The sequence below is a fragment of the Psychroserpens sp. S379A genome (genome assembly GCF_049800755.1).
In the GTDB taxonomy this organism is placed as follows: Bacteria; Bacteroidota; Bacteroidia; order Flavobacteriales; family Flavobacteriaceae; genus Psychroserpens.
Genome location: NZ_JBNAFQ010000004.1, coordinates 1 through 56,376, shown reverse-complemented (window position 1 = coordinate 56,376; position 56,376 = coordinate 1). Strand labels below are relative to the sequence as shown.

At 33.0% G+C, this 56,376-nt stretch carries 66 protein-coding genes (1 of these 66 only partly in view); 45 read left to right on the top strand and 21 right to left on the bottom strand.

The features are described 5' to 3' along the window. Together rlmB and ACP15M_RS10935 are read right to left on the bottom strand one after the other, a co-directional pair. Nucleotides 1-673 carry the 5' portion of a 23S rRNA (guanosine(2251)-2'-O)-methyltransferase RlmB gene (gene rlmB / locus ACP15M_RS10940; RefSeq protein WP_425077250.1) on the bottom strand. The gene continues 62 nt to the left of window position 1, outside the view, so 673 of the gene's 735 nt are visible here — the first part of the coding sequence; the start codon lies at nt 671-673; the stop codon falls past the left edge of the window. Nucleotides 674-736: 63 nt separating this feature from the next. Beyond that, nucleotides 737-2,425: a POTRA domain-containing protein gene (locus ACP15M_RS10935; protein WP_425077249.1), complete on the bottom strand. Its 1,689-nt coding sequence runs from the start codon at nt 2,423-2,425 to the stop codon at nt 737-739. Nucleotides 2,426-2,597: 172 nt separating this feature from the next. Here ACP15M_RS10935 and rpsL point away from each other — a divergent pair, with 172 nt between their 5' ends. The 34 genes from rpsL to eno all read left to right on the top strand — a co-directional run bounded on the left by rpsL (nt 2,598) and on the right by eno (nt 23,259). Next, on the top strand, nt 2,598-2,972 hold the full coding sequence (rpsL, locus tag ACP15M_RS10930; protein ID WP_008269190.1) for a 30S ribosomal protein S12: 375 nt from the start codon (nt 2,598-2,600) through the stop codon (nt 2,970-2,972). 22 nt (nt 2,973-2,994) lie between these two features. Beyond that, nucleotides 2,995-3,471, top strand: a complete 477-nt coding sequence (gene rpsG / locus ACP15M_RS10925; protein WP_425077248.1) for a 30S ribosomal protein S7 — start codon at nt 2,995-2,997, stop codon at nt 3,469-3,471. A gap of 5 nt (nt 3,472-3,476) precedes the next feature. Beyond that, on the top strand, nt 3,477-5,603 hold the full coding sequence (gene fusA / locus ACP15M_RS10920; RefSeq protein ID WP_425077247.1) for an elongation factor G: 2,127 nt from the start codon (nt 3,477-3,479) through the stop codon (nt 5,601-5,603). Between the two features lie 12 nt (nt 5,604-5,615). Next, nucleotides 5,616-5,921, top strand: a complete 306-nt coding sequence (gene rpsJ, locus ACP15M_RS10915; protein WP_007650482.1) for a 30S ribosomal protein S10 — start codon at nt 5,616-5,618, stop codon at nt 5,919-5,921. A 139-nt stretch (nt 5,922-6,060) separates the two neighbouring features. Beyond that, nucleotides 6,061-6,678, top strand: a complete 618-nt coding sequence (rplC, locus tag ACP15M_RS10910; RefSeq protein WP_425077246.1) for a 50S ribosomal protein L3 — start codon at nt 6,061-6,063, stop codon at nt 6,676-6,678. Next, nucleotides 6,678-7,307, top strand: a complete 630-nt coding sequence (gene rplD / locus ACP15M_RS10905) for a 50S ribosomal protein L4 (protein WP_425077245.1) — start codon at nt 6,678-6,680, stop codon at nt 7,305-7,307. Before rplC ends, rplD begins: the two co-directional genes overlap by 1 nt. A gap of 8 nt (nt 7,308-7,315) precedes the next feature. Beyond that, nucleotides 7,316-7,606 (top strand): 50S ribosomal protein L23, encoded by a 291-nt coding sequence (gene rplW / locus ACP15M_RS10900; RefSeq protein ID WP_425077244.1) that lies wholly within the window; start codon nt 7,316-7,318, stop codon nt 7,604-7,606. A gap of 10 nt (nt 7,607-7,616) precedes the next feature. Beyond that, complete coding sequence (rplB, locus tag ACP15M_RS10895) at nt 7,617-8,444, top strand: 50S ribosomal protein L2 (RefSeq protein WP_425077243.1); 828 nt, start codon at nt 7,617-7,619, stop codon at nt 8,442-8,444. A gap of 10 nt (nt 8,445-8,454) precedes the next feature. After that, nucleotides 8,455-8,733: a 30S ribosomal protein S19 gene (gene rpsS / locus ACP15M_RS10890; RefSeq protein WP_425077242.1), complete on the top strand. Its 279-nt coding sequence runs from the start codon at nt 8,455-8,457 to the stop codon at nt 8,731-8,733. A gap of 6 nt (nt 8,734-8,739) precedes the next feature. After that, the gene (gene rplV / locus ACP15M_RS10885; protein ID WP_425077241.1) at nt 8,740-9,147 is read left to right on the top strand and encodes a 50S ribosomal protein L22; all 408 of its coding nucleotides are present in this window, start codon (nt 8,740-8,742) and stop codon (nt 9,145-9,147) included. A gap of 8 nt (nt 9,148-9,155) precedes the next feature. Then, the gene (gene rpsC / locus ACP15M_RS10880; RefSeq protein WP_260097705.1) at nt 9,156-9,872 is read left to right on the top strand and encodes a 30S ribosomal protein S3; all 717 of its coding nucleotides are present in this window, start codon (nt 9,156-9,158) and stop codon (nt 9,870-9,872) included. Between the two features lie 19 nt (nt 9,873-9,891). Beyond that, nucleotides 9,892-10,317, top strand: coding sequence for a 50S ribosomal protein L16 (rplP, locus tag ACP15M_RS10875; protein WP_425077240.1), 426 nt, complete (start codon nt 9,892-9,894; stop codon nt 10,315-10,317). A gap of 11 nt (nt 10,318-10,328) precedes the next feature. Beyond that, the gene (rpmC, locus tag ACP15M_RS10870) at nt 10,329-10,520 is read left to right on the top strand and encodes a 50S ribosomal protein L29 (protein WP_425077239.1); all 192 of its coding nucleotides are present in this window, start codon (nt 10,329-10,331) and stop codon (nt 10,518-10,520) included. Nucleotides 10,521-10,538: 18 nt separating this feature from the next. Continuing rightward, complete coding sequence (rpsQ, locus tag ACP15M_RS10865) at nt 10,539-10,796, top strand: 30S ribosomal protein S17 (protein WP_248027972.1); 258 nt, start codon at nt 10,539-10,541, stop codon at nt 10,794-10,796. A 2-nt stretch (nt 10,797-10,798) separates the two neighbouring features. Then, complete coding sequence (gene rplN, locus ACP15M_RS10860) at nt 10,799-11,167, top strand: 50S ribosomal protein L14 (RefSeq protein ID WP_040248536.1); 369 nt, start codon at nt 10,799-10,801, stop codon at nt 11,165-11,167. An 11-nt stretch (nt 11,168-11,178) separates the two neighbouring features. Continuing rightward, on the top strand, nt 11,179-11,490 hold the full coding sequence (gene rplX / locus ACP15M_RS10855; RefSeq protein ID WP_425077238.1) for a 50S ribosomal protein L24: 312 nt from the start codon (nt 11,179-11,181) through the stop codon (nt 11,488-11,490). A 2-nt stretch (nt 11,491-11,492) separates the two neighbouring features. Then, nucleotides 11,493-12,044 (top strand): 50S ribosomal protein L5, encoded by a 552-nt coding sequence (gene rplE, locus ACP15M_RS10850; RefSeq protein WP_425077237.1) that lies wholly within the window; start codon nt 11,493-11,495, stop codon nt 12,042-12,044. A 3-nt stretch (nt 12,045-12,047) separates the two neighbouring features. Then, complete coding sequence (gene rpsN, locus ACP15M_RS10845) at nt 12,048-12,317, top strand: 30S ribosomal protein S14 (RefSeq protein ID WP_099563531.1); 270 nt, start codon at nt 12,048-12,050, stop codon at nt 12,315-12,317. A gap of 86 nt (nt 12,318-12,403) precedes the next feature. Further along, nucleotides 12,404-12,802, top strand: a complete 399-nt coding sequence (gene rpsH, locus ACP15M_RS10840; RefSeq protein WP_425077236.1) for a 30S ribosomal protein S8 — start codon at nt 12,404-12,406, stop codon at nt 12,800-12,802. Between the two features lie 17 nt (nt 12,803-12,819). Next, complete coding sequence (gene rplF / locus ACP15M_RS10835) at nt 12,820-13,362, top strand: 50S ribosomal protein L6 (RefSeq protein ID WP_425077235.1); 543 nt, start codon at nt 12,820-12,822, stop codon at nt 13,360-13,362. A gap of 10 nt (nt 13,363-13,372) precedes the next feature. Beyond that, a complete protein-coding gene (rplR, locus tag ACP15M_RS10830) occupies nt 13,373-13,729 on the top strand; it encodes a 50S ribosomal protein L18 (protein ID WP_425077234.1) in 357 nt (118 codons plus the stop codon). 6 nt (nt 13,730-13,735) lie between these two features. Continuing rightward, nucleotides 13,736-14,260: a 30S ribosomal protein S5 gene (gene rpsE / locus ACP15M_RS10825; protein ID WP_425077233.1), complete on the top strand. Its 525-nt coding sequence runs from the start codon at nt 13,736-13,738 to the stop codon at nt 14,258-14,260. 11 nt (nt 14,261-14,271) lie between these two features. After that, entirely contained in the window at nt 14,272-14,454 is a 183-nt protein-coding gene (gene rpmD, locus ACP15M_RS10820) for a 50S ribosomal protein L30 (RefSeq protein WP_425077232.1), read from the top strand. A gap of 97 nt (nt 14,455-14,551) precedes the next feature. Continuing rightward, nucleotides 14,552-15,004 (top strand): 50S ribosomal protein L15, encoded by a 453-nt coding sequence (gene rplO / locus ACP15M_RS10815; protein ID WP_425077231.1) that lies wholly within the window; start codon nt 14,552-14,554, stop codon nt 15,002-15,004. Nucleotides 15,005-15,017: 13 nt separating this feature from the next. Next, nucleotides 15,018-16,367, top strand: a complete 1,350-nt coding sequence (gene secY / locus ACP15M_RS10810) for a preprotein translocase subunit SecY (protein ID WP_425077230.1) — start codon at nt 15,018-15,020, stop codon at nt 16,365-16,367. A gap of 79 nt (nt 16,368-16,446) precedes the next feature. Continuing rightward, the gene (gene infA / locus ACP15M_RS10805; protein WP_026753784.1) at nt 16,447-16,662 is read left to right on the top strand and encodes a translation initiation factor IF-1; all 216 of its coding nucleotides are present in this window, start codon (nt 16,447-16,449) and stop codon (nt 16,660-16,662) included. 96 nt (nt 16,663-16,758) lie between these two features. Beyond that, nucleotides 16,759-16,875 carry a type B 50S ribosomal protein L36 gene (gene ykgO, locus ACP15M_RS10800; RefSeq protein ID WP_008269159.1) on the top strand — a complete coding sequence of 39 codons (117 nt, stop codon included), beginning with the start codon at nt 16,759-16,761 and terminating at the stop codon, nt 16,873-16,875. Nucleotides 16,876-16,979: 104 nt separating this feature from the next. Further along, nucleotides 16,980-17,354 carry a 30S ribosomal protein S13 gene (gene rpsM / locus ACP15M_RS10795; RefSeq protein WP_425077229.1) on the top strand — a complete coding sequence of 125 codons (375 nt, stop codon included), beginning with the start codon at nt 16,980-16,982 and terminating at the stop codon, nt 17,352-17,354. A gap of 107 nt (nt 17,355-17,461) precedes the next feature. Beyond that, nucleotides 17,462-17,845 carry a 30S ribosomal protein S11 gene (rpsK, locus tag ACP15M_RS10790; RefSeq protein WP_040248564.1) on the top strand — a complete coding sequence of 128 codons (384 nt, stop codon included), beginning with the start codon at nt 17,462-17,464 and terminating at the stop codon, nt 17,843-17,845. Nucleotides 17,846-18,015: 170 nt separating this feature from the next. Next, nucleotides 18,016-18,621, top strand: a complete 606-nt coding sequence (gene rpsD / locus ACP15M_RS10785; RefSeq protein WP_425077228.1) for a 30S ribosomal protein S4 — start codon at nt 18,016-18,018, stop codon at nt 18,619-18,621. A 94-nt stretch (nt 18,622-18,715) separates the two neighbouring features. Continuing rightward, on the top strand, nt 18,716-19,708 hold the full coding sequence (locus ACP15M_RS10780; RefSeq protein ID WP_425077227.1) for a DNA-directed RNA polymerase subunit alpha: 993 nt from the start codon (nt 18,716-18,718) through the stop codon (nt 19,706-19,708). A gap of 71 nt (nt 19,709-19,779) precedes the next feature. Further along, nucleotides 19,780-20,250, top strand: a complete 471-nt coding sequence (gene rplQ, locus ACP15M_RS10775; RefSeq protein ID WP_425077226.1) for a 50S ribosomal protein L17 — start codon at nt 19,780-19,782, stop codon at nt 20,248-20,250. A 352-nt stretch (nt 20,251-20,602) separates the two neighbouring features. Further along, nucleotides 20,603-21,706, top strand: a complete 1,104-nt coding sequence (gene carA / locus ACP15M_RS10770) for a glutamine-hydrolyzing carbamoyl-phosphate synthase small subunit (protein ID WP_425077225.1) — start codon at nt 20,603-20,605, stop codon at nt 21,704-21,706. A gap of 260 nt (nt 21,707-21,966) precedes the next feature. Continuing rightward, nucleotides 21,967-23,259 (top strand): phosphopyruvate hydratase, encoded by a 1,293-nt coding sequence (gene eno / locus ACP15M_RS10765; protein WP_425077224.1) that lies wholly within the window; start codon nt 21,967-21,969, stop codon nt 23,257-23,259. 247 nt (nt 23,260-23,506) lie between these two features. Here the strand turns inward: eno and ACP15M_RS10760 are convergent, their stop codons facing one another. Continuing rightward, nucleotides 23,507-24,292 carry a DUF481 domain-containing protein gene (locus tag ACP15M_RS10760; RefSeq protein ID WP_425077223.1) on the bottom strand — a complete coding sequence of 262 codons (786 nt, stop codon included), beginning with the start codon at nt 24,290-24,292 and terminating at the stop codon, nt 23,507-23,509. Nucleotides 24,293-24,466: 174 nt separating this feature from the next. Between ACP15M_RS10760 and ACP15M_RS10755 the strand changes: the two genes are divergently transcribed. Both ACP15M_RS10755 and ACP15M_RS10750 read left to right on the top strand, forming a co-directional pair. Continuing rightward, a complete protein-coding gene (locus tag ACP15M_RS10755; protein WP_425077222.1) occupies nt 24,467-25,753 on the top strand; it encodes a citrate synthase in 1,287 nt (428 codons plus the stop codon). Between the two features lie 63 nt (nt 25,754-25,816). Continuing rightward, nucleotides 25,817-26,731, top strand: a complete 915-nt coding sequence (locus ACP15M_RS10750; protein WP_425077221.1) for a dimethylarginine dimethylaminohydrolase family protein — start codon at nt 25,817-25,819, stop codon at nt 26,729-26,731. 161 nt (nt 26,732-26,892) lie between these two features. Here the strand turns inward: ACP15M_RS10750 and ACP15M_RS10745 are convergent, their stop codons facing one another. The 8 genes from ACP15M_RS10745 to rsfS all read right to left on the bottom strand — a co-directional run bounded on the left by ACP15M_RS10745 (nt 26,893) and on the right by rsfS (nt 33,178). Continuing rightward, on the bottom strand, nt 26,893-27,117 hold the full coding sequence (locus ACP15M_RS10745; protein ID WP_425077220.1) for a hypothetical protein: 225 nt from the start codon (nt 27,115-27,117) through the stop codon (nt 26,893-26,895). Between the two features lie 119 nt (nt 27,118-27,236). Further along, complete coding sequence (locus tag ACP15M_RS10740) at nt 27,237-28,316, bottom strand: NADH:flavin oxidoreductase (RefSeq protein WP_425077219.1); 1,080 nt, start codon at nt 28,314-28,316, stop codon at nt 27,237-27,239. A 31-nt stretch (nt 28,317-28,347) separates the two neighbouring features. Further along, a complete protein-coding gene (locus ACP15M_RS10735; RefSeq protein ID WP_425077218.1) occupies nt 28,348-28,614 on the bottom strand; it encodes an acyl-CoA-binding protein in 267 nt (88 codons plus the stop codon). Then, on the bottom strand, nt 28,611-29,264 hold the full coding sequence (locus tag ACP15M_RS10730; protein WP_425077217.1) for a phosphatidylserine decarboxylase family protein: 654 nt from the start codon (nt 29,262-29,264) through the stop codon (nt 28,611-28,613). The genes ACP15M_RS10735 and ACP15M_RS10730 overlap by 4 nt, the downstream gene beginning before the upstream one ends. Then, entirely contained in the window at nt 29,254-30,075 is an 822-nt protein-coding gene (locus ACP15M_RS10725; protein WP_425077216.1) for a phosphatidate cytidylyltransferase, read from the bottom strand. Before ACP15M_RS10725 ends, ACP15M_RS10730 begins: the two co-directional genes overlap by 11 nt. Continuing rightward, nucleotides 30,076-30,681, bottom strand: coding sequence for an LUD domain-containing protein (locus tag ACP15M_RS10720; RefSeq protein WP_425077215.1), 606 nt, complete (start codon nt 30,679-30,681; stop codon nt 30,076-30,078). Nucleotides 30,682-30,785: 104 nt separating this feature from the next. After that, on the bottom strand, nt 30,786-32,774 hold the full coding sequence (gene ftsH / locus ACP15M_RS10715; RefSeq protein ID WP_425077214.1) for an ATP-dependent zinc metalloprotease FtsH: 1,989 nt from the start codon (nt 32,772-32,774) through the stop codon (nt 30,786-30,788). A gap of 32 nt (nt 32,775-32,806) precedes the next feature. After that, nucleotides 32,807-33,178, bottom strand: coding sequence for a ribosome silencing factor (gene rsfS, locus ACP15M_RS10710; protein ID WP_425077213.1), 372 nt, complete (start codon nt 33,176-33,178; stop codon nt 32,807-32,809). Between the two features lie 95 nt (nt 33,179-33,273). Here rsfS and ACP15M_RS10705 point away from each other — a divergent pair, with 95 nt between their 5' ends. Continuing rightward, on the top strand, nt 33,274-34,005 hold the full coding sequence (locus ACP15M_RS10705) for a biotin--[acetyl-CoA-carboxylase] ligase (RefSeq protein WP_425077212.1): 732 nt from the start codon (nt 33,274-33,276) through the stop codon (nt 34,003-34,005). Here ACP15M_RS10705 and ACP15M_RS10700 read toward each other — a convergent pair. Then, a complete protein-coding gene (locus ACP15M_RS10700; protein WP_425077211.1) occupies nt 34,002-34,397 on the bottom strand; it encodes an SRPBCC family protein in 396 nt (131 codons plus the stop codon). The two genes, ACP15M_RS10705 and ACP15M_RS10700, sit on opposite strands and share 4 nt — an antisense overlap. Nucleotides 34,398-34,427: 30 nt before the next feature. Further along, nucleotides 34,428-35,072, bottom strand: coding sequence for an orotate phosphoribosyltransferase (gene pyrE / locus ACP15M_RS10695; RefSeq protein ID WP_425077210.1), 645 nt, complete (start codon nt 35,070-35,072; stop codon nt 34,428-34,430). 123 nt (nt 35,073-35,195) lie between these two features. Between pyrE and ACP15M_RS10690 the strand changes: the two genes are divergently transcribed. Further along, nucleotides 35,196-35,777: an NUDIX hydrolase gene (locus ACP15M_RS10690; RefSeq protein WP_425077209.1), complete on the top strand. Its 582-nt coding sequence runs from the start codon at nt 35,196-35,198 to the stop codon at nt 35,775-35,777. A gap of 4 nt (nt 35,778-35,781) precedes the next feature. On the opposite strand, the gene ACP15M_RS10685 is transcribed toward ACP15M_RS10690, so the two are convergent. Continuing rightward, nucleotides 35,782-37,524: a M14 family metallopeptidase gene (locus tag ACP15M_RS10685; RefSeq protein ID WP_425077208.1), complete on the bottom strand. Its 1,743-nt coding sequence runs from the start codon at nt 37,522-37,524 to the stop codon at nt 35,782-35,784. A 159-nt stretch (nt 37,525-37,683) separates the two neighbouring features. Between ACP15M_RS10685 and ACP15M_RS10680 the strand changes: the two genes are divergently transcribed. Next, nucleotides 37,684-38,076 carry a hypothetical protein gene (locus ACP15M_RS10680; protein ID WP_425077207.1) on the top strand — a complete coding sequence of 131 codons (393 nt, stop codon included), beginning with the start codon at nt 37,684-37,686 and terminating at the stop codon, nt 38,074-38,076. Between the two features lie 83 nt (nt 38,077-38,159). Then, the gene (gene ctlX / locus ACP15M_RS10675) at nt 38,160-39,092 is read left to right on the top strand and encodes a citrulline utilization hydrolase CtlX (protein WP_425077206.1); all 933 of its coding nucleotides are present in this window, start codon (nt 38,160-38,162) and stop codon (nt 39,090-39,092) included. A 48-nt stretch (nt 39,093-39,140) separates the two neighbouring features. On the opposite strand, the gene ACP15M_RS10670 is transcribed toward ctlX, so the two are convergent. From ACP15M_RS10670 to ACP15M_RS10655, 4 genes are all read right to left on the bottom strand, one after another. Next, on the bottom strand, nt 39,141-39,524 hold the full coding sequence (locus tag ACP15M_RS10670; RefSeq protein WP_425077205.1) for a hypothetical protein: 384 nt from the start codon (nt 39,522-39,524) through the stop codon (nt 39,141-39,143). A 40-nt stretch (nt 39,525-39,564) separates the two neighbouring features. Continuing rightward, complete coding sequence (locus tag ACP15M_RS10665) at nt 39,565-40,203, bottom strand: chromophore lyase CpcT/CpeT (RefSeq protein WP_425077204.1); 639 nt, start codon at nt 40,201-40,203, stop codon at nt 39,565-39,567. A 34-nt stretch (nt 40,204-40,237) separates the two neighbouring features. Then, entirely contained in the window at nt 40,238-42,301 is a 2,064-nt protein-coding gene (locus ACP15M_RS10660; protein ID WP_425077203.1) for a tetratricopeptide repeat-containing sensor histidine kinase, read from the bottom strand. A gap of 418 nt (nt 42,302-42,719) precedes the next feature. Then, complete coding sequence (locus tag ACP15M_RS10655; protein WP_425077202.1) at nt 42,720-43,088, bottom strand: bleomycin resistance protein; 369 nt, start codon at nt 43,086-43,088, stop codon at nt 42,720-42,722. Nucleotides 43,089-43,193: 105 nt separating this feature from the next. Here ACP15M_RS10655 and argS point away from each other — a divergent pair, with 105 nt between their 5' ends. Continuing rightward, the gene (argS, locus tag ACP15M_RS10650; protein ID WP_425077201.1) at nt 43,194-44,978 is read left to right on the top strand and encodes an arginine--tRNA ligase; all 1,785 of its coding nucleotides are present in this window, start codon (nt 43,194-43,196) and stop codon (nt 44,976-44,978) included. 91 nt (nt 44,979-45,069) lie between these two features. Here argS and ACP15M_RS10645 read toward each other — a convergent pair whose 3' ends face one another. From ACP15M_RS10645 to ACP15M_RS10635, 3 genes are all read right to left on the bottom strand, one after another. Beyond that, a complete protein-coding gene (locus tag ACP15M_RS10645; RefSeq protein WP_425077200.1) occupies nt 45,070-47,385 on the bottom strand; it encodes a TonB-dependent receptor plug domain-containing protein in 2,316 nt (771 codons plus the stop codon). After that, nucleotides 47,378-48,274: a FecR family protein gene (locus tag ACP15M_RS10640; RefSeq protein ID WP_425077199.1), complete on the bottom strand. Its 897-nt coding sequence runs from the start codon at nt 48,272-48,274 to the stop codon at nt 47,378-47,380. Before ACP15M_RS10640 ends, ACP15M_RS10645 begins: the two co-directional genes overlap by 8 nt. 71 nt (nt 48,275-48,345) lie before the next feature. Continuing rightward, nucleotides 48,346-48,861, bottom strand: a complete 516-nt coding sequence (locus ACP15M_RS10635) for an RNA polymerase sigma factor (RefSeq protein ID WP_425077198.1) — start codon at nt 48,859-48,861, stop codon at nt 48,346-48,348. A 343-nt stretch (nt 48,862-49,204) separates the two neighbouring features. Here ACP15M_RS10635 and ffh point away from each other — a divergent pair, with 343 nt between their 5' ends. The 4 genes from ffh to ACP15M_RS10615 all read left to right on the top strand — a co-directional run. Beyond that, nucleotides 49,205-50,536 (top strand): signal recognition particle protein, encoded by a 1,332-nt coding sequence (ffh, locus tag ACP15M_RS10630; RefSeq protein WP_425077197.1) that lies wholly within the window; start codon nt 49,205-49,207, stop codon nt 50,534-50,536. Between the two features lie 39 nt (nt 50,537-50,575). Next, nucleotides 50,576-51,451: a bifunctional 5,10-methylenetetrahydrofolate dehydrogenase/5,10-methenyltetrahydrofolate cyclohydrolase gene (locus tag ACP15M_RS10625; protein ID WP_425077196.1), complete on the top strand. Its 876-nt coding sequence runs from the start codon at nt 50,576-50,578 to the stop codon at nt 51,449-51,451. Nucleotides 51,452-51,494: 43 nt separating this feature from the next. Next, on the top strand, nt 51,495-52,187 hold the full coding sequence (locus ACP15M_RS10620) for a TIGR02206 family membrane protein (RefSeq protein WP_425077195.1): 693 nt from the start codon (nt 51,495-51,497) through the stop codon (nt 52,185-52,187). 285 nt (nt 52,188-52,472) lie between these two features. Next, the coding region (locus ACP15M_RS10615) for a vWA domain-containing protein (protein WP_425077194.1) at nt 52,473-56,376 on the top strand (3,904 nt) is incomplete at its 3' end.

Below are 56,376 nucleotides of genomic sequence, written 5' to 3'. Positions count from 1 at the left end.
ATTCAATCTCTCCTAAAATCGGAAGTTTGGCTTTATCATCTGAAACTTTTAAAACAGAAGGATTTATCCCTTTTCCTTCAGAACCCATTACGATTGCGCAAGGTTCTTTAAAAGATGTATCATAAATAGTGTTTTCAGCTTTTTCAGTAGCTGCTATTACTTTTATTCCTGAAGCTTGCATGTAAAACACAGCATCTTTGATATGGTCTACTTTACAAATAGGAATTTTAAAAATCGCTCCAGCACTTGTCTTGACAGTATCACCATTTACAGGAGCTCCACCTTTTTTCTGAATGATAATTCCTGAAACTCCAGTACATTCTGCAGTTCTAATAATAGCTCCAAAATTTCTGACATCGCTTAATTGATCGAGTAGGAGAAAGAGCGGAGTTTTACCAGATTCTAAAACGGTTTCCACTAAGTTTTCAAGAGTATAAAAAGCTATTGGAGCAATTTGAGCAATAGCGCCTTGATGGTTTTGTTTAGATAGTCGATTAAGCTTTTCAACTGGAACATAAGAAATATTTAGACGTTCTTTTTTAAGTAAATCTTCTAGTTCCGAAAATAGTTCGCCACGTAAACCTTTCTGTAAAAAGACTTTATCTATATTTTCACCTGCTTTAACAGCTTCGATTACTGCACGAATTCCAAAAATTGTTGTTTCTTTTTCCATGCCTCAAAGGTATTAAACCTTAGTAAATAATACTACATTAATGCAATAAGCTAAAAAGTATCTTTAGAATACAGCAGTCAGACTTATGTGTACTTTAGAATTTGATAATTTGAAGCGTTGGTTTTCGGTTTTTCCGCTTGTGTAGTTAAATCGCAATAATCCTGCTTTACTAAGTAGACCAAATCCAAAACCAAAGCCAAATAGTTTTCCTTTTTGATCACTGATTTTGTTTTCAAAATAAGCTGCATCAATTACAGAATGCACATAAATATTACGATTTAAACGGTAACGATATTCAGTATTAATAACTCCAAACAGATTAGCAACTAAACTGTTTTCTTCAAAACCTCTAATAGAATTAATACCACCAAATCGAGGAAGTTCATTTTCTAAAAAGGTATCAGAATCTATAATTTGACCATTGCCTCGTAAATAAAAACTATTTTGGTCATTGAGATTAAATATTTTGAAAGTATTCAAGGCAAATTTTGTTTGGTCTTCGTCAATATCATCAAATGTTCGGTTTCCAAATCCAGCAGTAATATCAAATATGAAGTTTATTGGAAACAAGAAGTCATAATTTTGACGTTTGGTATACACATAGTTTGTAAAATAATAGTTTGACTTAAAGTCGTTAACTGAAGAGATTTCAGTATCTAACAAATCTGAAGAATTTACACCACTTAGACCAACTCCTATAACATGATTAGAATTGACTTGATAATTGAGTTTAGCAGATTGACTAGCGGTTACAAATGTGGAGTCTTTTTTAAAAATATTTAGGTTTAATTCAACGCCTAAAGGAGTGCTAAACATATATGGCATTTTTATATTGCCATCAAAAGTTTGTTGGTCATTCTCATCGCTTTTATAAAGTAGTTTTAATGTTTCTCCATAGTTAAGGTTATTGGTAAGACTTAAATTGAGATAGCCATCAAACTCTATTTTATTGGTGTCTTCATTGGTTCCAAAACCTAAAAAGCCATCAAAAGTGTTGCTCTTGGTTTTTTCTATATACATATATAATATGGTAGAATCTTTTGTAAAAAGAACCTCAGGATCTTTAATTTGATTGGCAAAACGTAAATCATTGAGTTCAGCAGTTTTGTCTTTAATTTTTGCGAGATTAAATTCTTGTCCAGTTTTAATTTTCATGTAACGCTTAACAAATGATTTCGGAAACTTTTCATAACCTTTAATGATAATCTTGTCTATAGTACGTTTAAAAGGTTTAGATAATTCAAGATTGGCTGAAAGACTTGTGTTACTGACTTGCTTAATATTTATAAGCTGAAGTGTAGAAAACGGATTGCCTCGATTGGCAATTTCTGCATTTATAAAATTTAAAGTACGCTCTAGTTTTGAAATTGGTAGCGTAAATGATTGACCATTAGATTTGATGTCACCTAATGTTAATATATCCTCATCAATCAAACCATTATGATTAATGGTTATGGATTTGTAACGCTGATTTAAACTAAAAAGCGCTTTAAACAATGAATCACTTTCTTTTTTGAGATGTACTAACTTGCTGTTAATGTAGCCAATAGTTAACAAACGTTTGTTTAGTGAATCAACTTCAGTTTTAAGTGAAGTATAATCTTTAAAATAGTTTTCATAGCCCAAAGAATCAATAACTTGAGTTTCTAAGGAATCATTACCAATAATTTTCAACTCTAAATTTTGCGAATATACCTCTGCAAAAAAAAGAGAAAATAGAAATAATATAAACAGACGAAAGTTATTAAGCATTCAAAAGATTATTTTTCAAAACTAACGCAAATAAATAAGTTAAAATATGCGCATGCTAGAATAATTTTATAAACTTTTTAAAATTAATGCTTTTGCATTTGAAAAATTAATATTTATTTCTACCTTTGCAGCCCTCAAAGTAGAGGGTTAAATAAAATTTATATAGAAATATATGCCAACAATTTCACAATTAGTACGAAAAGGAAGAGCCAAAATAACCAAGAAGAGTAAATCGGCTGCTTTAGATTCGTGTCCACAAAGACGTGGTGTGTGTACTCGTGTTTACACGACGACTCCTAAAAAACCAAACTCAGCAATGCGTAAGGTAGCAAGGGTTCGTTTAACAAACGGAAACGAGGTAAATGCATACATCGGTGGAGAAGGACACAACTTACAAGAGCACTCGATAGTATTGGTTAGAGGTGGAAGGGTAAAAGATTTACCAGGAGTTAGATATCACATTGTTCGTGGTGCCTTAGACACAGCAGGTGTTGCAGGTAGAACGCAGCGTAGATCTAAGTATGGTGCAAAACGCCCTAAAAAGTAATTTAAAACTTTAAGAAGAAGACATGAGAAAAAGAGCAGCAAAAAAGAGACCGCTTTTACCAGATCCACGCTTTAACGATCAGTTAGTAACTCGATTCGTTAATATGATGATGTGGGATGGTAAGAAGTCTGTAGCTTTTAAAGTATTCTATGATGCAATTGATATTGTAGATTCAAAGAAAACTGACGAAGAAAAAACAGCTTTAGAAATTTGGAAAGATGCGTTGTCTAACGTAATGCCTCACGTAGAAGTACGTAGTCGTCGTGTTGGTGGTGCAACATTTCAAATTCCAATGCAAATTCGTCCAGACCGTAAAGTATCAACAGCTATGAAATGGTTGATTGGTTACGCAAGAAAAAGAAATGAAAAATCTATGCCTCAAAAATTAGCTGCTGAAATTTTAGCTGCAGCTAAAGAAGAAGGAGCAGCTGTTAAAAAGAGAGTTGATACTCACAAAATGGCAGAAGCAAATAAGGCATTCTCTCACTTTAGATTTTAATTAACATGGCAAGAGATTTAAAATTCACAAGAAATATAGGTATTGCTGCACATATTGATGCAGGAAAAACTACTACTACAGAGCGTATTCTTTATTATACAGGTGTGTCTCATAAAATTGGTGAAGTGCATGATGGTGCTGCAACAATGGACTGGATGGAGCAAGAGCAGGAAAGAGGTATTACTATTACTTCTGCTGCAACCACTTGTACTTGGAATTTTCCAATGGAAAATGGACAACCAACTCCAGATACTAAAGGATATCACTTTAATATTATTGATACTCCAGGTCACGTAGATTTTACCGTTGAGGTAAATCGTTCTTTACGTGTACTTGACGGATTAGTATTCTTATTTAGTGCAGTTGATGGTGTTGAGCCTCAATCTGAAACTAACTGGAGATTAGCTGATAACTATAAAGTACCAAGAATAGGATTCGTTAACAAAATGGATCGCCAAGGATCTAACTTTATGGCTGTATGTCAGCAAGTTAAAGATATGTTGAAATCTAATGCAGTGCCAATTGTATTAAATATTGGTGATGAGGCTGATTTTAAAGGTATCGTAGATTTAGTAAAAAACAGAGCTATCGTTTGGCATGATGAAACTCAAGGATCAACTTTTGATGTTATTGAAATTCCAGATGAGTTAAAAGAGGAAGCTCGTAAGTATCGTGCGCTTTTAATTGAAGAGGTTGCAACTTACGATGAGAATCTTTTAGAAAAGTTCATGGAAGATGAAGATTCTATTACAGAAGAAGAAGTGCATGCTGCACTTAGAGCTGCTGTAATGGATATGGCTATCATTCCAATGATTTGTGGTTCTGCGTTTAAAAATAAAGGTGTGCAGTTCTTATTAGATGCTGTATGTCGTTACTTGCCTTCTCCAACAGATAAAGAAGGTATTGTTGGAACTAATCCTAATACAGGAGAAGAAGTATTACGTAAGCCAGATGTTAAGGAGCCATTTTCAGCTTTAGCATTTAAGATTGCTACAGATCCTTTTGTAGGTCGTTTAGCATTCTTTAGAGCATATTCTGGTCGTTTAGATGCTGGTTCTTATATCTTGAACAATCGTTCAGGTAAAAAAGAACGTATTTCTCGTATTTATCAAATGCACTCTAATAAACAAAATGCTATCGAATTTATCGAAGCAGGTGATATTGGAGCTGCAGTAGGATTTAAAGACATTAAGACTGGTGATACTATGTCTGATGAAAAGAATCCAATCGTTTTAGAATCTATGGATTTCCCAGACCCAGTAATTGGTATTGCTGTGGAACCAAAAACTAAAGCAGATGTTGATAAATTGGGTATGGCATTAGCTAAACTATCTGAAGAGGATCCAACGTTTACAGCAAGAACTGATGAAGCATCAGGTCAGACTATTATTTCTGGAATGGGTGAGCTTCACTTAGATATTATTGTTGACCGTTTAAAGCGTGAGTTCAAGGTTGAAGTAAATCAAGGTCAGCCTCAAGTAGAGTACAAAGAAGCTATTACACAGCGTGCAGAACACAGAGAAGTTTATAAGAAACAATCTGGTGGACGTGGTAAATTCGCAGATATTGTATTTACGTTAGAACCAGCTGAAGAAGGAAAAGTTGGTTTAGAATTTGTTTCTGAAATTAAAGGTGGTAACGTTCCTAAGGAATTTGTCCCTTCAGTTGAAAAAGGATTCAAAATGGCAATGGTAAATGGTCCATTAGCTGGTTATGAAGTTGATGCAATGAAAGTGACATTAACAGATGGTTCTTACCACGATGTCGATTCAGATCAATTGTCGTTCGAATTAGCTGCTAAGCTCGGGTTTAAGGCTGCTGCAAAAGCTGCAAAAGCTGTAATCATGGAGCCAATCATGAAACTTGAAGTAATCACTCCTGAAGAAAATATGGGTGATATTGTAGGTGACTTAAACCGTCGTCGTGGTCAAGTAAGTGATATGGGAGATAGAGCTGGTGCTAAAACCGTTAAGGCTACTGTGCCATTATCTGAAATGTTTGGATATGTAACAACATTGAGAACATTATCTTCAGGTCGTGCAACATCAACAATGGAATTTTCACATTATGCTGAAACTCCTAAAAATATTTCAGAAGAAGTAATCGCAGCAGCTAAAGGTGTTGAAGCTTAAAACTAAAAGAAAATGAGTCAGAAAATTAGAATAAAATTAAAGTCTTACGATCACAATTTAGTTGACAAGTCTGCTGATAAGATTGTAAAAACAGTAAAAAGTACAGGTGCTGTTGTCACTGGACCAATTCCATTACCAACACACAAGAAAATTTTCACTGTATTACGTTCACCACACGTAAATAAGAAGTCAAGAGAACAATTCCAATTAAGTTCTTATAAGAGATTATTGGATATCTATTCATCGTCTTCTAAAACAATTGATGCTTTAATGAAACTTGAATTACCAAGTGGAGTTGAAGTTGAGATTAAAGTGTAATGAAGGTAATTCCGTAAATACGGAAAGACATGTCCTAAGCTGCGAGCGAAGGAAAAACGGTAAAAAATACAATTCAAGGCTGAAACGTATTTTCAGCCTTGAATTTTAAATAAAGAGTAATAATTAATAATTAATAAATATGTCTGGGTTAATAGGAAAAAAGATTGGCATGACCAGCATTTTCGATGAAAATGGAAAGAATATTCCATGTACAGTAATCGAAGCTGGACCATGTATCGTTACCCAAGTCAGAACCGAAGAGGTCGACGGGTACAATGCCCTTCAATTAGGTTTCGATGACAAGACAGATAAAAGTGCTACTAAAGCTGAAATTGGTCACGCCAAAAAAGCTGGTACTTCTGTTAAAAGAAAAGTCGCGGAATTTAAAGGATTTGAAGGAGATTACAAATTAGGTGATGCAATAACAGTAGAGCACTTTATCGAAGGTGAATATGTTGATATTGCCGGAACATCAAAAGGTAAAGGTTTCCAAGGTGTTGTAAAACGTCATGGATTTGGTGGAGTTGGTCAAGCAACGCATGGTCAACATAACCGTTTAAGAGCTCCAGGTTCTATTGGTGCTGCATCATATCCTGCGAGAGTATTCAAAGGAATGAAAATGGCAGGACGAATGGGTGGCGAAAGAGTGAATGTTGAAAATTTAAGAGTCTACAAAGTAGTACCAGAAAAGAATCTACTTGTAGTTAAAGGATGTGTTCCAGGACACAAAAACTCTTATGTAATTATTCAGAAGTAATGAAAGTAGCAGTTTTAGATATCAACGGAAAAGACACAGGTAGAAAAGCAGAGCTTTCTAAAGATGTGTTCGGTATTGAGCCTAACAACCACGCAGTATATTTAGATGTTAAGCAGTATTTAGCTAACCAACGTCAAGGTACACATAAGTCTAAAGAAAGAGGTGAGATTGCTGGAAGTACACGTAAGATTAAAAAACAAAAAGGTACTGGTACTGCAAGAGCAGGTAGTATCAAATCTGGTGTATTTAAAGGTGGTGGACGTATGTTCGGACCAAGACCTAGAAACTACAGCTTTAAATTAAACAAAAATTTGAAGCGTTTAGCTAGAAAATCGGCTTTATCAATGAAAGCTAATGATAAAGATATCGTTGTTTTGGAAGACTTCAATTTTGATGCTCCAAAAACGAAAAACTTTACACAAGTATTGAAAGCATTAGACATACAAGACAAAAAATCGTTGTTTGTGTTGGGTGCTTCAAATAATAATGTATATTTGTCATCACGAAATTTTAAGGGCTCTGATGTTGTAACTAACTCAGAATTAAGTACTTATAAAATTTTGAATGCTAATAAATTAGTCCTTTTAGAGAGTTCTTTAGAAGGAATACAATCGAATTTAAGTAAATAGGAATAGTCATGAGTATCTTAATTAAACCGATAATCACTGAAAAAGCAACCATGCAAAGCGAGGTGCTAAATGCGTATGCATTTGAAGTGAACACAAAGGCGAACAAGGTAGAAATCAAAAAAGCTGTTGAAGCAGCTTATGGCGTTTCTGTTGAAAAAGTTCGTACTATAAATGTCCGTCCAGATAGAAGAACCCGTTACACAAAAACTGGTATTCAACATGGTAAAACAAATGCTGTCAAAAAAGCAATTGTACAACTGGCGGAAGGTGAAGTAATTGATTTATACACTAACATGTAATTAGACAACAATGTCAGTAAGAAAATTAAAACCAATCACATCAGCTCAGCGTTTTAGAGTAGTAAATGGATTTGACGCCATCACTACTGATAAGCCGGAAAAGAGTTTACTCGTTCCGAACAAAAGATCTGGTGGTAGAAACAGTCAAGGTAAAATGACTATGCGCCAAATTGGTGGAGGTCATAAGAGAAAGTATCGTATTATCGATTTTAAACGAAACAAAACAGGAATTCCTGGTGAAGTTAAGTCAATTGAGTACGATCCAAACAGAACAGCGTTTATCGCATTATTGAATTATCAAGATGGTGAGAAACGTTACATCATTGCTCAAAATGGTTTACAAGTTGGGCAAAATGTAGTGTCAGGTAAAGAAGGAATTGCACCAGAAATTGGTAACGCAATGCCATTAAGTCAAATTCCATTAGGTACAATCATTTCTTGTATTGAATTACGTCCTGGACAAGGAGCTGTAATGGCAAGAAGTGCTGGAGCATTTGCTCAACTTATGGCAAGAGAAGGAAAATTTGCTACAGTTAAATTACCTTCTGGAGAAACAAGAATGATTCTTTCAGAATGTATGGCTACAATTGGAGTGATTTCAAACTCAGACCATCAATTGACAGTTTCTGGTAAAGCAGGACGTACAAGATGGTTAGGTAGAAGACCAAGAGTTAGACCAGTGGTAATGAATCCAGTCGATCACCCAATGGGTGGTGGTGAAGGTAAATCTTCAGGAGGACACCCAAGATCTAGAAATGGTATTCCAGCTAAAGGTTATAGAACACGTTCTAAAACTAAAGCGAGTAATAAATATATTGTAGAACGTAGAAAGAAATAATTGAGATAATATGGCACGTTCATTAAAAAAAGGACCTTACATCCATTATAAATTGAATAAAAAAGTTGAAGAGAATATTGCTTCAAACAAAAAAACAGTAATCAAAACGTGGTCTAGAGCCTCTATGATTTCTCCAGATTTTGTTGGTCAAACAATAGCTGTTCATAATGGTCGTCAATTTGTACCAGTTTATGTAACTGAAAATATGGTAGGTCATAAATTAGGAGAATTTTCACCAACACGATCATTTAGAGGTCATGCAGGTGCAAAAAATAAAGGAAAAAAATAGTAAGCTATGGGAAGTCGTAAAAAACAAATGGCAGACGCTATTAAGGAAGACAGAAAAAAAGTTGCATTTGCAAAACTTAACAACTGTCCAACTTCACCAAGAAAAATGCGTTTAGTTGCAGACTTGGTAAGAGGAAAAGAAGCTGAAAAAGCATTACAAATCTTAAGATTTAGCCAAAAAGAAGCCTCACGTAGATTAGAGAAATTACTTTTATCTGCAATCGCTAACTGGCAAGCTAAAAATGAAGATGCTAATATCGAAGAAGCAGATTTATTTGTTCAAGAGATTAGAGTTGATGGTGGATCTATGTTAAAAAGATTACGTCCAGCACCTCAAGGTCGTGCACACAGAATTAGAAAAAGATCTAATCACGTAACAGTTGTGATTGGAGCTAAAAATAACACACAAGCTTAAATAGAGATATGGGACAAAAAACAAATCCAATCGGAAATCGTTTAGGAATTATCAGAGGATGGGAATCTAACTGGTATGGTGGAAATGATTATGGAGATAAACTTGCTGAAGACGATAAAATCAGAAAGTATATCCATGCTCGTTTATCAAAAGCTAGTGTATCTAGAGTTATTATTGAGCGCACGCTTAAACTTGTAACCGTTACTATCACTACTGCTAGACCTGGTATTATTATCGGTAAAGGTGGCCAAGAGGTAGACAAGTTAAAAGAAGAGCTTAAGAAAATTACTGGAAAAGAGGTTCAGTTAAACATCTTTGAAATTAAAAGACCTGAACTAGACGCATTTTTAGTAGGATCAAGTGTTGCTCGTCAAATTGAAAATCGTATTTCATATAGACGTGCAATCAAAATGGCAATTGCTGCTGCTATGCGTATGAATGCCGAAGGAATTAAAATCCAAATTAGTGGTCGTTTAAATGGTGCTGAAATGGCACGTTCTGAACACTACAAAGAAGGACGTATTCCTTTATCTACATTTAGAGCTGATATTGACTATGCTTTGGTTGAAGCACACACTACTTATGGTAGATTAGGTGTAAAAGTATGGATCATGAAAGGTGAAGTGTACGGAAAAAGAGAACTTTCTCCATTAGTTGGCTTGTCTAAGAAACAAGGTGGCAAGTCTGGAGGACGTGGTGGGAACAAATCTCGTCGCAGAAAGTAATTTTTAAAGAAAAGTAAAAATGTTACAACCTAAAAGAACAAAATTTCGTAAGGTCCAAAAAGGACGTATGAAAGGAAATACTGGAAGAGGTCACAGATTATCTTATGGTATGTTTGGAATAAAAGCTCTCGATGCTACTTTCTTGACATCACGTCAAATTGAAGCTGCTCGTATTGCTGCAACGCGTTACATGAAGAGAGAAGGTCAATTATGGATTAAAGTATTTCCAGACAAACCAATTACTAAGAAGCCTTTAGAAGTACGTATGGGTAAAGGTAAAGGTGCTGTAGAATACTGGGTAGCTGTAGTGAAGCCAGGAAGAGTTATTTTTGAAGTTGGTGGTGTACCAATGGAAGTTGCTAAAGAAGCATTACGTCTTGCAGCACAAAAATTACCAGTTAAAACTAAGTTTTTAATCGCTCGTGACTACGAAGCCGAAGCTTAAAATTAGATATTATGAAGCAAGCAGAAATTACACAGCTATCAGTAACTGAGTTACAAGAAAAACTTAGTGAGACAAAAAAGAGTTATGCAGACCTAAAATTGGCTCATGCAATCTCTCCATTAGAAAATCCAATTCAGTTACGTAACGTTAGACGTTCAGTAGCAAGAATTGCAACAGAATTAACTAAAAGAGAAATACAATAATTGTATTCTGGCTGAAAGATGGAAAAAAGAAACTTAAGAAAAGAACGTATAGGAGTTGTTACTAGTAACAAAATGATGAAATCAATTGTGGTTTCTGAAGTTAAAAAAGTAAAACATCCTATGTATGGAAAATTCGTTTTGAAAACAAAAAAATATGTTGCTCACGACGAAACAAACGACTGTAACATTGGAGATACAGTAAAGATCATGGAAACAAGACCTTTAAGTAAATCTAAATGTTGGAGATTAGTAGAAATAATTGAAAGAGCTAAATAATTATGGTACAACAAGAATCTAGATTAAAAGTAGCTGATAACACAGGAGCAAAAGAAGTATTAACAATACGTGTTCTTGGTGGTACAAAAAGAAGATATGCTTCTATTGGTGATAAAATTGTAGTGTCTGTTAAAGATGCTACTCCAAATGGAAACATTAAAAAAGGAGCAGTTTCAACAGCAGTTGTAGTTCGTACTAAAAAAGAAGTAAGACGTCCAGATGGATCTTATATTCGTTTTGATGATAACGCTTGTGTACTTTTAAATCCAACAGGAGAAATGAGAGGAACACGTGTATTCGGACCAGTAGCTAGAGAACTTCGTGACAAACAGTTCATGAAAATTGTATCATTAGCACCTGAAGTGCTTTAATGACTAAAAAAATGACAAAGCTTAAAATTAAATCAGGAGATACAGTAAAAGTAATAGCTGGAGACCATAAAGGTTCAGAAGGTAAAGTGCTTAAAGTATTTATAGATAAAAACAAAGCCATTGTAGAAGGCGTGAACATGGTTAAAAAACACACAAAACCAAGTGCACAAAATCCACAAGGAGGCATTGTAGAAAAAGAAGCACCTATGCACATTTCTAACCTATCGTTGTTAACCTCTAAAGGAGAGACAACACGTGTAGGTTATAAAATAGAAGGTGATAAAAAAGTGAGATTTTCTAAAAAATCAAATGAAGTAATATAGTTATGGCTTATATTCCAAGATTAAAACAAGAGTACAAGGACAAAGTAGTTTCTGCTCTTACAGAAGAATTCGGATATAAAAATGTAATGCAAGTTCCTAAACTTACTAAAATTGTTATATCTAAAGGTGTTGGAGCTGCTGTTGCAGACAAGAAATTAATTGATCATGCAATTGATGAATTAACAAAAATTTCAGGTCAAAAAGCCGTAGCGACAATGTCTAAAAAGGATGTTGCATCATTTAAATTACGTAAAGGAATGCCAATTGGTGCTCGAGTAACGTTAAGAGGTGAGCAAATGTATGAGTTTTTAGATCGTTTGGTTACTTCAGCTTTACCACGAGTAAGAGATTTTAACGGTATCAAAGCTACAGGGTTTGATGGACGTGGAAATTATAACTTAGGTGTTGTTGAACAAATTATCTTTCCAGAAATTGATATTGATAAAATCAACAAGATATCTGGTATGGACATCACATTTGTAACAACAGCTGATACAGATAAAGAAGCAAAATCGTTATTAACTGAATTGGGATTACCTTTTCAAAAGAACTAAGATATGGCTAAAGAATCAATGAAAGCCCGTGAGGTTAAAAGAGCAAAAACAGTAGCTAAATATGCTGAAAAACGTAAAGCTTTAAAAGAAGCTGGAGATTATGAAGCATTACAAAAGTTACCAAAAAACGCTTCTCCAATTAGAATGCACAATAGATGTAAACTAACTGGAAGACCTAAAGGGTACATGAGAACTTTTGGTATTTCACGTGTAACATTCCGTGAAATGGCTAACCAAGGGTTGATTCCAGGTGTTAAAAAAGCATCTTGGTAAACAACTTTCGCCTAGCGAAAAAAAAGAATTATAAATTGGTCTCAGGTTCGAGAGATATCGAAAACCGTTACCGCAAATTAATATAAATGAATACAGATCCAATTGCTGATTACTTAACAAGAATCAGAAATGCAGTGAAAGCTAACCACAGAGTGGTTGAGATTCCTGCATCAAACTTAAAGAAAGAAATGACTAAAATATTATTCGATCAAGGATATATTTTAAGTTATAAATTCGACGATTCTACTGTACAAGGAACAATTAAAATTGCTCTTAAGTACAACAAGGACACTAAAGAGTCGGTTATCAAAAAAATTCAACGAATCAGTACACCAGGTTTACGTAAGTATGCTGGCGCTAATGAAATGCCAAGAATCCTTAACGGGTTAGGTATTGCTATTGTTTCTACATCTAAAGGTGTAATTACAGGAAAGCAAGCACAGCGTGAAAATGTAGGTGGTGAATTATTGTGTTACGTTTACTAATTTAAAGCAGAAAGAACATGTCAAGAATAGGAAATAATCCAGTAGCAATTCCAGAAGGAGTTACAGTTGATGTTAAGGACAACGTAGTTACAGTAAAAGGTAAATTAGGTGAATTAACACAAGAATTTGATGCTGTTGAAATTAAAGTTGAAGACGGAAACGTTCTTGTAACTAGATCAGCAGATAATAAAAACCAGAAATCTAAACATGGTTTATACAGAGCTTTAGTAAGTAATATGGTTGAAGGTGTATCTAAAGGATGGACTAAAGAATTAGAACTTGTAGGAGTTGGTTACAGAGCTTCAAATCAAGGTCAGAAACTAGATATGGCTTTAGGGTTTTCTCATAACATTGTTATGGATATCGCTCCTGAAGTAAAAATAGAAACCATTTCTGAAAAAGGTAAAAATCCAATTGTAAAATTAACATCTCACGATAAACAATTAGTTGGTCAAGTTGCTGCCAAAATTCGTAGCTTCAGAAAGCCTGAACCTTACAAAGGAAAAGGTGTTAAGTTTGTTGGTGAAGAATTAAGAAGAAAAGCAGGTAAATCAGCTTAAAAAATTAGTTATGGCATTAACAAAGAACGAAAGAAGATTAAGAATAAAAAGCAGAATACGTAAGGTCGTTTTTGGAACTGAAGAAAGACCACGTTTAGCTGTATACAGAAGTAATAAAGAAATTTATGCTCAAGTTGTTGACGATGTTACAGGAAAAACATTAGCAGCAGCTTCATCAAGAGATAAAGATATTGCTTCTGCAAAAGGAACTAAATCAGAAATAGCTGCTCTAGTAGGAAAAGCTGTTGCTGAAAGATCAATAAAAGCTGGTATCAATACTATTTCTTTTGATAGAGGTGGATACCAATATCACGGAAGAGTAAAATCATTAGCTGAAGGCGCAAGAGAAGGCGGACTTAAATTTTAAGACACTATGTATCAGAAATATAAAAACGCAGAATTAGTAAAACCAAGTGGAATTGATCTTAAAGATCGTTTAGTTGGTGTTCAAAGAGTTACTAAAGTAACAAAAGGTGGTAGAGCTTTTGGTTTTTCAGCGATCGTAGTGGTTGGTGATGAAGCTGGAGTTGTAGGTCACGGTTTAGGAAAATCTAAAGATGTTGCTACGGCAATTGCTAAGGCAGTTGAAGACGCAAAAAAGAATCTTGTTAGAATTCCTATTATTAAAGGAACCTTACCTCACGAACAAAAAGGTAAATTTGGAGGTGCAAGAGTAAACATTATTCCTGCTGCTCCTGGTACAGGTGTAATCGCTGGTGGTGCTGTTAGAACAGTGTTAGAAGCCGTTGGTGTTCATGATGTATTATCTAAATCTCAAGGATCTTCTAACCCTCACAATGTTGTAAAAGCTACATTTGATGCTTTATTACAACTTAGAGATGCAAATACAATTGCTAAGGAAAGAGGAATTTCTCTTGAGAAAGTGTTTAACGGTTAATCATTAGAACAATGGGAAAGATTAAAGTAACAAAGGTAAAAAGTGCGATAAATCGTACGCAAAACCAAAAAAGAATATTAGAAGCTCTTGGATTGAAAAAAATTGGTCAAACAATTGAGCACGATGCTTCACCAAGTATTCTTGGAATGGTAAATAAAGTTTCACATTTAGTTTCTGTTGAAGAAATGAGCTAAATAAATCTGTTGAATTGTATAAGATATTGAATAGCGAATTCAATCTGACCTATTTGATAAAATAACACAAACAGATTAAACAAAATAATAAGATATAATGAACTTAAGTAATTTAAAACCAGCAGAAGGTTCTGTAAAGAGCCAAGGTAAAAGAGTAGGTCGAGGACAAGGTTCTGGAAAAGGTGGTACTGCAACTCGTGGCCACAAAGGAGCTAAATCTCGTTCTGGTTATTCTAAAAAATTAGGTTTTGAAGGTGGACAAATGCCACTTCAAAGACGTGTACCAAAATTTGGATTTAAAAACATTAACAGAGTTGAGTACCAAGGTGTAAATCTTGATACTTTACAACAATTAGTTGATGACAAGAAAATAAAAGATGCAGTTGATTTTGAAACGTTAATTGATTTACGTTTAGCAGGAAAGAATGATTTAGTGAAAATTCTTGGTCGTGGTGAATTAAAATCAAAATTAAAAGTGTCTGCTCATAAATTTACTGCTTCAGCAAAAGCTGCTATCGAAGCTGCAGGAGGAGAGGCTGTAACTTTATAAGACAACTTAAAGTATGAAATTTATAGAAACATTAAAGAATGTTTGGAAAATAACCGAACTAAAAGACAGAATCATCTTAACGCTTGGTTTACTTTTAGTGTACCGTTTTGGTGCTCAGGTTGTACTTCCAGGTATAGATGCTAGTCAATTAAGTAATTTACAAGCTGGTGCAGGAGAAGGTATTCTTGGTTTATTAAACATGTTTACTGGTGGTGCCTTTGCAAATGCTTCTGTATTTGCTCTTGGTATTATGCCTTACATTTCAGCTTCTATTGTAGTACAATTGATGGGAATCGCAATTCCTTATCTTCAAAAACTACAAAAAGAAGGTGCTAGTGGACAAAAGAAAATTACTCAAATTACACGTTGGTTAACGATTGTGATCTGTTTATTTCAAGCTCCAGGATATTTGGCTAGTTTACCAACAGCATTTGGTATTCCTCAATCAGCATTCTTATTAGGAACAGGACCAACATTCTATATTTCTTCTGTAATCATTTTGGTTACAGGATGTATCTTCGCCATGTGGTTAGGAGAAAAGATTACAGATAAAGGTATTGGTAATGGTATTTCATTATTAATTATGGTTGGTATTATAGCAACTTTACCTGCATCATTTATTCAAAATGCTGCGTCACGTTTAAGTGGTGGTGGTAATGGAGGTTTAATGATGATCTTAATTGAATTGGTGATATGGTTCGTGATTATTATGGCTTCTGTAATGTTAGTAATGGCTGTTCGTAAAATTGCAGTGCAATATGCTAGAAGAACTGCTTCTGGTGGCTATGAAAAAAATGCATTTGGTTCTAGACAGTTTTTACCATTAAAATTGAATGCTTCAGGTGTAATGCCAATTATCTTTGCTCAAGCTATTATGTTTGTACCTAGTTTAATTGGTAAATCAATTGATGGTAGTGATGCTGGTCAGTGGATGATTGCACAATTTTCAGATATTTTCGGATTGTGGTATAACATTGTATTTGCATTATTAATTATCATATTTACATATTTCTATACTGCTATTACTGTTCCTACAAACAAAATGGCTGATGATTTAAAACGTAGTGGTGGATTTATTCCAGGTATTAGACCAGGAACTGAAACTTCAGAATATTTAGACAAAATCATGTCTCAAATTACTTTACCAGGTTCTATATTCTTAGCATTAATAGCTGTGTTCCCAGCAATCATTGTAAAGCTTATGGATGTTCAAGCTGGTTGGGCTTTATTCTTTGGTGGTACATCTCTATTAATTATGGTTGGAGTTGCGATAGATACTATGCAGCAAGTCAATTCATATTTGTTGAATAAACATTATGATGGCTTGATGAAAACTGGTAAAAATAGAAAAGCAGTAGCGTAATGTAATACTAATTTAGAGTTTGACTCAAACATTTGGCAAGATTTGTGCTAGAGAATGAGCAAATACTAAAATATAAATTATGGCAAAACAAGCAGCAATAGAACAAGACGGATCAATTATAGAAGCATTATCAAATGCTATGTTTCGTGTTGAATTAGAAAATGGTCACATTGTGACTGCACACATCTCTGGTAAAATGCGTATGCATTACATCAAGTTATTACCAGGTGATAAAGTAAAATTAGAAATGAGTCCTTACGATTTAACGAAGGCTCGTATAACTTATAGATACTAATTAAAAAAAAAGTTAAAAAGTAGAAAGTTAAAAGTTGTAAAGTAATTTGCTAAACTTTCAAGCTTTCAAACTTTTAAACTTTCAAACTATTAAAAGATGAAAGTAAGAGCATCAGTTAAAAAAAGAAGCGCAGACTGTAAATTAGTGCGCAGAAAAGGTAGACTTTACGTCATTAACAAAAAGAATCCTAGATTCAAACAAAGACAAGGATAAAACAAGAGACTAGTCATTAGTAATTGGTAGTTAGATGAATCTGTTCGAAATCGAAAGGTTTAGGATTCTAACAACTAAAAACTAACAGCTAAAAACTAAACAATATGGCAAGAATTGCAGGTGTAGACATACCAAAACAAAAAAGAGGAGTGATCTCGTTAACTTATATCTACGGAGTAGGTAGAAGTAGAGCACAAGAAATTTTAGCAACAGCTAAAGTAGACGAAAGCGTCAAAGTACAAGATTGGACAGATGAGCAAATTGGAGCAATCCGTGACGCTGTTGGAACTTATACTATTGAAGGTGAATTACGTTCTGAAACACAAATAAACATCAAGCGTTTGATGGATATTGGTTGTTACAGAGGTATTCGTCATAGAGCTGGTTTACCTTTAAGAGGTCAACGTACTAAAAACAACTCTAGAACTAGAAAAGGTAGAAGAAAAACTGTTGCTAACAAGAAAAAAGCAACTAAATAATAATTAAGACAGTAGTCATTAGTTTAAATGTTAGAGGAGTCTGTTTGAAATCGAAAGGTTTAGGATTCTAAAAACTTTAAAAAACTAACAACTAGAAACTAAAAAGTATGGCAAAGTCAAGTACAAAAAAACGTAAAGTAATAGTAGACGCTATTGGAGAAGCACACGTAGCGGCTTCATTTAACAATATCATTATTTCTTTAACTAACAAAAAAGGTGACGTTATTTCATGGTCATCTGCTGGAAAAATGGGATTCAGAGGTTCTAAAAAGAACACTCCTTACGCTGCTCAATTAGCTGCAGAAGATGCTGCAGGAGTTGCTAAAGAAGCTGGTCTTAAAAAAGTTAAAGTGTATGTTAAAGGTCCTGGTAATGGTAGAGAATCTGCTATCAGATCTATTCACAATGCAGGTATTGAAGTGACAGAAATTATCGATGTTACTCCATTACCACATAATGGATGTCGTCCACCAAAACGAAGAAGAGTTTAAGCAATATCTTACGTTCTAAATTAATATCAACTGTAATGCAGTTGATATTAATTTTTATACGTACATTTGCAAACTGAAAAATAACAAACAAGTATCAACGAGAGATTGACGTTTATCGAAGGATAAGATTAAGACCTTAATTCATAAACACTCTCAAAAACAAATTTAAAATGGCAAGATATACTGGTCCTAAAACTAAAATAGCTCGTAAATTTGGAGAAGCTATTTTTGGAGATGATAAAGCTTTTGAAAAAAGAAATTATCCTCCTGGTCAACACGGAAACAACAGAAGACGTGGTAAAAAATCTGAATATGCAATCCAATTAATGGAAAAGCAAAAAGCTAAGTACACTTATGGGATCTTAGAAAAGCAATTCAGAAACATGTTCAAAAGAGCAACAGCTGCACAAGGGATTACTGGTGAAGTTTTACTTCAATTATGTGAGTCGCGTTTAGATAACGTTGCTTTCAGAATGGGATTATCACCTACACGTAGTGGAGCAAGACAATTAGTATCTCACAGACATATTACTGTAAATGGTAATATTGTAAACATTCCTTCTTACCAATTAAAAGCTGGAGATGTAGTTGCTGTAAGAGAAAAATCTAAATCTTTAGAATCTATCCAAAATTCATTAGCTAACTCTAGCAATGTTTACGAATGGATTACTTGGAATAACGACAAAAAGGAAGGAACTTATGTGTCTATTCCTGAAAGAATCCAGATTCCAGAAAACATCAACGAGCAATTCATCGTCGAATTATACTCTAAATAATAATTAATCATATTGGTATTTAGCCAAAGGATTTATAAGACATCTTCAAGCTTTTAAATCGCGCAACTAAATCACAATTAAAACGAAGACAACTATGGCAATATTAAATTTTCAGAAACCAGATAAAGTAATCATGATTGATTCGACTGAGTTCGAAGGTAAGTTTGAATTCAGACCTTTAGAACCAGGATACGGATTAACAGTAGGTAATGCACTTAGACGTGTATTATTATCTTCTTTAGAAGGATTTGCAATAACTTCAGTGAGAATTGAAGGTGTAGATCACGAATTCTCAACAATATCAGGTGTTGTAGAAGACGTTACAGAAATGATTTTGAACTTAAAGCAAGTTAACTTTAAACGTCAAATTGACGAAGTAGATAACGAGTCTGTTTCAATTTCAATTTCTGGTCAAGATCAAATTACTGCTGGAGATTTCCAAAAGTTCATCTCAGGATTCCAAGTATTAAACAAAGACTTAGTCATTTGTAACTTAGATCCAAAAGTGAGCATCAATATGGAAATCACAATTGAAAAAGGTAGAGGTTATGTTCCTGCTGAAGAAAACAAAAAAGCTTCAGCTCCAATCGGAACCATCTTTACAGATTCAATTTATACGCCAATAAAAAATGTAAAGTACAGTATTGAAAACTTCCGTGTTGAACAAAAAACCGATTACGAAAAATTAGTTTTTGAAATCATCACAGATGGATCAATTCACCCAAAAGATGCTTTAACTGAAGCAGCTAAAATATTAATTCACCACTTCATGTTATTCTCAGATGAGCGTATCACTCTTGAAGCTGATGAAATTGCACAAACCGAAACTTATGATGAAGAATCACTTCACATGAGACAACTATTAAAAACTAAGTTAGTTGATATGGACCTCTCTGTACGTGCATTAAACTGTTTAAAAGCTGCAGAAGTAGATACTTTAGGAGACTTAGTATCATTCAATAAAAACGACTTAATGAAGTTCCGTAACTTTGGTAAAAAATCTTTAACAGAGCTTGAAGAGCTTGTAAATGTTAAAGGTCTTAACTTCGGAATGGACTTAGCTAAGTACAAATTAGATAAAGATTAAATTTAATTAATAATAATCATATTTTGCTCCTCATAAATTGAGTTTGGTAGCAAGATGATAAATAAAAAGTCATGAGACACGGAAAGAAATTTAACCATTTAGGAAGACAAACTGCTCACAGAAAAGCAATGTTAGCTAATATGGCTTGTTCGTTAATCGAGCACAAACGTATTAACACTACTGTTGCTAAAGCAAAAGCCTTAAAGCAATTTGTAGAACCAATGATTACTAAGTCTAAAGAAGACACGACACACAACAGACGTATCGTATTTTCTAAACTAAGACAAAAAAATGCGGTTACTGAATTATTCAGAGACGTTGCAGTAAAAGTTGGTGATCGTCCAGGTGGTTACACAAGAATCATCAAACTTGGTAACAGACTTGGTGATAATGCTGATATGGCAATGATCGAGTTAGTAGATTACAACGAAATCTATAACGCTGGTAAGAAAGCTAAAAAATCTACCAGAAGAAGTAGACGAGGAGGTTCTAAACCAGCTGCACCAGCTGCAGCTCCAGTAGCAACTAACGAAGAAGAATAACAAATGTTAGCAAAAGCGCAAGTGGATTTTAATATCAATACAGATAAAAAAATAACACTGGCTTTATTATTATGTAAATCTCGATTATCGAGTGTTGATAAGCATTTAATATATAAAGGATAATCTGTTTTAGATTATCCTTTTTTTTATAGATTTTTGTAAACATATTTTGGGCGTTACGCTTTTACGCTAAACGCTTTAAAGCGTCAGGCTTTCGGCAGTCGCTTTTTTTATATCATTTCGTACTAAAACGCGTAATCAAAATATAAAAAAGAGCTCCAACAACTGCCTTAATCCTTAACGCAACTTAAATTAAGCAACATACAATTTTACGACAACACAACACACTAATATGAAATACTTAAAACGTAAAAGAGCTTTAATCTTACTCGCAGACGGAACCATTTTTCATGGCAAATCAATAGGCAAAGAAGGCACTGCCTTTGGCGAAGTTTGTTTCAATACAGGAACAACAGGTTACCAAGAAATTTTTACAGATCCTTCGTATTACGGACAACTCATGGTAACAACCAATGCACATATTGGAAACTATGGAACTAAAGCCGACGAAGTAGAATCAGACTCTATTAAAATTGCAGGATTAATTTGTAAAAACTTTAGCTTTAATTACTCTCGTCCTGGAGGAGATAAATCCTTAGAAGAATTTTTAGAAGATAACAATCTGTTAGCAATTTCAGATGTCGATACAAGAGCTTTAGTAAGTCATATTAGAGATCATGGCGCAATGAATGCTGTAATTTCAACAGATGTAGATAATGTTGAAAACCTAAAACAACAACTAGCAGAAGTACCTAGTATGGAAGGTTTAGAGTTAGCCTCTAAAGTGTCAACTAAAGAACCATATTTTTTTGGTAACGAAAATGCAACTTACAAAATAGCAGCATTAGATATCGGAATTAAAAAGAACATTCTTCGTAATTTGGCTAAACGCGATGCTTACATTAAGGTATTTCCATACAATTCAAAGTTTGAAGATTTAGAAGCTTTTAAACCAGATGGCTACTTTTTGTCAAACGGACCAGGAGATCCAGAACCTTTAGTTGAAGCTCAAGACGTCGCAAAAGAAATTATCAAACGCGATTTACCTTTATTTGGTATTTGTTTAGGACATCAAGTGATTGCTTTAGCAAACGGAATTTCAACTTATAAAATGCATAATGGTCATAGAGGAATCAATCATCCTGTTCAAAATTTAATTACGACTAAAGGCGAAATTACATCTCAAAACCATGGTTTTGCAATTAACAGAGAAGAAACCGAAGCGCATCCAGATATAGAAATTACGCATGTGCATCTAAACGATCATACTGTAGCAGGAATTAAACTAAAAAATAAAAATTGTTTTTCAGTACAATATCATCCTGAGGCAAGTCCAGGACCAAACGATTCAACCTATTTATTTGATGAGTTTATTAATAACATCAAAAACAACTAATAAAAAAAGCAACGATTTTAAAATTTCGTTGCTTTTTCGTTACAGCAATATTATGGTTAAAATATAATGTAATTCTGAATATTCAGCATAGATTATAGGATAACTATTTTGTAATTTTGCGTACACGTCACTTCGAGTATTATGCTTCAGCATAATGTATCGAGAAACCTTAGATAGTTTTCTAAGTTTTTGATACAACAAATCTATGATTTGTCACTCAAACTGATAAAAACTAATTTTCAATAATCAAAACAAAAACAATGAGCATTATTATTAATATTCATGCAAGACAAATTTTAGATTCAAGAGGAAATCCAACTGTTGAAGTTGATGTCATTACCGAAAATGGTGTCATGGGAAGAGCTGCTGTACCTTCTGGTGCTTCAACTGGAGAACATGAAGCTGTAGAACTTCGTGATGGAGGAAATGCTTATATGGGAAAAGGTGTTTCTAAGGCTGTAGATAATGTAAATTCAATTCTTTCACAAGAACTATTAGGCGAATCTGTATTCGATCAAAATAGAATAGACCAACTCATGATCGATTTAGATGGAACACCAAACAAGTCTAAATTAGGTGCTAATGCCATTTTAGGTGTGTCTTTGGCAACTGCAAAAGCTGCTGCTAACGAATTAGGTATGCCATTATATCGTTATGTTGGAGGTGTTTCAGCAAATACTCTTCCAGTACCTATGATGAATATCATTAATGGAGGTTCGCATAGTGATGCACCAATTGCGTTTCAAGAATTTATGATTATGCCTGTGAAAGCTGAAAATTTCTCACAAGCGATGCAAATGGGAACAGAAATTTTCCATCATCTAAAAAAGGTATTGCACGATAGAGGTTTAAGTACTGCAGTTGGTGATGAAGGTGGTTTTGCTCCAAACTTAGAAGGAGGAACCGAAGATGCGCTTGAAACTATTGCAAAAGCGGTTTCGAATGCAGGTTATAAATTAGGAGATGATATCATGATTGCTTTAGATTGTGCTTCAGCAGAATTCTATAAAGATGGAAAGTATGATTACACCATTTTTGAAGGTAATTCAGGTCAGGTAAGAACTAGTGAAGAACAAGCCGATTACTTAGCGAGCCTTTCAGAAAAATATCCAATTATTTCTATTGAAGATGGTATGGACGAAAACGATTGGGAAGGTTGGAAATATTTAACCGATAAGATTGGAGATACAGTACAATTGGTTGGCGACGATTTATTTGTAACCAATGTCGAGCGTTTATCTCGTGGTATTGAAAACGGAATCGCAAATTCTATTTTAATTAAGGTTAATCAAATAGGAACGTTAACCGAAACCATTTCAGCAGTAAATATGGCACATAATGCAGGTTATACATCTGTCATGTCGCATCGTTCTGGTGAAACCGAAGATAATACCATTGCCGATTTAGCTGTGGCTTTAAACACAGGACAAATTAAAACAGGTTCTGCATCACGTAGTGATCGTATGGCAAAATACAATCAGTTATTACGTATTGAAGAAGAGTTAGACGAAGTGGCTTACTTTCCAAAGATGAATGCATTTAAGGTGAAGTAAGACTCAATATTCTAGTACATAATTAAACCTATTCGTTAATTCGAGTAGGTTTTTTGCTTTTATGAAAAATGTTAATGTGATTCAGAGTGAAACGGTGAATCTCACACTTTGTTAGATTCTTCAATCATAAAAACATCTTCTAAATGGCAACTCTTAGATATCTAAATAATTAAAAACATTTAAGGCGAAGTGTTTCTAACTCGTCTAATGGTCTAAAATTCTAAGAAGTCTTAATAGTTTAATCTTTCTAAAACGTATACAACAATCCATTGGTTAACTCATATTGAGTTTTTGGTATAGCATCACTTACAGGAACTGCATCAAAAAAGTAATTAAAGGTAGTTTTAAATGCTAAATCATCTAATATTTTAAACAGTAACGACGTGTTACTCGATATTCTGTAATCTTTAAATTTATCTACTCTAGGTTGATAGTAACTCGTACTAATAATACTTATAGTTTCTGTAGGATAGATACTAAACGACAAATACGTACTTCCTCTAACATCTTGTTGCAATCGGTCAGGAATACCTTCAGAAGCTTTTTCATATTCATACATAACCAAAGTCCCTAAGTAAAACTTGTAATTATCATTTTCACTCAGTTTAAAACGCGGACCAGTACCTACTAATGCTCTAAGATTAATATCTGATATAGCATCGTATTGTGATTGAATAAAGGCTTCCCATTTTACTTTTTTTGAGATTTTTCGATTATATCTTAAATGCTGAGTACCTCTATTTACCAATGAGTTTCCTTCAATTTTTTGAAGATTTAAATCATTTACAAACAACCAAAGATTCATACTGTCTTTATATTGAATGTGTGCTTTATTAGCAATTCTAAAAATATCATTGGTGTTTTTAATTAGCGAAATATCTAAACTAACAGAACCAGTCCATTTTGTAGTATCTGAAGATTTACGTAATGTTTCTACGTTTATCACTTGAGCTTGAGATAAAGAGCCTAAAAAGAAAAGAATTATAAACAACTTGCGCATAAATGTGTCTAATTTAGATGGCAAAAATACCATTTAGGGTTTAAATTCAATAATTCAATATCGCTTTAGGAATTATAAAATGTTAAAAATTATAATATCTATTTTATCAATATCGTAATTGTTAAAAGCATTGTAAATAGACTTTATAAATCCTTATATATTTTGTAATTTTGCAATACTTTAAACAAATTAAAATCACAAAAATATATGTCAGATAAAGCTACATTAGAAATCGATGGAAAATCATATGAATTCCCATTAGTAGTAGGCTCAGAAAATGAAGTTGCTATTGATGTAAAAACCTTAAGAGGTGCAACAGGTGGTGTTATTACAATTGATCCAGGTTATAAAAACACAGGAAGTTGTGAAAGTGCTATTACTTTTCTTGATGGAGAAAAAGGAATTTTAAGATATCGAGGTTATTCTATTGAAGAGTTAGCTGAAAAAGCCGATTTTTTAGAAGTAGCTTACCTTCTTATTTTTGGAGAATTGCCAACACAAGAAGAGCTTGATATATTTCATTCAGATATTAAGCATCATTCAGTAGTAGATGATGATGTAAAGAAAATTATTGAAGCTTTTCCAAAGTCGGCTCACCCAATGGGAGTGTTATCTTCGCTAACGAGTGCTTTAACAGCGTTTAATCCTTCATCAGTAGATGTAGAATCTGAGGAAGATATGTATAACGCTATTGTACGTATTTTAGGAAAATTCCCAGTATTGGTTGCTTGGACGATGCGTAAAAAACAAGGCTTACCTTTAGAGTATGGTGATGATAGTTTAGGATATGTTGAGAACGTTTTAAAAATGATGTTCAAAAGACCAGGTACAGAGTATGAGCAAAACGAAATTTTGGTAAATGCACTTGATAAGTTATTAATTCTTCATGCAGATCACGAGCAAAATTGTTCTACATCAACAGTTAGAATTACAGGATCATCACATGCTGGTTTATTTGTATCATTGGCAGCTGGAATCTCTGCACTTTGGGGACCACTTCATGGAGGCGCAAATCAAGCGGTTTTAGAAATGTTGGAAGCTATAAAAGAAGATGGAGGAGATACTAAAAAGTATATGGCAAAGGCAAAAGACAAAGAAGATCCATTCCGTTTAATGGGATTTGGTCATCGCGTGTATAAAAACTTCGATCCTAGAGCAAAAATTATTAAAGTAGCGGCAGACGAGGTTTTAGGTGATTTAGGTGTTGAAGATCCAATTCTAGATATTGCTAAAGGTTTAGAAAAAGAGGCTTTAGAAGATCCGTATTTTGTAGATAGAAAATTATATCCAAATGTCGATTTTTACTCAGGTATCATTTACAGAGCTATGGGAATTCCTGTTGAAATGTTTACAGTAATGTTTGCTTTAGGACGTTTACCTGGTTGGATTTCACAATGGCGTGAAATGCGTTTACGTAAAGAACCAATTGGTCGTCCACGTCAATTATACACTGGAGAAACTTACAGACCATTTAAAACTATAAACGAAAGATAGTTTCTTTCATTTAAGATATAAAGCTTCATAAGAGATTATGAAGCTTTTTTTATATTTGTCACTATGATACAACCTCACATTCAAAATGAAACTTCTCGTCTTCGAGCAGTAGTTTTAGGAACCGCAGAAAGCAATGGTCCAACACCCAAATTACAAGACACTTACGATCCAAAATCTGCCGAACATATCAAAGCAGGAACCTATCCTAAAGAAGTCGATATGGTTAAAGAAATGGAAGCTGTTGCTGAAGTCTTAAAAAAGTATGATGTCAAAGTATATCGACCAGAAATTATTAAAGATTACAATCAAATTTTTGCCAGAGATATTTCATTTGTTATTGATGATAAGTTTGTCTTTGCAAATATATTGCCTGATCGCGATCGTGAGATTGAAGCTGTAGAGCACGTTTGGAATCAAATTCCGAAAGAAAACCGAATCACGTTGCCTGAAGAATGTCATGTTGAAGGAGGAGACGTGATGCCTTGGAATGACTATATTTTTATTGGCACCTATTCTGGTGAAGATTATTCAAATTATATTACTGCTCGTACTAATATGGATGCTGTAATTGCCATTCAAGAATTGTTTCCTCATAAAACAGTCAAATCCTTTGAGTTGCGTAAATCTAATACTGAACCTAAAGACAATGCGTTGCATTTAGACTGTTGTTTTCAGCCTATTGGGAAAGACAAAGCCATTATTCATAAAAACGGATTTCTTGTAGAAAGTGAATACCAATGGTTGGCTGATTTTTTCGGAAAGGAAAACGTGTTTGAAATAACCAAAGAGGAAATGTATAACATGAATAGTAATATCTTTTCCATTTCTGAAGAGGTTATTATTTCTGAACGTAATTTCACCAGATTAAACACTTGGCTTCGTGATAATGGATTTACAGTTGAAGAAGTACCTTATGCAGAAATAGCAAAACAAGAAGGTTTGTTGCGTTGTAGTACAATGCCTTTAATAAGGGATTAGATTGTGAATTCGTTTAACCGATTTTTGTGTGTGGTTTGTGTTGTGCTCACTAAACAAAATGGAAAAAAGACAACCAACTAGATGAAAATTTGCAGGATTTTTTGAGCAAAAACAAATTAGCAAATTCTATTAATTTTTATTTAAAGGCTATGAAATTAGATTTATTCATAAATATATAAATTTTCATAACTATCAGAATTAGATAAACGACCAAGAGGTCCTGCAGGTTCTAAGCCACATGCTTCTGCTTGAGCGATACTTTCTGGATCGTTAATATCAACTATCATATTTTCTGGGCAATTATCACTGTTATCATCATCGGATGAACAGTTAAAAAAGAAACAAGATAGTATAATAAGAAAACTGAATTTTAGAAGCTTATTCATAATTAATGTCTTTGATTAAAATTTGCTAATAAGTAAGATACGGAAATGCTTCCATATTATTAACTAAGTTAATAATTTTCAAGATGATATCTATACGTAGAACTACGTATAAGAGTTAATTAGTTTTCAACTACAAATCCTTCCCAACGCTTCATATACGTTACAAATTTATCACTCAAACCTTCATTGTGTAAATAGTTTTTAGTGACTGGAGTAGGAGTTGGTTCAAAATTTGAATTGGCTAAAACTTGTTTAGGAAAATCGTGGTGTAGAATAGCAGTTCGACCAATCGTTACAAAATCGACTTTAGTATCGAGTATGTTTTTTACGTCTTTTGCAGTTCTAATATGTCCAGCAACTGTTAGTTTAACGTTTTTAAAATCAATATTGGTGAAATGTTCTAGCAAGGTTTGGTCTTTGTGCTCATTTTCTTCAGGATATTTAAAACAATCCCAAAGTGAAATGTCTAAGAAATCTATTTGATCTTCATCGATAAAGCGTTTACAAATGGTTGTAATTTCTTTGAGTTTCATACCAAACCGTTCAGGAGATAGTCGAACACCCAATAAAAAATCAGAACCACAAGCAGCTCGAATGCCATTAGTGATTTCAAAAAGTAAACGTGCTCTGTTTTCTAAACTTCCACCATAATTATCAGTTCGAGAATTGATTTTTGAACTTAAAAACTGAGTTAAAATATAACCATGAGCTCCATGTACTTCAACGCCATCGTAACCGCTTTGTTTTGCTCTAATTGCTGCAGCTATAAAATCGTCTTTAAGTTGGTGAATCTCTTCTAACGATAAACTACGAGTGTTATATTTTTTAATGTTTGAAGCAGACACTGGTTGTCCATCAATTAAATCTTCAGGTGAACGCATGCCAGCATGATGTAATTGTACAACCGCTAAACTTCCTTGAGTTTTAATACCATTAGCTAAACGTGTGTGACCTTCAATATGTTTATCAGAAAAAATGCCAAGTTGTCCAGGAAATCCCTTTCCGTTAGCTTGCACGTGAGAAGCACAAGTCATGGTTAAACCAAATCCACCTTTTGCTCGCATCACTAACCAATGATATTCTTCATTAGATAATGTGCCATCTTCATGACTTTGGGTATTAGTCATAGGAGCTAACATAAACCGATTAGGCATCTTTGCGCCACAAGAAAATTGAATGGGTTGGCTGATTTTTGGCATTGATACTTTTATAAAACGTTAGAATAAACTCTTATTTTCTGTATAAAAAATAATTATTGACTAACTCGATGTATATTTTTTTTGCCTCATCTTCAGTGACGTCTTGAACTTGAAACAATGCATTAGTCTTAAAAGCATTTATAATAGGTTTTCTACTACTAGGTCGACCATAATTATTGGTTGCTTTTTTATAATAAGCGTATAAGCGAAGAAGGAAATCTGCTGGCAATGGTTCTGTGTACGCATTAATTCGTTCAACAGCATCTTTAAAAGCGATATCTAATTCTTCTGAAGTCATTTTTTTTCTGCAATAATACTTTCGCCTCCTCTTACTTTTTGGTTGAGTTTTACTTTAATATCTGCATCTAAAGGTAAAAACAAATCTACTCGACTTCCAAATTTAATAAACCCAGAATCTGTACCTTGAATGGCATCATCATTAACTTTAGCATAATTTACAATACGTTTTGCTAAAGCACCAGCAATTTGACGATATAATATTTGACCGAAATTTTTATTGTCAACAACAACAGTAGTACGTTCATTTTCTTCACTAGCTTTAGGATGCCAAGCGACGAGATATTTTCCTGGATGGTATTTGCTGTAACTCACTTTACCACTAATTGGATATCGTGTAACATGCACATTAATAGGTGACATGAAAACAGATACTTGAATGCGTTTGTCGTTAAAGACTTCTTTTTCAAATACCTCTTCAATTACAACCACTTTTCCATCTACAGGAGACACAGCAGTGTGGTCTTCAAGTTTGGTGTGACGCTTAGGGTTTCTAAAAAATTGTAAGATTAAAATAAGAAACACCAAAAATGTTATAGATAGCAAAAGTCTAAGCCATTCTATTTCAATAAACCAATCAATAGCTAATATTCCTGCAATAACAAGAACTAGTGTTATAGTAATAATTTTGTAACCTTCTTTATGAAACATAGGTAATGAGTCTTAAAAATAAAAATATAAATGGTGCAGCAAAGATAATACTATCCAAACGATCTAATAAACCACCATGTCCTGGCATAATAACACCACTATCTTTTACATTAGCTTGGCGTTTAAATTTAGATTCGATTAAATCACCTATAGTTCCGAAAACACTAATGATAATGGCAAGAATAAGCCAGTTAGTAAAGTTTAGAGTTTCGGTAAACTCTGCAATAAAATAGCTTGCAATGCAAGAAAAGAATAAACCTCCTAGAAAACCTTCAACCGTTTTTTTTGGTGAAATACTTGGGAATAGTTTCTGCTTACCAAAGTTTTTTCCTACCAAAAAGGCAAAAGTGTCATTAACCCAAACTAGAATAAAAGCGCCTAATAGTAAAAGAGGTGTAAAGGTTTGATTAAAATTTGCGATGGAAATTAAAAACACAAAGCCACTTGAGAGGTAAAATGTGGTAATGATAAAACGTTTGGATTCAAATAAAGGAATGGTTTTTTCAGAAAATAGATCTTTTATCAGAATAAGCTGTACAAAGATGGTGATCACTAATAAAATTTGTGTGGCTTCGTCATGACCTCTTGATGTGTTAGAAATAAGTTTCCAATAGGCAAATCCTAAATATAAAATTGTAAATACGATATATGGAAAAAAACTCTTAAGGTTGATTAGCTTTTTTAATTCAGCTAAAGCGACTAGGCCAAAAAGGAAAAAGAGAATTATAGATGCATGTTGCCAATACAAAGCAGTGATAAGAAGTATAACATATAATAGTCCAGAGAATGATCGTGTAAGGATTTCTTTCATCTATAAATCTTCTAATAGTAGCAAATATAAATTTTTTGAGCTACTTCCATAGGTAAGAAAATCTTTGTCTTCAATCGTTTTGAAGTGTTTAATTGTGGTAATGTTTGTTGGAATTTTGTCTTTGTTTTTTCCTTTTATACCTCTTAAGCCTTCACCAATATTTTGAACAAACTGACTAGTAGTTGCATATATAATAAAGTTAGTAGGCAACTCTTTTAATTTTTTTTCTGCAATTTGATTAGAAGAAATTAAAAGTGAGCCATCGTCTGATATAAGGTATTCACAAGTTGAGAGAAAATAAGTGCTTTCTGAAACTACTTTAGTAGACTTGAGATTGAAGTCTTTAAACATATCATTAAGGCGTTCGTCAAAAATTAATACGTTTTGGTCGTTCCAATTATTTTCTTCAAGTATGTTTTTAAGGCTAGTATTTACTTCTTGCATATTTTCACAATACAAGAATTTACCTCCATTTGCTTTAAAATTTATTGTGAATTGTTCGTCTATGGGCAGCTTTATTTCTGGCATATATTTGCCTCTCTCTTCGCTTTTTATGTGGTCTTCAGGTGTGTCTTTTAAACCGAAGATTTTACGAAATAGACTCATTTAAAGAATTACTATTAATCTAGATTTAATATAGTATTTATCAAATATAAAAAAACTTAAATTAATGGTTCATTAATTTAAGTTTTTTATAAGGTTTTAGGCATTTACTCTTCTTCAGATTTTGATGCTTCTAAATTTTGAGTTATCGTGCTATTTTTTGGTTCAACTAGTTCTTGTTTTTCAAAAGGGCGTTTTCCAAAAATCTTTTCAAGATTATCTTTAAAGATAACTTCCTTCTCAAGAAGCACTTCAGCCAATTCGGTTAATTTGTCTTTGTGTTGCTCTAACAAATTAATGGCACGTTGGTACTGCTTTTCAATGATGTCTGAAATTTCTTTGTCTATCAATTCGGCAGTTTGCTCGCTATAAGGTTTTGTAAAACCATATTCAGATTGTCCTGAAGAATCATAATACGTTAAGTTACCAACTTTATCACTCAAGCCATAAATAGTTACCATTGCTCTTGCTTGTTTGGTTACTTTTTCAAGATCACTTAATGCACCTGTAGAAATTTTATTAAAGATCACTTTTTCGGCAGCTCTACCACCTAAGGCAGCACACATTTCGTCTAGCATTTGCTCAGGACGCACAATTAAACGTTCTTCAGGTAAATACCAAGCAGCTCCAAGAGATTGTCCACGAGGTACAATGGTTACTTTTACTAAAGGTGCAGCATGTTCTAACATCCAGCTTACAGTAGCATGACCAGCTTCGTGAAATGCGATGGCTTTTTTCTCTTCTTTAGTAATGATTTTATTTTTCTTTTCAAGACCACCTACAATTCTATCTACAGCATCTAAAAAGTCTTGTTTTCCAACCGCTTTTTTGCCATTACGAGCAGCAATAAGAGCAGCTTCATTACATACGTTTGCAATATCAGCACCAGAAAAACCTGGTGTTTGCTTGGCTAGGAAATCGACATCTAATTTTTCAGATTGTTTGATAGGTCTTAGGTGAACTTCAAAAATTTCTTTACGTTCTCTAACATCAGGAAGGTCAACAAAAATTTGTCTATCAAATCGTCCAGCACGCATAAGTGCTTTATCAAGCACATCTGCTCTGTTTGTTGCAGCCAATACAATTACGTTTGTATTAGTGCCAAAACCATCCATTTCGGTAAGTAATTGGTTTAGAGTATTTTCACGTTCATCATTAGAACCAGAAAAATTACTTTTTCCACGAGCTCTACCAATAGCATCAATTTCATCTATAAAAATAATAGCTGGTGATTTTTCCTTAGCTTGTTTAAATAAATCACGAACTCTAGAAGCACCAACACCAACAAACATTTCAACAAAATCTGAACCAGATAAGGAGAAAAAAGGAACTTTTGCTTCACCTGCAACAGCTTTTGCTAATAAGGTTTTACCTGTTCCTGGTTGACCAACTAATAAAGCACCTTTAGGAATTTTACCTCCTAATGAAGTGTATTTTTCAGGGTTTTTAAGGAAGTCTACAATTTCTTGTACTTCTTCTTTTGCACCTTCTAAGCCAGCAACATCTTTAAATGAGGTTTTGATATCGGTTTTTTCATCAAATAGTTTGGCTTTAGATTTTCCGATATTGAAAATTTGTCCACCAGCTCCACCACCAGCTCCACCAGACATTCGTCTCATGATAAAAATCCAAACACCAATAATTAAAATAAAAGGCAATAATGAAAACAAAAAGTTTCCTAAATGATTTTCTTCAGTAACAAAAGATACAGGAACATCAATGTTATTATTCTCTTTAGTGACGTCTTCTATTTTCTTCTGAAATAATTCTAATTCACCAAACTCAAATGTATAATTTGGTTGTGGAGTTACAGAAGGTAATAAATTGTTTGGTTTCGATTTTTTATGTATTTCTTGCTGAAGCGCTTCTTTAGTCAAGTAAACTCTAGCTTCTTGTCTGTTAACAATTACAAGTCGTGCAACATCACCTTGGTTTAAGTATTCAAAAAATTCTGAAGGGTTTATTTTTTTTGATGTAGATCCACCAAATCCACCCGAAAATAATTGAATACCTAAAAATGCTGCGATGATAATGCCGTAAATCCAATACGGATTTAATTTAGGTTTCTTGTTTAAGTTTTTATTGTCTTTTGCCATTATTTATAGATACCACTATGTGGTTAATTTTATTAGTAACTAGTCTCGATTACAGTTGTTTTTGCATCTCCCCAAAGACTTTCAATGTCGTAATAAGATCTAATGTGTTTTTGAAACACATGTACAACGATATTCACATAATCCATTAAAACCCATTCGGCATTATCAACACCTTCAACATGCCAAGGATTATCTCTATGCTCTTTACTTACCTTTTTTTGTATAGAATTTACTATGGCGTTAACTTGGGTATTCGAAGTTCCTTCACAAATAATGAAATAATCACAAACTGTATTCTCAATTTCTCTTAAATCTAGAATTGTAATTTCCTTTCCTTTTACATCTTCAATTCCAGCAATTACTGTTGCTATAAGTTCGTCTGGGCTCGTATTTTTTTTCGCCATTAAATTGATTTAATTTTGTGCAAAGTTATTATTTTTTTTAGTCTTATTCAGATTAATACTTAATAAGAAATTCTTAAAGTTTTTTAGCACACTATATGCGTATCATCAAACTTAATGCCATTGACTCTACAAATTCGTTTTTGCGCAAGCTTAGTGCAGAAGAATCTATTGATGATTTTACGGTTGTTGTTACCGAACATCAAACTAATGGTCGTGGGCAAATGGGCACACATTGGCAATCTGAAAATGCTAAAAACCTTATGTTTAGTGTCTTTAAAGAAGTAAATGACTTAAATATTGAACAACAGTTTTATATTAGTATGGCTGTGTCATTGGCTGTTTTTGATGCTTTAAAAACCTTTCAAATGCGCACTCTCAAGATTAAATGGCCTAACGACATTTTGTCAGAACAACAAAAGCTTTGCGGAATTTTGATTGAAAATGTCATAAAACAAAACAAAATAAAGTCATCTATTATTGGAATTGGGATTAATATAAACCAAACGTCATTCAAAGATTTGCCAAATGCTACATCTATGACTTTAATTTCAGGTCAATATTTTGATACAGAAGAAGTGCTTCAAGAAGTTTTAAACCAAATGAAGCATTACTTTTCGTTTATTGCATCAAAATCGTTTAAAGCGTTAAAACAAGCTTATGAAAGCAAATTGTTTAGAAAGAATAAGCCTTCAACGTTTAAAGATAAAAAGGATAATTTATTTACAGGCTACATTAAAGGCGTAAGTAAATCTGGTCATCTTCAAGTATTGGTTGAAAATGATGTTTTAAAGTTGTTTGAACTTAAAGAGGTTCAATTGCTATACTAAATAGCTTTTGAAATATTAGTTGACAAAGTTTCAATAAACTTAGTAATTGGACCTTTAATCATCATTGCCATCATGGCATTAAATTCGCCTTCAAAATTCAATTGAGCTTCACTTGTGTTGTCATCAACCTCAGTTATATTAGCAGTAAGTGAAAAGTCTAACTTGCCTCCAGCAGCTCCTAATACGATTTTGTTTGGAGAGATAACTTCTTTCTTTTTAAGTACAATTTCTGGCATGCCTTTTAAAGCAAAGAGAAACTTGTCATCATCAAGAACTTCAAATTTGCTAATGTTTTCTGGCATTAGTTTTTCGAAGTTTTTTATATCAGATAAGAAGTTAAACGTATCATTAGCCGATTTAGGTATAGTTGTTTTAGGTGATTCTAAATTCATTCTTTATAATTTTAATTTCTTTAGAGGTATTCAAAATCCGTTCCATTCACTCGGATTGGCATTCCAAAGTGCTAAAATGTCTTGCTCTTTTGAAGTAATATAATTGGTATCTAAGGCTTGTTCTAATAAATTTTCATAATTGCTTAAGGTGTTTAAGGCAACTTGAGCTTTTTCAAAATTTTCACGTGCAATTTCAAATCCGTAAGAAAAAATAGCCACCATGCCTTTAACATTAACATTAGCTTCTTGTAAAGCTTTTACAGCGTTAAGACTGCTTTTTCCAGTGCTGATTAAATCTTCAACCACAACCACATTTTGTCCGCTTTCAATAAAACCTTCAATTTGATTTTGACGACCATGTGATTTTGCTTCTGGTCTAACATAAACAAAAGGAAGTCCAAGTTCTTCAGCAACTAAAATGCCAATTCCAATTGCACCAGTAGCAACACCAGCAATGGCATCAATATTACCATATTTTGCTTCAATTTGCTTAGCCATAGTAGTGCGAATGTAGTTTCTAATTTTAGGAAATGAAAGTACAATTCTATTGTCACAATAAATTGGAGATTTCCAACCAGAAGCCCAAGTAAAAGGGTTGTTTGGTTGTAATTTTATAGCATTAATTTGTAGTAAAACTTCTGCTGTTTGTTTCGCGGTTTCTTTGTCAAAAATCATGCTGCAAAACTACATAAATTTGACCTAATTTGTTTTCAAATATCAAATAAAAATTAATTTTAAAATAAGGTATTGTCCTTTAAAAAATGATATTTTTACATTCCAAATACTATGACCAATTAGATGCATTGCATTTTTGTAAATCACAAACCTATAATTCTAACCACTGAGGTTAGTAAGGAACACAATTTTAAAAATTACCTGTTGTCTACGGTTAATATAGGCAAGGTTATAAAAGAATTGAATACAACTTCTCTTGAAGAAGTAAGACTCATTGGTAAAAAGGAAGATAATTTACTTAGTAAATTCTTGAAAAAATTACCTAATGTTATTGCTGGAGGAGGAAAAGTTATTAATGATGATGGTGATGTTCTTTTTATTTTTAGAAACGGAAAATGGGATTTGCCTAAAGGTAAAGCCGAAAGAAAAGAATCGATAGAAGAAACAGCCTTAAGAGAAGTAGAGGAGGAAACAGGAGTGTCTGGTTTGTCAATTACTAAACCTCTTGAAACGACCTATCATATTTTTAAGCGTAATGGTAAACACAAAATTAAGATTACCTATTGGTTTGAAATGAAAACATCATTTAGTGGTGGTTTGATGCCACAGGAAAACGAAGGTATTACTAAAGTAGCTTGGTTAAACGCTAAAGCATCTCAAGAAGCACTCGACAATAGTTATGCTAATATTAAGTCTTTAATTTAGCAACTTATTCAAATAACTTGTAAACAGGATATTGTAAATGCGCTTTTTCATAATTTTTACTTTGTTTGTGAAGCCAATCTAATTGCGCATACCAATTTTTAGCAAAATCTTGGTCGCTATTTTTTTTCAAATTGAATTTGTTTTCAAGTTCTGGTTGTGCAGCTAAAATTTCAAGTGCTTTATCTTCCCAAACATATGGAGAGAACCCTTCTTTTTGTTGTAAGATGGTATCAAAAAAATTCCAATTAAAAAACGAGTCAGGAGCTTGTGGTTCAAGCGTTTCAATAATATATCTTATGGCATTTTGATTGGTGTAAACAATATAATCTCCTTTAGCAAAAGAGATTTGTTCTTTGGAAGTGTTTAAGCTAACATTGTAATGCGGATAATGGCCTTCGTATGCTTGGGTTCTAGTGTTGTAATCTTTAATTTTATACGAAGAAACCGTTAGCGTTGAGTCCTTTTTTAATGGAGTCATTTCTACGTGATTCAATTTCAATACATCAATAATTGTCCACCAACCTTGAGGAATGATGTAGGCTTTAGGAATGTCGATTTCTAAAGTAGAAACCATATAGTTTTTATAGATAACATCTTTTGTAAACGGCTTAGCAGAATCATATTTTAGTCGTTTAAAGCCTGTTATTTTACTATCTGTGAATTCACCTTCATAGCCTTTAAATTTTAATGTGCTAGATTTGGTCGAATCTATTGTCCATTGAATAGGATATCTTGTTTTATTCTGAAATTCTTCAGTAGCATTTTTTCTTAATTTTGCAATTTTGTCACCTTCAGTTTCAGTAATTTCGATCATACTTTTCATAAGCTCGTAAGTGCCTTCAACACGTTGTTTATATGGTTTTAACATGTGTGTTTCCACCATCATACCTAAAGTGTTAAACAGCGTTGTGTAACCAGTAGAGTATCTTGGATGGTCCATAAATTGGTTAAATCCTTTCTCTGGTGTTCTGTTAAATACATTTACATAAGGCGTAATGTCCCAATTTTTGTCTTTCAATTTTTGTTCTAGTTGAGGCATCATTTCAGTATGTAAAAATTGACCTAAACTACCACCTAATTTGTTGTGTTGTGTAAACAGATGTGTAAGCGTATATTGATAATCTGCGCCATTGCTTACATGATTATCGATAAATACATCAGGTTGTACTAAATGGTAAATTTTAGCAAAAGTTTTCGCGTTTTTAGTATCACATTTAATAAAATCTCTGTTTAAATCGTAGTTACGAGCATTGCCTCTAAATCCATATTCTAAAGGGCCGTTTTGATTGGTTCTTGTGGTTGAATTGCGATTAAGACTTCCGCCAATATTGTATATTGGAATAGTAACCAAAACGGTTTGTTCAGGCATTTTAATTGTACCTTGAACAATATCTCTAAACAAGAGCATAGTCGCATCAATGCCATCAGGTTCTCCAGGATGAATTCCGTTATTAATGAGGAGTATTCGTTTCTTATTTTTTCTAATAGACTCAAAATCGAATTCCAAATTTGGATTCAATGTTACTATATGAAGTGGTTTCCCTGAATCGGTTTCGCCAATTGCTTTTATAGAAATTTCAGGATAGGTTTCAGCAAGATTTGAATAAAACGATATAACATCGTCATAAGTTGCAGTTTCAGTACCATTTGATCTTTCAAAAATTGTTGTGAAATTTATACTGATTTCATTCTTCTTTGATGAGGTACAGGATGTAAGAAGTATAAGTAATAAAAAAATCTTTTTCATAATGTGATTTTTGATTATCAAACTTAATTAAAAAAAATGCGTCTGTTAATTAGCTGTTTAAGTATTTATGTTAATATGTTATGAATTGTTTTGCAAAAAAACTGTGCTCTCCTTAATTTTTTGTCATAATTTTAAGCAATCCCTTTAAAATAACATACAATGACACAAGATGAAAAAGTTTATAAACTTTCCTTCGGTACAATCATCACTATCAATAATCATCTAGCTGAAGTTATAATAGATGAAGGTATAGAAATGGATGAGCATTTAGTGGATGCATATCATGATTTTTTACTCTCACATCTTAAGGCACCATTTTCGCTTTTAATTAATAAAAAACACTCTTATTCCTATACCTTTGAAGCACAAAAAATTATAGCTAATCTTGAAGAAATTGATCATATGGCAGTATTAGTAGGAACATTAGGAAGTACTTTAGCAACCAAAACCATTATTAGCTTAAAAGGAAGAGAGAATATTAAAATTTTTGTAGATAGAGAAGAGGCTTTAGATTGGCTCAATGACCAGAAATATAAAAGAGATGTGATTTAATTTTTAAGGACTATATTTTTGTGTTAATTATTAAGCTTTTCAATCATAAAAAATACTAATTTTGTGCATATCATTCTTACAATATGCCGCAAACAACAAACACTATATTAATGATTCGTCCTGTGAATTTCAGGATGAATGAGCAAACTGCTGTAAACAATTATTTTCAAGAAGACTTAGCTATTAAAAATGCTGAGATCAATACAAAAGCTCAAGCAGAGTTTGATGCTTTTGTAGAAAAATTAAGAGCAGTTGGAGTACAAGTTATCGTTGTTGAAGATGATAAATTAGCAGATACTCCAGATTCTATATTTCCTAATAATTGGGTAAGTTTTCATGATGATGGCACTGTGGTGATGTATCCAATGTTTGCTGAAAATAGAAGAAAAGAACGTCGTGAAGATGTATTTATTCGTTTAGAAGAAGAAGGGTTTTTAATTGAAAACATTGTTGATTATACTAGTGCTGAAGCTGAAGGTCTCTTTCTTGAAGGTACTGGAAGCTTACTGATAGATCGTGTTAATTCAAAAGTGTATTGTGCCTTATCTGCTCGTGCTGATGAAGATTTAGTGATTGAGTTTTGTGAAGATTTTGAATGTACTCCAGTGATTTTCACTGCTAATCAAACAGTTGAAGGACAGCGTTTGCCAATATATCATACAAATGTCATGATGTGTTTGGCCGAAAAATTTGCAGTAATATGTTTGGATTGTATTGATGATAAAAAGGAACGTAAAAATGTGGTTAAACATCTTAAGCAAGATGGTAAAGCTATCATTGAGATATCTGAAGCGCAAATGCATCAGTTTGCAGGAAACATGTTACAAGTTCAAGGTGATAACAATCAACGATATCTAGTAATGAGTAAAGCGGCTCATGATAGTCTCACGCCAAAGCAAGTACAAACCATAGAACACTATTGTCCTATTTTATCAAGTTCTCTAGAAACTATAGAAACCTGTGGAGGAGGAAGTGCTCGTTGTATGATGGCAGAAGTGTTTTTACCTAAAGTGTAGTTTGTATGCTATCAGAATGATTTGATTGTACAACTTTCAACTACTATTTTATTTGTCTGTTTTAGCAAATCCTGTGCTTACAAAATTTGAAAAATTAGAAGTGGCACGAAATTCATATCCAGTTGAAGAGACTCCTATAACTTCAATAAAAAGTGTGTCTGTTTTTTTTGCTTTAGGAAACATATCACTACCTTTTAATATAGTTCTATTAAAAAGAGCATAGTTGCATTCATCAATCCATATTAAATCAAATTTAGAGTGAATACCTAACTGTTCAATTATTTCTTCTTGAGAAGATTCTTTTCTTATAAGTACTGAAAATCCATAGTTTTCATTTTCAATAATATAAGTTCCGGTTTTTACAGTATTACAGTTTTGAGTAGTAAATAAGAAGCCTGTAAGAGCAAAAATAAGAGGAAATATTTTGTTCATAAAATGTTAATCTGTCTAACACATGCTATTTAGGATTTTATTAATCCAGCTTATTAAAAATATAGCCACCTTTTTCGGCTCCCCAAATATGTTCGCCTTTGTCATCAAAGCCACGATCCCAAGAGATGATTTTATCTGAAAAAATTTCAACTTCACTGGTAGCATAAGACGCTCCATATAATGTGCTTTCACATGTTTTTTCTCCAGTTTGACCTTTGTAGTAGTCTTTGTCAATGCGCTTAAGTATAACTTCGCAGCCTTCTTTTTTTGCAACTTGATTTATAGATAATGAATCAAATGCTTTTGGAGTTTTCCATTTGCCAATCCATAATGAATCATGCTCAATAGTATAAATTGCAGAACTGAACATACTATCATTTACTTGAGTAACTTCATAAATGCGTTGTCTGTAAGGTTTATTTTGTCTAGCATTTAAAGCTTGTTCTACATATAAATAATTGCCTTTATCTTCCCAAATAGGATACATATGTAGCGAAATATTAAAATAGGTTGAGTCAAGTTCAGCTTGGATTTCAGAATTGAATGAACCTTGCATCATGCCAAATAACTCTTCAAGATGATTAGCTTTAGTTGTTTCAGTAGTTTCAGGTGTTTTTTCAGAATTTTTACAACTAAAAACTAGTGTTAGAATAGCAAGAGATAAAATAATACGTTTCATGTTAGATTGATTTTGTGCTAAGATACACAAAATACTAAGATTCAACAGGTCTTTTTTTGGGAAGCTCAACATAGAACTTTGTACCAACATTTGGTGTGCTTTCCACCCAAATACGACCATTATTTAACTCTACCAATTCTTTACAAATGCTTAGTCCTAAACCAGTTCCTTTTTCATTATCAGTACCTCTAGTTGTAAAGGTTCCGTTTTGAAATAACTTATCAACATTTTCACGAGAGATTCCAACTCCAGTATCTTCAACACATATTAAACAGTTTCCATCGTGATCGTTATTAGAAACTGTAATAACATCTCCAACACGTGTAAACTTAACTGCATTCGTGATTAAGTTTTGTATTACAATTTCGATCATGCTTTTGTCTGCATAAATAAAATCTCTATGAGATTCGTCAATAAGAACAATACGTTTTTGTTCCACCTTTTGCTCAACAAGTGCCATTTTATTTTGGAATACTTCTTGAATATTAAACAATTCGGCTTTTGGTTTAAGGTTTTGCATTTGCGACTTAGACCAATTTAAAAGATTGAAAAGTAATGATGATGCATTGTCTGCATTTTCACTTAATTCTGGAATTAAATCGTAAAATTCTTCGCGTGAGATGCTATCTTCTTTTAAAAGGTCTATAAATCCTTTAATTGAAGAAATTGAATCTTTTAAGTCGTGAGATACAATTGAAAACAAACGATCTTTGACTTTATTAATGTCTTCTAAGTTTTTATTTTGCTCAGAAAGCACTTCATTTTGTAATTGTATTTGCTCATTTTTAGCTTGTAATGCTCTGTTTGTTTTTAAGGAACCTCTACGCTTTAAATGCATAAGAAGTAATATAGTAGTCACAATTAAAAAGGCTGCTATTAAAACGTAAGCAATAGCTTTTAGCTTTTTTATGTATTCTTCATTTTTCTTTTTTTCTTCCTGTTTTGCTAGAGTGTTGAACTCATCATCTTTTGTTGTATCAATAACTTCATTGACGATGGTTTTTGTATCTACAGGAATCTTAGGCTGTTTTGCTTTTTCTAATTCTTCTTTTAATGAATAGTACTTGCCTTGCCAAAAGAAAGCATTTTGAAACTTACCATTAATAGAATCTAACTCTTTTCGTAATCGATAGTTTTTTAAAAGCTCTGGTTTATTATTAATTTTTGAAGCAATTGTATAAGCTTCATTGAGTTGAATTCCAGCTAGTTTTACTTTCTTTTGAAGCATATTCAACTCACCAATTGCATTCAAACTTCTTAAAATACCATCGTTGTTTTTTGTTCTTCTATTAAACTTTAAGCCTTCAACTAAATATTGAGCAGCTTTATTATAATCTTTAAATTGTAAATACTCACTACCAATTTTTGGAAGCACTTCGCCTCTTATAGCTTGGTCTTGTTCTGGATTTAATAGCATTAATACTTTTTCGTAATACTCAATAGCTTTTCGGTGTTCTTTTCTGTCAGAATATAGCGACGCAATATTTTTGGTTGAGGTTTTAATTCCAGCACTATCCTTAAGTTGCTCTCTTACATTTAAGGCTTTAATATTAAACTCTAAAGCTTTATCTACTTGATGTGTATTGTAATAAGCTTCAGCTAAATTGTTATAAGCCGAACTTAGTTCGTCGAGAAGATTTCTAGTTTCAAACGTTTGAATTGCAGATAAGGAGTTTTCTAAACCAACACTATAATTACCTCGTTTAATTTCTATTAGACCTATACTATTATTTACTTTAGCAATGCCTAAAGTGTCTCCTAATTGTTTATAATACTTTCTTGATTTGTTGTAACCATCAATAGCATTATAGTAATCATCTTTTTGCGAATAGATTAATGCTTTGTAGTAATTAACGTCTGCAATGCCTTTAGTATGGTTTAAAAACTTTGAAAGTCTTTCGGTTTGATCAATATACAAAAGTGCTTTTTTAAAGTTCTTGCTTTTGTACAATGCTTTAATCAAATACAATGATGTATCTACCTTAGAAGAATCTTGTTTTTGATAAGCTAATTGTATGGTAAGACTATCGATCTCATTTGTTTGCGAAAAACAAAAAAGCGAAGAACATAAAACAGCTAATGTAATTAACCGTTTCATAGCGTTGTATTTAAAGTTACCGAGTTAATTAAATACTTATTATAAGCCTTGAGGGAAAGGGAAAACAAGTTTAAAAAAGTCAAGGGCAACCTCAATAATGATTGAATATTAAGTTTCATCAACATTTGGGACTCTTGATTAATAGCTTACCAAAAATGAATAAAAGGGTTCTAAAATGCTAATTTTCGGGTTTTATTACCTAAAAATTAGATAAAGTGGTCTTTAAGTTTTTTTTAAATATCGACGAATAGATAAACGGCAAAAATCATAGAAAAACGACACTTTTGTCGATGAAATGCATTTTTTAACACAAAACACTGATTGTTAGTGTTTTGATTTGGTTTGTATGAGGTGTTTTTTAGTGCAAAAAATAAGCTTTTTGAGCTTTAAACTGAATAAAAAAATCGAAATAACAGTGTTATGTGTTTAATTCTTGACCAAACTTAATCATGTTTCCATCGCTATCCAAGATTGCAAATTCTCGCATGCCATAAGGTTTGTCTTCTAATGTGCCATTAGGATGAATTACGTCTTGAAGTTTTAGCTCTTCGTATAAGATGTCAATGTCTTCAACATCAACATAACAACTGGTATTTTCAGGATGAATTTTGTCATTGCACTTCCAAAAATGAACTACAAATTGATCTCGAGCAATAATAGCATAATTATCATCAAGATAACCAAGACGGTTAAATCCGAGTTTTGTTTTATAAAATTCAACAGTTTTTTTGATATCTAAAGATGCTAAAACTGGAATACCTCGTAATAAATGCTTTTGTCGTTCCATAAAATTATTGATTGTATCGACTTCTAAAATAATCAATAAAAGCAAGCGAGAGTCATAAAAAAATAATAAAAAACCTATCTTTGCAAACTTATAAATACAGACAAAATGAATCTTCAGGAGACACTTTCAAATCATGTAAAACAGGCTATACAATCAATTTATAGTACTGAATTAGAATCGGTTGAATTTCAAGCCACTCGAAAAGAATTTGCAGGAGATATTACTGTGGTTGTGTTTCCTATGTTGCGCGTTGTAAAAGGAAATCCTGTTCAAATTGGTGAGCAAATCGGACAGTATTTAGTCGAGTATGTTGCTGAAGTAAAAGCTTTTAATGTGGTCAAAGGATTTTTAAATCTTGAAATTAATGATGTTCATTTTATCAATTTTTTCAATAGCATAAAAGACAATAATAACTTCGGATTTGTAACACCTTTAGCTTCTGAAAAAGCTATCATGGTTGAGTATTCTTCGCCTAATACTAACAAGCCGTTGCATTTAGGGCATATTAGAAATAACTTATTGGGTTATAGTGTTTCTGAAATTTTAAAAGCTTCAGGAAAGAAAGTTTATAAAACGCAAATCATTAACGACAGAGGCATTCATATTTGTAAAAGTATGTTAGCTTGGAAGCGCTTCGGAAACGGAGAAACTCCAGAATCTACTGGATTAAAAGGCGATAAGCTCGTTGGAAATTACTACGTAAAGTTTGACCAAGAATATAAAGCAGAAATTCAAGATTTAATATCTCAAGGACAATCTGAAGAGGACGCAAAGAAGAATGCGCCTTTATTATTAGAAGCTCAACAAATGCTTCAACAATGGGAAGCTGGAGATGCAGAGACAGTTGCGCTTTGGAAAAAAATGAATGCTTGGGTTTATGAAGGCTTTAATGAAACGTATAAGAATTTAGGAGTAGATTTTGACCAATTATACTACGAAAGTGAAACCTATTTACTGGGAAAAGAATTTGTCGCCGAAGGTTTAAAAACTGGTGTTTTCTATAAGAAGGATGATGGTTCTGTTTGGTGTGACCTTACTGAAGATGGTTTAGACGAAAAAATTGTATTGCGTAGCGATGGAACTGCAGTGTATATGACACAAGATATTGGAACTGCGATTCAGCGTGTAAAAGATTTTCCAGATGTTGGAGGTATGGTGTATACGGTTGGAAATGAACAAGAATATCATTTTCAAGTCTTATTCTTAATTATAAAAAAGTTAGGTTTTGAATGGGCTAAAAATTTATATCACTTAAGCTACGGAATGGTCGATTTGCCTTCAGGAAAAATGAAGAGTAGAGAAGGCACTGTTGTTGATGCTGATGATTTAATTGTAGAAATGGCTCAAACTGCTGAAGAAATTTCTAAAGAACTTGGTAAATTAGATGGTTATTCAGACTCTGAAAAACAAACCTTATACAAGACTATTGGATTGGGTGCTTTAAAATATTTCATTCTGAAAGTCGATCCTAAAAAGCGCATTTTGTTTGATCCAAAAGAATCTATCGACTTTCAAGGAAATACTGGACCTTTTATTCAGTATACTTATGCTAGAATTCAGTCCATCTTACGAAAATCTGACGTGAATGAAAATACCATATTGAACCTAGCAGAGATAGTACTTCATGAAAAAGAAAAAGAATTGTTGAAGCAATTAGAATTATTTCCAGAGGTGATTCAAAATGCAGCAGCACAACATAGTCCTGCTTTAATTGCTAACTATACTTATGAGTTGGTGAAAGAGTTCAATTCATTTTATCAAAACGTATCTATTTTAGGCGCAGAAAAAGAAACCGAAAAAGTATTTAGAGTACAATTGTCTAAAACAGTTGCAAATGTTATTAAAAACGCATTTGGTTTATTAGGTGTTGATGTTCCTGAGCGTATGTAGTTTAAAATTCACCAATTGGAAACTTTAATTTTGTGAGTTTCTCTTCAGTCATTTTAAAAAGTTTGTTTCTAAACTATTTTTTATTCAGAAATTAAAAACGCACTCTAAAACTAACGTTTGGCGTAATGCCTAACGACAAATTATCGATTGTTACAATGTCATCATTTTCATCTCTAGCAAAATATGTATTGATGACATTCTTTCTGTCAAGTAAATTCCAGATAGAAGCTCCAATAGAAGCATCTAATTTTTTACTAAACTTTAATTTATAGGTTGCCGAAATATCTGTTCTAAAATAGTTGCTTAGGTTATTGCTATTTGGAGATTGGTATTCAATATTAGAGTTTGCTGTATTTTGAATTTCTGAAGGAAGCGTAGTCGGTTTACCAGAATGCCAATTAAAACCAAGTGCTAGTTTTAAATTGTTTACAACGTAAGTGCCAGCAAAAGTAAGCGCATGCCTAATATCTAAATTGTTTCTAAAGGTATTACCATCGTTTAAATTTTGAAAAGTGTAGTCATTATTGCTATACGAATAGCTTAACCATGTACTAAACGTTTCAAATTGTTTATTAATTAAAAAATCAACACCTTTTACTTGATATTTTCCTGTATCGTTAATAAATTGAAACTGGTTTTGAAACCCTTGACTTCTACTGGTAATCCCTTCAACATCTTTAATAAAAGCTTCAGCGCTAATGAATAATTGATTTTTATTATAGTGAATACCAAAAGCGCCTTGAGTACTTTTTATAATTGGTATGTCTTCGTTGTTAGATAAAATCCATCGTCGTTTTTCAATGCCTAAAAAGTCATTTTGAAGGTCGATGATTTGAGATGTGGTCTGACTTTTAAACTCTGCTAAAAATTCTAATCTAAAATTATTATTAAGCTTATGGCTTACTGAAAGTCTAGGTTCTGTAAAGAGTTCGGAGAATTGTTCGATGTAATTGGCTCTTAGTCCAATTCTTGCATAAGTGTTTTTATTTGCTGAAGTAAATTCGGCTTCGCCATAAATGGAGTGTGTGCGATTTACTTCCTTAACTAAGCTCGTAAAATCAGGCACGTCGAGTTCTTCAAAATTGCTAATAATAACTTCGCTAAACTGATAGCCACCATGTAATTTTAAGTGGTCGTCAACATGATTGATGGCATTAATCTTTATTCCAAAATCACTAACCTCGTTTTCTTGATTTTGACGTTGACTATTAATGACATCAAAATTAGTAGCTTTTAAATCGTAATTAGAAACATATACTTGAGCAGTCGTAGTGAGTTTGTTATTCCAATATTTTAAATATTGAACTCCAGCAGCAAAATTATTTTGTTCAAGAGTATTTGTCAATGATTCGTCTTCGTTTACTAGAGACAATTGATCGTAGGTTAAACTGTTATTAATGGTTGAAAAATTAAACCGAATTTGATCCTGATCTGTAACGTCGTAAAGCAATTTTGTAGCAACATCGTAAAAATAAAAGCGTTCGTTATTAGATACAACAGAGGTAGGATTTTGTTGTGAATTTGAAAAGTCTGAGTCCTGAAACACGCGTTGTAAATATTGGTCGTAGGTTGGTGTAAAAATAAAATCGGTAACAGAACGTCTTGCTGATAATTGAATTTCGGCTTTTTGAGTTAATGGTACTTTTGCAAATCCATCGGCATGAATGAGATTAAAGCCTGCTCCAGCCTTGAAGTCTTGATCTAAACTATTAGACTGTTGCATGTCGATAACACTCGAAACACCATCACCATAAATAACACTGGTTCCATTTTTTGAGACATTAATATCAGTCGTTAAATATGGATTGAATGCAGATACTAATCCGAAGAAATGTCCAGATTGATACATTTTAATGCCATCCCAAAGAATAAGATTTTGGTCATGTGTGCCTCCTCTAACATTGATATTTGAAACCGTTTCATCAACACTTAAAATACCAGGAAGCGCTTGAATAGTTTGTAAAATATCTGGCTCAATAAGTCCAGGAAGAATGCCGAAATCTTTAGTTTTTATAGCGATTTTACCATCACTTTTTTTCGAAATTCCTTTAGTTAAATAATTTGTGATGACAACCTCTTCTAGTTTTTCAGTAATAAATTTACTTAAGGGATTATTGCGTTTTGAAATAACAATATTATGGTCGTCAATAATAATAAAATCAAGATTTGTTTGTGCTTTTAGATAATTTAAAAGTGCTTCTAGAGTGAGTTCTCTTTTTGGTTTTTTTATGATTACATCTGCAATAGTCTGATCAATATAAGTGAAATTTATACTGTATTGTGGTTCTAATTCAATTAAAATTTTAGCAAGAGGTTGTAAGTCTTCATTAGTGTCTTGAGCAATACTGCTATTGATACTAGAGAAAAATAAAAATATAAAAAGATAAAAGATACCTTTCTTACTCACGCTTTAATGTAATGATATTGTCAGTTTTACTATACGTTAAATGTAACGGTAAAGTAATGGATTTTAAGGCAATTTCAATATCATTATGAGTAAAACTTCCTGTAAATAATTGAGAATCGTCAATATTTTCAAGAGAAATTAAAACATCATGTTGTCTTTCAAACTCTGCAATAACTTCTCGATAAGGCAGACTTTTAAAACGACTTTGATTTTGTAACCAATATGGAGCGGATTGAATTTCTTTTTCAGTAGTAATTAATTTCCCATCTAAGATAAAGAATGAATCTCCAGGTGATAATTTAGTAGTATTGTTTTTATGAGTAACGGCAACTTTTCCTTCGTAACAAATTACTTCAAAATAATTTTCACGATGTTTCACATTAAACTGAGTTCCTAAAACAGATACAATACCTTCATCGGTTTTAACATCAAAACGTGATCCTTTTGCAACTTTAAAAAAAGCTTCACCTTGTAAAGAGACTTCCCGTTGATCATTCCAACTATGTTTATTAAAAGCAAGAGATGACATAGCGTTAAGCTCAACTTTTGAATGGTCTGGTAATTCAATAGATTGCTTTTGAGAAGCTACTGTGTTGACAATAGTATCTAAAGTTGTTGTGTAAAAATATACTCCAAAGCAAATTACGAAAACTGCTGCTATTTTGATAGCTGTAGATAGCCAATTTGTGTTCTTTTTTGGAGTTGTTTTTATGGTGTTTAAAACCTGCTCTAACTGCTCAGAGGTATTATATTCTGGAGCTTTAAAGTGCTTTAGGTTAGTGTCTAACTGGGTTAATGACTCATAATCTTCAAGCTGCTTAAAAGCTTCAAGTTCTTGAGCATTTAGGTCGTGATCTAACCACTTTTGTATGAGTTTTTCTCTGTTCATGATTTTGTATACATCTATATAACAGCTATATGAATAAAATTCCTACCCTTATATTTTTAAGAATTTTAATTTTAAAGTTCATCAATGTCTTCTCTTAATTTTTTTAAAGCACCATAAATTCGTTTTTCTACAGCTTTGGTCGAAATATCTAACAATGCAGCAATCTCTTTAAAGCGTTTTCCTTCAACGCGATTCATTAAAAATGCGACACGCTGGGCTTCGGTTAAATTAGAAATCGCTTTATTTAATTTGTCCTGATATTCTTTTTCTTGTAATAAGAATTCTGGTGTTTCATTAGTACTAAATTTGGGTTTTATTTGTTGGTGTTTTCTTACAACTTTTTGATGCGCATAAGCATTTAGCATTAAATTATTTGCTGTAGTAAATAAAAAACTTTTGGCTTTGTTAGGTGAGATTTTTCCACAATTCTCCCAGAGTTTTACAAAGGCTTCTTGAACTTTATCTTGTGGGCTAAGAGTGCTTCCAAACTTATAATACAAGAAATTATTTAGATCTTCAGAGTATTTTGAAAATAATGAAGAGAATAACCGTTCTTCGCAAATATTATCATTAAGCGGTTTAGGCATAGTTTGTTAATTGAAGCAATTTTAAATTTAGGTAAAGGTAGGTGATTTTTATGTTTAATTGTTATATAATAAACAATGATACAAACATATAAATTCTGTTTTAACTTGTAAAACGAATTAAAATTTCTATTGTTTTTAATTCATAAATAGTTAATAAAACTGAACCGCTTAAATTTTAGTTTTAGTTTTTAGTTGGTAAAAAGGATTGCTGTTTTAGCAATCCTTTTTTTATACTGTATTTTATAGAACATCACTTTATAAATACATCACAAATACTTAAATTTGCATTTTTGCAATGGCACCTAAAATAGTTAAGGTGAATAATTAATTTTGAAGAAAGACTATGTTTAATAATTTAAGTGAAAAGTTAGATAAGGCGTTACATGTTTTAAAAGGACATGGAAGTATTACAGAAGTCAATGTTGCTGAAACTTTAAAAGAAGTTCGAAGAGCTTTATTAGATGCCGATGTTAACTTTAAAATCGCTAAAGAGTTTACCAATAAAGTAAAAGATAAAGCTTTAGGGCAAAACGTTCTTACAAGTTTACAGCCTGGACAACTAATGGTAAAGCTTGTAAAAGATGAACTTACTGAGCTTATGGGAGGAGATGCCGAAGGAATTAACCTTTCTGGTGCACCAAGCGTGATTTTAATGTCTGGTCTTCAAGGTTCTGGTAAGACTACCTTTTCAGGAAAATTAGCAAATTATTTAAAAAATAAGAAAACAAAAAAACCATTACTAGTAGCTTGTGATGTGTATCGTCCTGCAGCAATTGATCAATTACATGTAGTTGGAGAACAAATTAATGTTGAGGTTTATAGTGATAAAGGAAATAGTGATCCAGTTGCTATTGCTCAAGCAGGTATAGCACATGCAAAGGCTAATGGTCATAATGTCGTCATTATTGATACAGCTGGTCGTTTGGCTGTAGATGAAGCAATGATGACAGAAATTTCTAATATTCATAAAGCCATTCAGCCACAAGAAACACTTTTTGTTGTTGATTCTATGACAGGTCAAGATGCTGTTAATACAGCAAAAGCGTTTAACGATATCTTGAATTTTGATGGTGTTATCCTAACCAAATTAGATGGTGACACTCGAGGTGGAGCAGCGATTTCTATTAAGTCGGTTGTAGATAAACCAATTAAGTTTATTGGTACAGGTGAAAAGATGGAAGCTATTGATGTGTTCTATCCATCACGTATGGCAGATCGTATTTTAGGAATGGGAGATGTTGTATCGCTTGTTGAAAGAGCTCAGGAGCAATATGATGAAGAGGAAGCTAGGAAAATTCAAAAGAAAATAGCTAAAAATCAATTTGGTTTTGATGACTTTCTGAAGCAAATTCAGCAGATTAAGAAAATGGGTAATATGAAAGACCTTATCGGAATGATTCCTGGAGCTGGAAAAATGATGAAAGATATTGATATTGACGATGATGCCTTTAAAGGTATTGAAGCTATTATTCATTCGATGACACCTGAAGAACGCTCAAATCCTTCCGTTATAAATGCAAGTCGAAAAAAACGTATTGGAAAAGGCTCAGGAACTTCAGTTCAGGAAGTCAATCAGTTGTTGAAACAATTCAACCAAATGAGCAAAATGATGAAGATGATGCAAGGCGGAAAAGGTAAAGCCATGATGCAAGCCATGAAAGGCGGAATGCGTTAATTTTTTATCAATACTAATAAGTAATTAATATATACCAACATGACAATCTTAGACGGTAAAAAAGTAAGTAATGACATTAAAGATGAAATTGCTGAACAAGTCAATAAAATGAAAGCTAAAGGTGAAAAAGTACCACATTTAGCAGCTATTATTGTTGGTAATGATGGAGCAAGTCTTACTTATGTTGGCAGTAAGGTTCGCGCTTGTGAACGTGTAGGTTTTGAGTCTACTATGGTTCGTATGTCTAATACAACCAGTGAAATAGAGTTGTTAGATAAGATTGAAGAATTGAATCAGGATGATGATATAGATGGGTTTATTATTCAGCTGCCTTTGCCGCCTCAAATTAATACACAAAAAGTATTAATGGCTGTTAATCCTAGTAAAGATGTAGATGGTTTCCATCCTGAAAACTTCGGAAAAATGGCTCTAGATATGAGTACATTTATTCCAGCAACACCTTTTGGGATTTTGGAACTAATTGATCGTTATGGTGTTGAAACACAAGGAAAACATACCGTAGTGATTGGAAGAAGTCATATTGTTGGTAGGCCAATGAGTATTTTAATGGGACGTAAAGGATTTCCAGGAAACTCAACAGTAACACTCACACATAGTCGTACTAAAAATATTACTCAAATTACATCACAAGCAGATATTATAATATCAGCGTTAGGAGTGCCTAATTTTTTAAAGGCTGAAATGGTCAAAGATGATGCAGTTATTATTGATGTCGGAATTACAAGAGTTCCAGATGAAACGACTCCTAAAGGTTATAGAATTACTGGTGATGTAGATTTTGACAATGTGAGTAAAAAAGCGAGCTACATCACTCCTGTTCCAGGAGGTGTTGGACCAATGACCATCGCAATGTTACTTAAAAATACCTTGTTGGCAAGAGAACAGCGTATGTAAATCAAATTAGTTATATTGCTTTATGCAAGTAACTTTTCTGTCATTGCAAAGAGTAAGGGTTGGTTCACTTGAACACATTATACCTATCTGTATTGCTATATTACTTTCTGTATTGCTAATTAAATATGCTCAGCACACTTCAAATCAAAAAGTAGAAACCAGACTTTTTAGCACTTTAGCTGTTTTAGTATCTTTAAGTGTTTTTAGTTTTCATGCATATCACATTGGTTTCAAATCCTATGATATAGAAACCGATTTACCGCTTTATTTATGTAGTTTGGTAGCGCTTTTGATACCTATATTTTCTTACTACAGAAAGTATTGGATGTTCGAAATTTTAGTGTTTTGGATTATAGCTGGAACTATTCAAGGCGTTATCACTCCAGACATAGCTATGGGCTTTCCTAGTCTAGATTATTTTAGATATTGGATTGTTCATTTAGGATTATTGTGTATTATATTTTATGCAGTCTTTGTTTTTAAAATGAAACCAAAATTCAAAAGTATTTTTAAATCATTTTTTGCGCTTCAGTTATATGTAGTTTTAATTGTTGTCATCAATTATTTGCTCGATGCTAATTATTTTTACCTCAATCAAAAACCAAAATCTGCATCAATTTTAGATTATTTTGGAGAATGGCCTTATTATATCATCATTACTCAGTTAATAGTTTTACCACTGTTTTTTGTAGTGTATATGGTGTTTTATCTTATTTCTAAATATGAAAAAATATAATATTTTTTTGTGTAGCACTCTGTTTAACAGTGATTTGTAATCATAAGTTTTTTCTTACACATCTAATCGCTTAATCTTTTATTTCTGAGAATTGTCTAAAAGTCAATTGTTAATTGTCTTTTTTTTGTAGTTTCATTTTCGATTTAGTATCGCATTTCCCTACAGATATTATTTTTTTAAACACAATAGCATTTTTTTTATTGGTTGATTAATAGCTCTTCAACCCAAGTTTACATACACATGTAATCGGTTTATGTTTGGTTTAATCAATAAAAACCAATCATTATGAATTTACTTGCTATTAATTCGACTAAAAATTGTTGTGAAATATCCAACAATCGATTTTCAAAGCTAAAAGTCAAAAAGCAATTATTGCTTATTCTGACTTTTTTGTTTTTAGGAACTTTTAATTTGTTTTCTCAAACAACGGGAAGTTGTACACCTGCTGCTAATCCAGCATTTTCAACTGAATGTGATATGTGTGTTATTGTTATTTTGGATGAGTCAGGTTCAACAAGTAATATTTCAACACAAATAAAAAACGCCATGATTTCTTTTGCTGGAGCACTTAATGATCCGTGTTTAGATGTCAACATGGCTATTGTTGAATATGGTTCACGAGCGCGAATAGCTAATATTGGTGGTACTGCTGGATTTCGTTATGTAAATACAGATTTCGTGAATGATTTAACGCCTTATTTTGATGGAGGAGGAACTAGTGCAAGTACATATAATTCGTCAGGAGGTACAAATTGGGATCATGGCTTGCAAGTTGCAAAAACATTAGCAGATAGTCCAAGTGCTCCTTGTGATAATCCTTATATTGTAATGTTTTCAGATGGTAATCCAACGTATGCAGGATCTTTAAACCAGATAGGTAATGGCTTTAGTACATCTACTGATGTATTAGAAGCAGCCTGTAATTCTGCTAATGCACTAAAAAATAATGGTAGTAGAATTTTTACAGTAGCCTTGCCAAACCCTAATTTAGTTACGAGTAATGTTCAAGCGATAGAAAACGGTTCATCTAGTTTAGAGTATGTAAGTAGCAATCCTGGTGTTGGACAAACAACTAACATAAGATTAGCTGATTATTTAAGCACTAATTCATCAAATGTAGGAACAGCTTTTACTGCTTTAGCAGCAGGAATTGCTCAACCAACAATTTCAACCACATCTGTTAGTGGGCCAATTGATGGTTTCTGTCCAGAAATTATTGCTCCAACATTCACAGTAAATCACGATTGTCAAGGAGATCCAACACCAACAGTAAACACAAGTGGTCCTACTAATAATGGATGTGAATTTTCTCAAACATGGGAAGCAAGTTATGCACATACTGGTGTTTGTCCAGCTGTAGCTGAAAATGTTTCAATAACCTATACATGGTTTCAAGATACAACTGCTCCAACAATAAATTGTCCAACAGAAGTTATAGATTTAGGAGAAGATCCTAATCCACAGACATTACCAACAGAGGCAAGTGTTGAGGCTTATATAGAAACTTTATCAAATGATAATTGTGAGATTTTAAGCACAGTCGCTACTGCAGGTACTATTTCTAATTTAGATTGTGTTAATACGCAGGAGTTTACAGTTGTTGTAACTGATAAATGTGGTTTAATTGATGAATGCACGTTAACCTATACTTGGAGAACGGATTGTTGTGTTCCAGCAGCAACTTGTAATAATTTAATTGATGTGCCATTAGAAAGTTGTGTAGCAACAATTCCATCTAGTTACGATGCAGGTAATACTGATGCTGAAATAGCAGATGTGTTTTCTGGAGTTGTTACTTGTGGAATAGCAGGAATTAGGCATGAAGATAGTAACGCAGGAGATATTTGTAATGGAACAACAATTACAAGAACTTATTATTTAACCGATGATGGAGTAGATGTTCCAGGAGTAATTTGTACAAGAGATTTTGTTTTTACAGCTCCTAGTCTAACTATTAATTGCCCAACAAATGTAGTTTTGCCATCCTGCTCTACGGAACAAGTTATTATAGATGCTTATAATTTATGGGTGTCTGAGATTACTGTTAGTGGTGGTTGTAATACTATTTCAAATATAGCAGACATACCAGCTCTACCTTCTTACGATTGTGATGCAGGAGTTTTACTTAATTTTACTCTAGAGGCTTCAGACGATTGTGGTACTGTTTCTTGTGAAACGAGATTTTTAGTAGATGTTCCAGAAACATTAATAGTGTCTTGTCCTCAAGATGTTGTTTTGCCAGCGTGTTCTACAGAGCAAGAGATACTAGTAGCATACAACAATTGGGTTGGTGAATTTTTAGCTGAAGGCGATTGTAATTTGACGTCTAATATAGCAGATATACCAGCTTTACCAGCATATGATTGTGAGGCGCTTGTTTATATTGATTTCACTTTTGAAGCTTCAAATGATTGTGATACAGCGTCGTGTAATTCGAGATTTATAGTAGATAATGAAGAAACATTGCAAGTTGTATGCCCACAGGATGTTAATTTACCAGCATGTTCGACTGAACAAGAAATATTAACTGCATACAATAATTGGGTTGGTGACTTTTTAGCTGAGGGCGATTGTAATATGACTTCAAACATTGCAGATATACCAGCTTTACCAATATATGATTGTGATGCAGGAGTGAATTTACAATTTACACTTACAGCAGTTAATGCATGTGGTACTGCATCTTGTAGTTCTTCGTTTGTTGTGCAAGATGAGTTAGATTTAGAAGTAAACTGTCCGACAGGAGTAAGTTTAGATTCATCATCAACAGAGCAAGAGATTCAAGATGCTTACGATGCATGGAAGCTAGGATTCACAATGAATGGTGGATGTAATGCAACAGATAACTTAGATGCATTCCCAAGCTTGCCAGATTTTAATTGTGGTACAGCAGTAGACCTTAATTTTACATATACAGCAACAGATCGTTGTCATCCAAATGGAGTGAGTTGTAGTTCAACATTCTTAGTACCTGGAGTTATAGGATTGACAGTAGATTGTCCAACAGATGTATCTTTAGCGTCATGTGCAAGTGAAGCAGATATATTATCAGCATATAATACATGGATATCAGGATTTGGAGTAAATGATGGAGATAATCCAGTATCAAATATTGGAGACATTCCAGCATTACCAGCATACGAATGTGGAGTAGCAGTAGACTTATCGTTTACATTAAGAGCAACAGATGCTTGTCATCCAAATGGAGTGAGTTGTATGTCAACTTTTAAGGTTGAAGCAGCTCCTCCATTAGAATTAAGTTCAAAGCCAGATGATGTTACAACAAGTGCATGTGTAAATCCAGCAGATGAGTTTGCGTCATGGATATCAGCATTAGAGAGTATGAGTGCATCAGGAGGATGTAATGCATTAGTAGAGTATTCATTAGATTTAAATACATTATCAGTAGATGGTTATTGTAATACATCAGCACAAGTAATATCAGTAGATATAAATGCTAAAGATGATTGTGGAGAGACTAATCCAGTAACAGCAACATTTACAGTTCCAGCTTACTCAAATGATTTATCCTTATTAGGATCATGTCCAACGGACAATGAAGTTGAAGGCTGTTCAACAAATGCAGAGATATCATTAGCATTTGATTTATGGAAGTCAGCAGTGCTTTCAAATTTTAGTGCCACAGGAGGATGTAATGCAGAGGTAGAATATTCTACAGATGTGTCAGCTTTACAAGCACCAATACAATGTGGAAGTGTGGATCAAGTAATATCAGTAGATGTAAAAGCAATAGATGATTGTGGAGAAACATCAGTAACAACATGTAGTTTTACAGTTAAGGCTTTTGAATCTACATTGGAAGTCACAGATGTAGAGGATGAGATTTATGACTCATGTGATTACGCTTCTCAAGGCGAATTAGATTTAGTCTTCCAAGCGTTTCTAGATAAGTTTGGATTTACAGGAGGTTGTGATGCTTCGGGTCAATTAGCGAGTGCTTACAGTGCACCAGATTTATGTGCTGGTGGAACAGTAAATGTAACTTATAATGTGACAGATTTATGTGAGAATGGTAGTGATACAGCAAGTTTCACGATTACACCATCATCAGCATTAGAGGTGAGTTGTCCGACAGGAGTAAGTTTAGATTCATCATCAACAGAGGAAGAGATTCAAGATGCTTACGATGCATGGAAGCTAGGATTCACAATGAATGGTGGATGTAATG

Bases quoted from the DNA above. Each gene is read 5' to 3' on its own strand.
- ACP15M_RS10935 (WP_425077249.1), bottom strand. From the start codon at position 2,425: ATGCTTAATAACTTTCGTCTGTTTATATTATTTCTATTTTCTCTTTTT.
- rpsL (WP_008269190.1), top strand. From the start codon at position 2,598: ATGCCAACAATTTCACAATTAGTACGAAAAGGAAGAGCCAAAATAACC.
- rpsG (WP_425077248.1), top strand. From the start codon at position 2,995: ATGAGAAAAAGAGCAGCAAAAAAGAGACCGCTTTTACCAGATCCACGC.
- fusA (WP_425077247.1), top strand. From the start codon at position 3,477: ATGGCAAGAGATTTAAAATTCACAAGAAATATAGGTATTGCTGCACAT.
- rpsJ (WP_007650482.1), top strand. From the start codon at position 5,616: ATGAGTCAGAAAATTAGAATAAAATTAAAGTCTTACGATCACAATTTA.
- rplC (WP_425077246.1), top strand. From the start codon at position 6,061: ATGTCTGGGTTAATAGGAAAAAAGATTGGCATGACCAGCATTTTCGAT.
- rplD (WP_425077245.1), top strand. From the start codon at position 6,678: ATGAAAGTAGCAGTTTTAGATATCAACGGAAAAGACACAGGTAGAAAA.
- rplW (WP_425077244.1), top strand. From the start codon at position 7,316: ATGAGTATCTTAATTAAACCGATAATCACTGAAAAAGCAACCATGCAA.
- rplB (WP_425077243.1), top strand. From the start codon at position 7,617: ATGTCAGTAAGAAAATTAAAACCAATCACATCAGCTCAGCGTTTTAGA.
- rpsS (WP_425077242.1), top strand. From the start codon at position 8,455: ATGGCACGTTCATTAAAAAAAGGACCTTACATCCATTATAAATTGAAT.
- rplV (WP_425077241.1), top strand. From the start codon at position 8,740: ATGGGAAGTCGTAAAAAACAAATGGCAGACGCTATTAAGGAAGACAGA.
- rpsC (WP_260097705.1), top strand. From the start codon at position 9,156: ATGGGACAAAAAACAAATCCAATCGGAAATCGTTTAGGAATTATCAGA.
- rplP (WP_425077240.1), top strand. From the start codon at position 9,892: ATGTTACAACCTAAAAGAACAAAATTTCGTAAGGTCCAAAAAGGACGT.
- rpmC (WP_425077239.1), top strand. From the start codon at position 10,329: ATGAAGCAAGCAGAAATTACACAGCTATCAGTAACTGAGTTACAAGAA.
- rpsQ (WP_248027972.1), top strand. From the start codon at position 10,539: ATGGAAAAAAGAAACTTAAGAAAAGAACGTATAGGAGTTGTTACTAGT.
- rplN (WP_040248536.1), top strand. From the start codon at position 10,799: ATGGTACAACAAGAATCTAGATTAAAAGTAGCTGATAACACAGGAGCA.
- rplX (WP_425077238.1), top strand. From the start codon at position 11,179: ATGACAAAGCTTAAAATTAAATCAGGAGATACAGTAAAAGTAATAGCT.
- rplE (WP_425077237.1), top strand. From the start codon at position 11,493: ATGGCTTATATTCCAAGATTAAAACAAGAGTACAAGGACAAAGTAGTT.
- rpsN (WP_099563531.1), top strand. From the start codon at position 12,048: ATGGCTAAAGAATCAATGAAAGCCCGTGAGGTTAAAAGAGCAAAAACA.
- rpsH (WP_425077236.1), top strand. From the start codon at position 12,404: ATGAATACAGATCCAATTGCTGATTACTTAACAAGAATCAGAAATGCA.
- rplF (WP_425077235.1), top strand. From the start codon at position 12,820: ATGTCAAGAATAGGAAATAATCCAGTAGCAATTCCAGAAGGAGTTACA.
- rplR (WP_425077234.1), top strand. From the start codon at position 13,373: ATGGCATTAACAAAGAACGAAAGAAGATTAAGAATAAAAAGCAGAATA.
- rpsE (WP_425077233.1), top strand. From the start codon at position 13,736: ATGTATCAGAAATATAAAAACGCAGAATTAGTAAAACCAAGTGGAATT.
- rpmD (WP_425077232.1), top strand. From the start codon at position 14,272: ATGGGAAAGATTAAAGTAACAAAGGTAAAAAGTGCGATAAATCGTACG.
- rplO (WP_425077231.1), top strand. From the start codon at position 14,552: ATGAACTTAAGTAATTTAAAACCAGCAGAAGGTTCTGTAAAGAGCCAA.
- secY (WP_425077230.1), top strand. From the start codon at position 15,018: ATGAAATTTATAGAAACATTAAAGAATGTTTGGAAAATAACCGAACTA.
- infA (WP_026753784.1), top strand. From the start codon at position 16,447: ATGGCAAAACAAGCAGCAATAGAACAAGACGGATCAATTATAGAAGCA.
- ykgO (WP_008269159.1), top strand. From the start codon at position 16,759: ATGAAAGTAAGAGCATCAGTTAAAAAAAGAAGCGCAGACTGTAAATTA.
- rpsM (WP_425077229.1), top strand. From the start codon at position 16,980: ATGGCAAGAATTGCAGGTGTAGACATACCAAAACAAAAAAGAGGAGTG.
- rpsK (WP_040248564.1), top strand. From the start codon at position 17,462: ATGGCAAAGTCAAGTACAAAAAAACGTAAAGTAATAGTAGACGCTATT.
- rpsD (WP_425077228.1), top strand. From the start codon at position 18,016: ATGGCAAGATATACTGGTCCTAAAACTAAAATAGCTCGTAAATTTGGA.
- ACP15M_RS10780 (WP_425077227.1), top strand. From the start codon at position 18,716: ATGGCAATATTAAATTTTCAGAAACCAGATAAAGTAATCATGATTGAT.
- rplQ (WP_425077226.1), top strand. From the start codon at position 19,780: ATGAGACACGGAAAGAAATTTAACCATTTAGGAAGACAAACTGCTCAC.
- carA (WP_425077225.1), top strand. From the start codon at position 20,603: ATGAAATACTTAAAACGTAAAAGAGCTTTAATCTTACTCGCAGACGGA.
- eno (WP_425077224.1), top strand. From the start codon at position 21,967: ATGAGCATTATTATTAATATTCATGCAAGACAAATTTTAGATTCAAGA.
- ACP15M_RS10760 (WP_425077223.1), bottom strand. From the start codon at position 24,292: ATGGTATTTTTGCCATCTAAATTAGACACATTTATGCGCAAGTTGTTT.
- ACP15M_RS10755 (WP_425077222.1), top strand. From the start codon at position 24,467: ATGTCAGATAAAGCTACATTAGAAATCGATGGAAAATCATATGAATTC.
- ACP15M_RS10750 (WP_425077221.1), top strand. From the start codon at position 25,817: ATGATACAACCTCACATTCAAAATGAAACTTCTCGTCTTCGAGCAGTA.
- ACP15M_RS10745 (WP_425077220.1), bottom strand. From the start codon at position 27,117: ATGAATAAGCTTCTAAAATTCAGTTTTCTTATTATACTATCTTGTTTC.
- ACP15M_RS10740 (WP_425077219.1), bottom strand. From the start codon at position 28,316: ATGCCAAAAATCAGCCAACCCATTCAATTTTCTTGTGGCGCAAAGATG.
- ACP15M_RS10735 (WP_425077218.1), bottom strand. From the start codon at position 28,614: ATGACTTCAGAAGAATTAGATATCGCTTTTAAAGATGCTGTTGAACGA.
- ACP15M_RS10730 (WP_425077217.1), bottom strand. From the start codon at position 29,264: ATGTTTCATAAAGAAGGTTACAAAATTATTACTATAACACTAGTTCTT.
- ACP15M_RS10725 (WP_425077216.1), bottom strand. From the start codon at position 30,075: ATGAAAGAAATCCTTACACGATCATTCTCTGGACTATTATATGTTATA.
- ACP15M_RS10720 (WP_425077215.1), bottom strand. From the start codon at position 30,681: ATGAGTCTATTTCGTAAAATCTTCGGTTTAAAAGACACACCTGAAGAC.
- ftsH (WP_425077214.1), bottom strand. From the start codon at position 32,774: ATGGCAAAAGACAATAAAAACTTAAACAAGAAACCTAAATTAAATCCG.
- rsfS (WP_425077213.1), bottom strand. From the start codon at position 33,178: ATGGCGAAAAAAAATACGAGCCCAGACGAACTTATAGCAACAGTAATT.
- ACP15M_RS10705 (WP_425077212.1), top strand. From the start codon at position 33,274: ATGCGTATCATCAAACTTAATGCCATTGACTCTACAAATTCGTTTTTG.
- ACP15M_RS10700 (WP_425077211.1), bottom strand. From the start codon at position 34,397: ATGAATTTAGAATCACCTAAAACAACTATACCTAAATCGGCTAATGAT.
- pyrE (WP_425077210.1), bottom strand. From the start codon at position 35,072: ATGATTTTTGACAAAGAAACCGCGAAACAAACAGCAGAAGTTTTACTA.
- ACP15M_RS10690 (WP_425077209.1), top strand. From the start codon at position 35,196: ATGCATTGCATTTTTGTAAATCACAAACCTATAATTCTAACCACTGAG.
- ACP15M_RS10685 (WP_425077208.1), bottom strand. From the start codon at position 37,524: ATGAAAAAGATTTTTTTATTACTTATACTTCTTACATCCTGTACCTCA.
- ACP15M_RS10680 (WP_425077207.1), top strand. From the start codon at position 37,684: ATGACACAAGATGAAAAAGTTTATAAACTTTCCTTCGGTACAATCATC.
- ctlX (WP_425077206.1), top strand. From the start codon at position 38,160: ATGCCGCAAACAACAAACACTATATTAATGATTCGTCCTGTGAATTTC.
- ACP15M_RS10670 (WP_425077205.1), bottom strand. From the start codon at position 39,524: ATGAACAAAATATTTCCTCTTATTTTTGCTCTTACAGGCTTCTTATTT.
- ACP15M_RS10665 (WP_425077204.1), bottom strand. From the start codon at position 40,203: ATGAAACGTATTATTTTATCTCTTGCTATTCTAACACTAGTTTTTAGT.
- ACP15M_RS10660 (WP_425077203.1), bottom strand. From the start codon at position 42,301: ATGAAACGGTTAATTACATTAGCTGTTTTATGTTCTTCGCTTTTTTGT.
- ACP15M_RS10655 (WP_425077202.1), bottom strand. From the start codon at position 43,088: ATGGAACGACAAAAGCATTTATTACGAGGTATTCCAGTTTTAGCATCT.
- argS (WP_425077201.1), top strand. From the start codon at position 43,194: ATGAATCTTCAGGAGACACTTTCAAATCATGTAAAACAGGCTATACAA.
- ACP15M_RS10640 (WP_425077199.1), bottom strand. From the start codon at position 48,274: ATGAACAGAGAAAAACTCATACAAAAGTGGTTAGATCACGACCTAAAT.
- ACP15M_RS10635 (WP_425077198.1), bottom strand. From the start codon at position 48,861: ATGCCTAAACCGCTTAATGATAATATTTGCGAAGAACGGTTATTCTCT.
- ffh (WP_425077197.1), top strand. From the start codon at position 49,205: ATGTTTAATAATTTAAGTGAAAAGTTAGATAAGGCGTTACATGTTTTA.
- ACP15M_RS10625 (WP_425077196.1), top strand. From the start codon at position 50,576: ATGACAATCTTAGACGGTAAAAAAGTAAGTAATGACATTAAAGATGAA.